This is a genomic window from Pseudomonas sp. Bc-h (assembly GCF_002080045.1).
Taxonomy (GTDB): domain Bacteria; phylum Pseudomonadota; class Gammaproteobacteria; order Pseudomonadales; family Pseudomonadaceae; genus Aquipseudomonas.
Window position 1 is genome coordinate 115,344 of sequence record NZ_MUIN01000014.1, and the last position, 53,958, is coordinate 169,301.

Below are 53,958 nucleotides of genomic sequence, written 5' to 3' on the forward strand. Positions count from 1 at the left end.
GCGCGAAGCCTATGAACAGCTTTGGCTGCAAGTGTTGGGGGAGGCCAGGGACAGCGGATTGCTTCAGGGCGATGTGTTCGTCACTCGGCGTTTCCTGACCGGAGCGTTGTCATGGAGCACCACCTGGTTCCGCGCCGACGGCAGCATGACGCTGGAGCAATTGGCCGATCAGGCGCTGTTACTGCTGCTCAAGGATCGCGGTCGCGAATAAAGCAGGTCTGGAGTTGGTTTGACCGTTGTCTAATTGTGCGCAAACGCATAGCTTACGTACTCCGATTCGCCAGAGGTGGTTTGTCTTGATGTCTACGCCAGTGCGGATGGCTTTGAAAACGCTGCTGTTGGCAACGACTGTTCTGTGGGCGTGGCAGGCCGGTGCGGCGCAGGTCGTACGAATTGGAGCGGCGCATTTTCCGCCATACACCATTCGTCCCGAGCGAGGAGAAGACACAGGGTTGCTGCCACAGATGGTCAGCGCGCTGAACGCCATGCAGAGCGATTACCGGTTTGAAATGGTGCCGACCTCGATTCCGCGTCGCTTCCGGGATTTCCAGCAGGCGCGTTTTGACATGGCCATTTTCGAGAACCCGGCATGGGGCTGGAAGGACATTCCCCATGAGGATGTCGACATGGGTCTGGAAGACGCCGAGATCTTCGTCACCCATCGTCTTCCAGGGCGCACGCAAAACTACTTCGATGACTTGCACGGCAAGCGCCTGGCACTGTTCAGCGGGTATCACTACGCGTTCGCCCATTTCAACGCAGACCCGAAACTGCTCGCCGAGAACTACAACGCCACGCTGACCTATTCCCACGACAGCAATTTGCTGATGGTGCTGCGCGACCGGGCAGATATTGCGTTGGTGACGCGTTCGTACTTGAGCACCTTCATGGCCAGTAACCCTGAAGACGCCGAGCAATTCCTGGTTTCAGACCGCGTGGATCAGGTCTACCGGCACTTTGCGCTGTTGCGCCCCGATGCGCCAATCAGCGCCGAGCAGTTAGGCGAATTGCTCCAGCAATTGCGTGAGAACGGCCAGATGTTCAAGATCTTCCAGCCGTTTCGAATCGCGGTGACGCCACAGGCCAGCCATCACGCAGTGGCGGTGGACGAGAGCGACGGGCGGGATTGAAGACAGGCGGGCGGTGAGTTTCCACCGCCCGTTGACACTAACGGTCGCGGGCTTCCTTGGCGTCCATTTCAGCGTTGCGCTCGTGGACGCGCTTGAGTTGTTCTTCGGTCAGGGGCAGTTTTTTCGCTGAATCCTTGAGCATCAGCAAACCACCGACGATCGAGCCGATTGCAATTACCAGAATCAACCAGGCATACCAGGGCATGGGGCTCTCTCCTTCTTGTGATACCGCTTTGAGCAACGACGCTGCCCAGTGGTTCCATTGTAGGAGATGCCCGGTACGGGAAGATATCGCCTGTGCGTTCGCTGGGCGCTGGCGTCGTTCATTGTGTGTAGCAGCGCGGCTTGCCGGCGGTGACGATCTCAACGTCACCGCCGCCGGCAAACCGTGCTGCTACGGCGAGGGAGTGCTTAAACCCCGGTCAGCATCGAATCGGCTGGAGCTGCCGAGCGCGCACGCCCGGTCATGGCGAAGTAGATGAAGCCCACCGCCATGAACCCCAGGAAGATCAGGCCGATCAGCGCATTGAACCAGGCCATGGCGATCAGGCAGACCACCGCCAGCACCAGTGCGATGCCCGGCACGATTGGGTAGCCCGGGGCGCGGAAGGTGCGCTCCAGCAGCGGCTCGGTCTTGCGCAGCTTGAACAGGCTCAACATGCTCATGATGTACATGACGATGGCGCCGAACACCGCCATGGTGATCATCGCCGCCGTCAGGGTCATGCCGCTGAGGTTGATCAGGCCATCGCTGTAGATCGCCGCGATGCCGATCAGACCTCCGGCGATGATTGCCCGATGCGGCGTCTGGAAGCGCGACAGTTTCGCCAGCGAGGCAGGCAGATAGCCGGCGCGGGCGAGGGCGAAGAACTGCCGCGAATAGCCGAGGATGATGCCGTGGAAGCTGGCCACCAGCCCGAACAGCCCGATCCACACCAGCATGTGCAGCCAGCCGGAGCTTTCGCCGACCACTGCTTTCATCGCCTGGGGCAGCGGGTCGTTGATGTTCGACAGGGCTTTCCAGTCACCGACGCCGCCCGCGAAGAACATCACCCCCATCGCCAGCAATACCAGTGTGATGATGCCGCTGATGTAGGCCTTGGGAATCGTGCGTTTGGGGTCCTTGGCTTCTTCGGCTGCCATGGCAGCGCCTTCAATCGCCAGGAAAAACCAGATCGCGAAGGGAATGGCCGCGAACATCCCGGCAATCGCCGGGGCACCAAAGGTGTCGGAACCGGCCCAGCCGTTGAGCGCGAAGTTGCTGAAGCTGAACGCAGGCGCCACCACGCCCATGAACACCAACAGTTCCAGCACCGCCAGTACGCAGACCACCAGCTCGAAGGTCGCGGCGAGTTTCACGCCGAGGATATTGAGCGTCATGAATACGATGTAAGCGCCGACCGCAGCATGTTTGGGGTCCAGTGCCGGGAATTGCACATTCAGATAGGCGCCGATTGCCAGAGCGATGGCCGGTGGCGCGAAGACGAATTCGATCAGCGTGGCGAGGCCGGCGATCAATCCACCTTTTTCACCGAACGCTCGACGGCTGTAGGCGAACGGCCCGCCCGCATGGGGAATGGCGGTGGTCAGTTCGGTGAAACTGAAGATGAAACAGGTGTACATCGCCGCGACCATCAGCGACGTCAGCAAAAAGCCCAGTGTCCCGGCCACACCCCAGCCGTAACTCCAGCCGAAATACTCACCGGAAATCACCAGACCGACGGCGATCCCCCACAAATGCAGCGTGCCCAGCGTGGGCTTCAGTTGCGTATTCATGCGTCACTCCCTGGATTGATTGGATCATCGGGAGGGAGCGCGCTGCAGTGGTCGTGCCAGTAGCCGGCAGGTGGGTCGCAATATCTGGAAAAGGGTCGTGCACAGGACGCTTTTTCGGCGAACTGGAGGTGAACACGCGCGATTTCAGCGCATGTAGCTGAGTGAAGACGCAGAATGTGGCACGGCAGACGCTGACGCTTTTGCAGGGTGGAGCTTGCTCGCGAATGCAAAACGGCAGTCGGCAGACAGGTGAGGCAGACGGGATTCGCGAGCAAGCTCCCTCCCACCAGTTGATGCATGGCGTAAAAGCTGCGCTGAGTTATGGAAAGGCTTTGAGCATTTACCGATCACCGGGTCCCGTCTGACGGCAGGTTCGGCTACAATGCGCGCCGATTTCGACTTGCCAGAGAACCCGCTCATGTCCGCCTGCCAGACCCCCATCATCGTCGCCCTGGATTTCCCGACCCGCGAAGCCGCGTTGAAACTGGCCGATCAGCTGGACCCCAAGCTGTGCCGGGTCAAGGTTGGCAAGGAGCTGTTCACCAGCAGCGCATCGGGCATTGTCGAAACCCTGAATGACAAGGGCTTCGAAGTATTCCTGGACCTCAAATTCCACGACATCCCCAACACCACGGCGATGGCGGTCAAGGCCGCCGCCGAGATGGGCGTATGGATGGTCAACGTGCACTGCTCCGGTGGTCTGCGCATGATGGCGGCCTGTCGCGATGTGCTGGATCAGCGCTCGGGGCCAAAGCCGTTGCTGATCGGCGTGACCGTTTTGACCAGCATGGAGCGCGAGGATCTGGCGGCGATCGGCCTGGATATCGAACCGCAGGAGCAGGTGCTGCGTCTGGCAGCTCTGGCGCAAAAAGCCGGTATGGACGGGCTGGTGTGTTCGGCACTGGAAGCCCAGGCGCTGAAAACCGCGCATCCGTCGCTGCAACTGGTGACCCCGGGGATTCGTCCGGCGGGCAGTGCCCAGGATGACCAACGCCGGATTCTGACGCCGCGTCAGGCGCTGGATGCAGGTTCCGATTATCTGGTCATCGGCCGTCCGATCAGCCAGGCCGCCGATCCGGCGAAGGCATTGGCGGCAGTGGTTGCCGAGTTGGCTTAAACCCTCGGTCGGGATTGTGTAGCGGCACGGCTTGCCGGCGGATTTGAAATCGCCACCGCCGGCAAGCCGTGCTAGAGGTCGATGCGAATCTGTCAGTACCCGATGCGCTTCAGGATCGATTCCAGGCTCTCTTTCGAGGGCCGACCGTAGAACTTCAACAGTTCCGAAGCCCGGTTGGTGAAGAATCCGTCTACCCCATTCGCGCTGATTGCCTTGAAGTCCACTGCGTCGTCGACGGTGTACGGGTGAATGATCAACCCGCGTTCGTGGGCCATTTTGTTCATCCATGGCTGCACCAGATCCATGTAGCTCTGGTCGCCGCCGTTCTTCAAGGCTGACGCAGGGCCGGTGCCAATCGCGCCGTGGGCCTTGGCCCAATCCATCCAGGCAGCGAACTCTTCCTTCGATTTCACTTTTTGCGACGCATAGAAGCTCGCCTTGTCCTTGGCGCCGGAGTCCTTGAAGGTCACGTCCGACGCGGCGGCGATGGAGCCATCACCCAGCCACAGCAGCAGAATCTTCGGCGTGTTCGGCATGGCCTTCTGCAGCAGGTCCAGGCTTGGTTTTTCGAAGGTCTGCAAAATCACCCGGCCCGGCATATGGGCGACGTTGACGTGACCTTTGTCCGCCGCTGGGCGCTGGCTCAGCCAACCGCGTTGTTCCAGTTTCTTCTTCAGGTCTTCTTCGATGCCGGGAAACTGCGCCGGTACTTTGGTTTCGATGTACAGGCCGGGCTTGTTCTTGCCGCCTTCGGCGATGTCGATCACCTCATCCAGCGTGAGAATCTTCAGCCCGGCGTAACTGGCGCGGGCCCGATCCGGATGGGCCTTGTTGAACCAGGAGCCAGCGTCCAGACGCTTGATCTCTTCCAGCGTGAAACTGCTCAGCGGGTCCTTCACCCGGTTCGGATAGACCTCGGCGACGTTGGTGGTGCGTTCCAGCGTGTCATCGTGCAAGGCGATCAGCACACCGTCCTTGGTCCGCTGAATGTCCATTTCGAGGTAATCGGCGCCCAACTCGCGGGCCAGGGTATAGGAAGGTACGGTTTCTTCCGGGGCATTGAATGACGCGCCGCGATGGGCGATGACCGCAGGCCACGGGATACCCGCCTTCGCCGCCAAGGCCTTGCCTGGCTCATTGGCCGCTAGCGCCAATCCCGACGACAACATGACACCGGCCAGTGCGGCGGTACCCAGGGTTCTGGAAATTCCTTTGAGCATGTGCTGACGTTCCTTTTGTGCATGATTCATTCATGAAGCGGTGTAGGCCACCGCAGCGCGTCTCGGGCTGTTTGCCGCTACTGTTTGTCCAGGCGCTTCGCTCAGACCATAAACAGCAAGGTCCGGTGTGGGCAACCTGCTTGTCGTGTCTGGGAAAAAACCGTCGTTATACGGGCCGCTGTAATCCGTGGATGGCTGAAACCTGTGCGTTTGGGCACTATGACTGCCAGTTTCGTCGGCTTTCATGACGCTAAATCGTCCAGTGCGTGAACGTTTCATTTGGCAGGTGGCTTTTTTCGTATGGAAACAAACACATACGCGGCGCTGGTGGGATTTGTCGACATGCTGCTGGATGCCATCTGCGTGGTCGACGCAGAAGGCCGTTACGTTTTTGTCAGTGCAGCCTGCGAGCGGATCTTCGGTTACCTTCCTCACGAGTTGATCGGCCGCAAGATGATCGAGCTGGTGCACCCCGACGATCGTGAACGCACGCTCGCCGCAGCCAGCGAGATCATGGCGGGGCAGCCCAACCACGGCTTTGAAAACCGCTACATACGCAAGGACGGCCGCGTGGTGCACATTATGTGGTCGGCGCGCTGGTCGGAGGTCGACAACCTGCGCATCGCCGTGGCGCGGGACATCACCGAACGCAAACGCTCCGAGTCGATCCGCGCCGCGTTGTTCCAGATTTCCGAAGCGGCGCACGTCGCCAGCGATCTACCGGCTTTGTTCAAGGACATCCATGGCGTCATCGGCGATCTGCTACCCGCGCGTAATTTCTTCGTCGCCCTGCGCGACAAGTACAGCGGTCTGGTGAATTTCCCCTATCACGTCGACGACCTGGACCCGACTCTGCAACAGCCGATGGCCGATGCGCTGGCAACCGAGGTAGTAGGCACGGGGAGGACGCTGCTGCTGGCGCCGGTCGCTGGGCAAACGGGCACCGCTCACTCGCTGCCCGAATACCTCAAGAAGCTGCAGGGCGATGACCGATTGTCCTGGCTGGCCGCGCCTCTGGAAACACAACACGGGATCATCGGGGCGTTGCTGGTCAAGAGTCATCCGGATTGCCCGCCCTATGGCGAGCGGGACAAGGAGCTGCTGCAGTTCGTCTCCACTCAGGTCGCAGCGGCCATCGAGCGCAAACAACTGTACGACCGCCTCAAGAGCATGGCCCAGTACGACCAGTTGACCCAGTTGCCCAATCGCATGCTGTTGCAGGAGCGCCTGCAGCAATCGCTGGAGCGGGCAAGAGCCAGCAAGGGGCGGCTGGCGTTGCTCTATCTGGATCTGGACAAATTCAAGCAGGTGAACGATACCCTCGGCCACGCCGCAGGCGATCTGCTGTTGCAGGAAGTCGCCCATCGCCTCAAACAGTGCGTGCGCGAAACAGACACCGTGGCGCGCATTGGCGGCGACGAATTCGTGATCCTGCTGGACCGTGTCAACAATCCCGACGACTCAGGCAAGGTCGCGGAAAAAATCTGCAAGGCACTCAACGTACCCATGGTCCTCAAGGGCCACGACTGGCAGATCCTGCCGAGCATCGGCATCGCCAACTACCCGGAAAACGCCACCGAGCTCAGCCAGCTGTTTCGCCACGCCGACGAGGCGATGTACAGCGCGAAGAAAAGCGGGGGGAATCGGTTTCATGGGTGATGGGGGGGGCTCGGGTCATACGCGCCTGCCTTTTTGATGAATTCCTTGATCCAGTTTCATCTTGCGCCCCTGCACAACCGCTCTAACTCGCGCTACTGTCTGTCCCATCGAATTTTGCGCGATGGAGTGATGATGACGAAGACGGTGCTGGTGTTGGTTGAAAGCGTGAACGAGTACTTGCCGATTCTGGAGGACAGCGGCTTTCGGCTGATTCTGGCGCCGACGCCGGCCACGCGGGCGGAGGCGGTGGCGACTCGTGGGGGTGAGATCGACGCAGTGTTGACCCGTGGACCGTTGGGGCTCACCGCCGCCGAGATCGGCGCGCTGCCGAAGCTGGGGATCATTTGCGTAATCGGCGCCGGTTACGAGCAGGTGGATCTGCTGGCGGCAGAAGCGCGGGGGATTACCGTCACCAACGGTGCGGGCGTCAATGCGCCGAGCGTCGCCGATCATACGATGGCCTTGCTGTTGTCGCTGGTGCGCGACATTCCTCAGGCGGATGCGTCGGTGCGCCGCAGCGAGTGGCGCAAGGTGACGCGGCCGTCGTTCGCCAACAAACGCATTGGCATTCTGGGGCTGGGCGCGGTGGGGATGGCGATTGCCAAACGCGCTCAGGGCTTCGACATGCAGATCAATTACCACAGCCGTAATCCGCGCCCGGATGTTGACTACCACTATTGCGCAACGCCCTTGGCGCTGGCCGCCGAATCCGATTTCCTGATCGTGGCGACTCCCGGTGGCGCCGGTACCCGGCACCTGATTGACAAAGCCGCCATCGAGGCATTGGGGGAGGAGGGATTCCTCGTCAATATCGCTCGCGCCAGCGTGGTCGATACCGATGCGTTGATCGATGCCTTGCAGCACGGCCGCCTGGCTGGCGCGGCGCTGGATGTGTTTGACGATGAGCCGCAAGTGCCTGACGCCTTTAAAACCCTGAATAACGTGGTGCTGACGCCGCACGTCGCGGGCCTGTCGCCGGAAGCGTCGCGAGGCACGGTGCAGATGGTCGCGGACAACCTGCTGGCGTTTTATGCAGGCAAACCGGTATTGACCCCTGTGCACAGTTAAACAGCCCGTAGCAGCACGACTTGCCGGCGGAAGCGATTTGAAGAGCGTCACCGCCGGCAAGCCGGACTGCTACAGGACTGTGTTTCAAACATTCGGATGTATCGCCCTCTAACAAAAAAGGAATCGCTCATGTCTTCATCGTCTGCCCTGAAAGTCGCGCTGGTCACTGGCGCCGGAAGCGGTATCGGCCGCGCTGTCGCCTTGCAACTGCTCAAGGATGGTTACGCCGTGGTGCTCGCCGGGCGTCGTCTTGAGCCACTGACCGAGTTGGCCGAGCAAGCGAAAGCCGCCGGTCAGCAGGCCCTGGCGGTGTCGACCGATGTGCGCGATGCAGCGAGCGTCGAGGCGTTGTTCGCGCAGATCGAAAGCACCTTCGGCCGTCTTGATGTGTCGTTCAACAACGCGGGGATCGGCGCTCCAGCGGTGCCGATGGATGAGCTGACGGTCGAGCAGTGGAAGAACGTGATCGATACCAACGTCACCGGCATGTTCCTCTGCGTTCGCGCGGCCTTCGGCCTGATGCGTCGTCAGGTGCCACAGGGCGGGCGCATCATCAACAACGGTTCGATTTCGGCGCACACGCCGCGCCTGTTCAGCTCGCCGTACACCTCCAGCAAACACGCGGTGCTTGGCCTGACCAAAAGCACTGCACTGGACGGTCGTCAGTTCAATATCACCTGCGGCCAGATCGATATCGGCAATGCGCTCACCGAGATGACCGACCGCATGACCAAGGGTGTGTTGCAACCCAACGGCGAGCTGCAGGTCGAGCCGACGATGAACGTGCAGCACGTGGCGGATGCCGTCAGCTACATGGCCAGTCTGCCGCTGTCGGCGAACGTGCTGAACATGACCGTGATGGCGAGCAACATGCCGTTCGTGGGCCGCGGTTGATGTGATCGACGGCCAGCTGCGTTGTTTCGTCCAAGACCTCATGGGATACGTCCAACCCGGCCAGCCGTCGAATGTTCAAACTGGGCTCATGTCAAACCACCTGCATTCGAGGACATGACCATGAGCGAATTCGTCATTGCACCTGTCGCCACGCCATCCCTGGCCGTGGCGGGCACTTCCGGCCGTTTTCCGATCCGCCGCGTATTCTGCGTCGGTCGCAACTACTCCGAGCACGCCCGTGAAATGGGCCACGATCCTGATCGTGAGCCGCCTTTCTTCTTCATGAAACCCGCCGACGCAGTGGTGCCGGCTGAAGGCAACATCGCGTATCCGCCACTGACCGAAGATCTGCATCACGAGATCGAGCTGGTCGTGGCCATCGGCAAGGACGGCGTGAACATCGACCCTGATGACGCGCTGCGCCATGTATGGGGTTATGGCGTGGGCCTGGATCTGACCCGCCGCGACCTGCAGGCGCAGGCCAAGAAAATGGGCCGCCCGTGGGAGTGGGCCAAGGCGTTCGATGCGTCCGCACCCGCCACAGCGCTGGTGCCGGTGAGCAAAATCGGTCATCCGGACAGCGGTTCGATCTGGCTGGACGTGAACGGCGAAAGCCGCCAGCGGGGCGATCTCGCGGACCAGATCTGGGCCGTGAAGGACGTCATCGCGTACCTGTCGCAATCGGTCGGCATCAAAGCCGGCGACTTGATCTACACCGGTACACCAGCGGGCGTGGGTGCGCTGCAACGTGGCGACGTGGTCACAGCAGGTGTCGACGGTGTCGCAGAACTGACAGTCACCATCGGCTAAGCCAGCCAGCCAGCCAGCCAGCGCTGCGCCCCAATAATCGCTTGGTTCAATTGCCGCCGCTGTCCTAACATGCGCCAGTCAGAATCAAGCGATTTCAGGTGTTTCAGCGATGGCCAATCCGTCCCGCATCCAGACCTATGGCATGCAGCAGCGCAGCGACCGCATGGATTTCTACATCCGCGACAAGTCCGCTCGCCCGGCCCTGACCTCGCCCCACCGGCACGAATACTTCCAGATCCAGATCAACCTCGGCGGCGATACCGTGCAGCACATCGGCGGCGCGATCCGGCCATTTCCGCGCAACACCCTGGCGTTCATCCTGCCCCATCGAATGCACGTCATCCCTCACCCGGACGACGGCAATTTCGTGCTGATCAATTTCTCTCAGGAGTTTCTGCTGCAGCACCTGCAATGCGACCCGATGGACCTTGAAGATGTCTCATTGGCCGAGGCTCCTGAGCTGGCGCCGTTCCGTTTTCAGGAGCATCTGGATTTCGTTCTCGACAACGCACAATTTGCCGAGGTGACGGCGCTGCTGACCCTGATGCGCGATGCGGATCTGACTCGACAACTGGGGTCGGTCGCGATCCTGCGCGGTTATCTGCTGCAGTTGATCGGCAAGGTCTGCAACCTGTTTGAGGCCCAGTTACTGGCGTTGTCGGCGAACAAGGCCGAGCGGCGAGGGCGGCGCGATGCGATGAGCCGGGTGATGGAATACATTCGCGAGCATATTGCCGATCCGGCCATGACCCTGACCGATGCGGCGGCTGCGGCCTTTCTGTCGCCCAACTACCTGACCCACCTGCTGCGCAAGGAAACCGGCAGCACGTTTTCGGAACTGGTGTTGGAGCGGCGGATGCGCCTTGCACGCACCCACCTGATGAACAGCAATAAATCGCTCAGCCACATCGCGCAGATTTGCGGCTTCACCGATGAGGCTTATTTCTCGCGACGTTTCCGCAAGGCCCACGGCCTCCCGCCGGGGCAGTTTCGGCGGGAGCAGCGGTAAGGCTCAAACCAGTCCGGTGGTGTAATACACGCCGATCACAAAGAACGCCGCCAGCACCTTGAAGATGGTCATGCCGAAGATGTCCTTGTAGGCCTCGCGATGGGTCAGCCCGGTGACGGCCAGCAGGGTAATGACGGCACCGTTGTGCGGAAGGGTGTCCATGCCGCCTGCCGCCATCGACGCCACCCGATGCATTACCTCCATCGGAATGTGCGCAGCGTTCGCCGCCGAAATGAACGTGTCGGACATCGCGGCCAGAGCGATGCTCATCCCGCCGGAAGACGAACCGGTGATCCCCGCCAGAATGTTGATGGTGATCGCCTGATTGATCAACGGATTGGGGATCGCCTTCAGCCCGTCGACCACCACCAGAAACCCCGGCAGCGCAGCGATCACTGCGCCAAAACCGTATTCCGAAGCGGTGTTCAACGTCGCCAGCATCGCCCCGCCCACGGCGGTCTTGCTGCCGTCGGCCAATTTGCTCGCCACGGTGCGGAAGGAGAACACCAGCACCGTGACGATGCCCACCAGCAGTGCGGCCTGTACTGCCCAGATGGCGGTCAGTTTGGCGACGTCGGTCTGGATCGGCACTTTCAGACCCGGCAGATGAATGCCGTACGAGCCGCCATACCAACCGGGAATCCATTTGGTGAACAGCAGGTTCATCACCCCGACCAGCACCAGCGGCAATAATGCGACCCAGGGATTGGGCAAAGCGATCTGCTCTGGCGTTTCAGGTTCGTTGCGCAAGTTGGTGCCGTAGCCTTCACCAGCGCGTGCGGCTTTGCGCCGTTGATATTCCAGGTACGCCATGCCGCAACCCAGTACGAACAAAGAGCCGAGCAAACCCAGCCACGGCGCGGCCCAGGAGTTGGTGCCGAAAAACGTGGTCGGAATGATGTTCTGGATCTGCGGGGTGCCCGGCATCGCATCCATGGTGAAGGTGAACGCACCCAGTGCGATGGTCGCGGGCATCAGACGTTTCGGGATATTGCCTTGGCGGAACATCTCGGCGGCGAATGGATACACGGCGAACACCACCACGAACAGCGAAACCCCGCCGTAGGTCAGCAGTGCGCAGACCAGCACGATCACCAGAATCACCTGGCTGCTCCCCAGCAGTCCGATGACCGATTTGACGATGGAGCGGGAAAAGCCCGACAACTCGATCAGCTTGCCGAATACCGCGCCGAGCAGGAACACGGGAAAGTACAGCTTGATGAAACCGACCATCTTGTCCATGAACAGGTCGCTGAACACGGGGGCCACGGCGGTGGGATCAGTCAGCAGAACGGCGCCCAGGGCTGCCAGTGGCGCGAAGATGATCACGCTGTAGCCCCGATATGCAGCCAGCATCAGAACGCACAGCGCCAGAACGGCGATGACAACACTCATGAGGAAATCCTTAAGCGGTACTGCGAGCGGTCGCCGACCTTATGGGATCGGCGATCAGTTCGCAGTCGGTTGATTATTTTTATTCTCAGGCCTGCGGTTTCCCGCAAGGCCGTCCCGCAAAGAACGATGGTTACTGCGCAGCGCCAGCGTATGGCACGTCCTTGTGGCCATAACGGCGCACGCGGATGTTGGCCTGCTCGCCGTGCCCGGCGAAGCCTTCCAGGGCACACAGGCGCGAGCAGTACTCGCCGACCATCGAGGACGCCTCGTCGGTGGTGACCTTCTGATAGGTGCAGGTCTTGATGAACTTGCCGACCCACAGACCACCGGTGTAACGCGCGGCCTTCTTGGTGGGCAGGGTGTGGTTGGTGCCGATTACCTTGTCGCCGAAGGAGACATTGGTGCGTGGGCCGAGGAACAGCGCGCCGTAGTTGCGCATGTTCTTGAGGAAGAAATCCGGATCGGCCGTCATCACTTGCACGTGTTCGAATGCCAGCTCGTTGGCGATCTCGAGCATCTCCTGCTGGTCTTCGGCGACGATGACTTCACCAAAACTTTCCCAGGCGCGGCGGGCGATATCGGCAGTCGGCAGGATCTTCAGCAGACGCTCGATTTCGGCCATGGTTTCGCGGGCCAGTTTCTCGGAGGTGGTCAGCAGAATCGCGGGTGAGTCCGGACCGTGCTCGGCCTGACCCAGCAGGTCGGTGGCACACAACTCGCCGTCGACGCTTTCATCGGCGATGACCAGGGTTTCAGTCGGGCCGGCAAACAGGTCGATACCCACGCGACCGAACAACTGGCGCTTGGCCTCGGCGACGAAGGCGTTGCCCGGACCGACCAGCATGTCCACCTGAGCGATGGATTTGGTGCCCAGTGCCATCGCGCCGATCGCCTGAATGCCGCCCAGGCAGTAGATCTCGTTGGCGCCTGCCATGTGTTGCGCGGCGACGATGGCCGGTGCCGGTTTGCCCAGGAACGGCGGGGCGCAGGTGATGATGCGCGGTACACCGGCAACTTTGGCGGTGATCACCGACATGTGCGCCGACGCCAGCAGCGGGTACTTGCCGCCGGGAACGTAGCAGCCCGCGGCGTTCACCGGGATGTGTTTGTGGCCGAGGATCACGCCGGGCAGGGTTTCCACTTCGACGTCGACCATAGAGTTGCGCTGGTGCTGGGCGAAATTGCGCACTTGGGTCTGGGCGAACTCGATGTCCTTGAGGTCGCGGTCGCTGAGCTGGTTCATGCACGCCTGGATTTCGGCGTCGCTGAGGCGGTAGTCCTCACGATCCATTTTGTCGAAGCGGATCGCCAGTTCGCGAACGGCCACATCGCCACGGGCTTCGATATCGGCCAGCAGATTTTCGACGGTGTCGCGCACTTCACGGGCAGCGGATTTGATGACTTCTGCTTCGGCGCCCTGTTTTAGCCACTTAGCCACGGTGTTCTCCTGCGAGGTTGTTTTTATTGAGTTCTGGAGGTTTGCATACGTATGCAATGGCGCCGATGTTAAACCAGCTTTTGCGGGTTGCAAACCCCTCACGGCTCAAAGGGGTGAATTTCAGCGGCGGGATGTGACATAACCGATTGGCGGGTATGATCATTTTTTTTTGCGGCGGTTAAGGCGATATGTCAGACAGCACGGAGCGAGGGCGGCGTCCGGTAACGGCCCACGATGTGGCCAGGCTGGCGGGGGTTTCCCAGTCGGCGGTTTCCCGCACGTTCACCAAGGGGGCCAGCGTGTCTCCCGACACTCGGCGCAAAGTGGAGGAGGCCGCTGCGAGCCTCGGCTATCGGCCCAACCTGGTGGCGCGCTCGCTGATCACCCGCCGTTCCAATCTGATCGGCGTGGCGATTCCGGGCATGGCCAACCCCTTTTACGCGCGAGTACTGGAAGCGCTGTCGGCGGAATTCGAGCAACTGGGTTATCGCATTCTGCTGTTTTCCATGGCCAACAACGAAGACTCCGATCCGGTGCTGGAAGAAATCCTGCGCTATCAGGTGGATGGTCTGGTGCTGGTGTCCGCCAGCCTGTCGTCCCGATTCGCCGAAGAATGCCGCACCATCGGCCTGCCCGTGGTGCTGTTCAACCGCACCAACGACAGCACTTCGGTTTCCAGCGTCACCAGCGACAACCTCACTGGCGGTCGGACCATCGCTGAGTTTCTGTTGGCGGGCGGGCACGAACGCCTGGCGTTCATCGCTGGCAAGCAGAGCTCGTCGACCAACCGCGACCGCGAGGCGGGTTTCAACGGCTATCTGCAAGAGCAGGGCAGACCACAGGCGTTACGCGAGGTCGGCGACTACACCTTTGACGGTGCCGTCGCCGCCACCCGTAGATTGCTAAGCCTGGACTCACCGCCTGATGCGATCTTCTGCGCCAACGACCTGATGGCGCTGGCCGCGATCAACGTCTGCCACGAACTGCACGTGCAGCCTGGCAAGGATGTGTCCATTGTCGGCTTCGACGATTTGCCACAAGGGCAATGGCCGGTATTCGGTCTGACGACTTTCGAACAGCCCTTGGCCGAGATGATCGGGCGGGCGGTGAATATCGTCTGCGCCCAGTTGGCGAACCCCGAAACCCCGGCGATTCAAGAGGTACTGCCCGGCAGAATGATCGTGCGTGGGACCGCTCGCGTTCCAGCCACAGGGATTATCGACGTCGGTGGCGAGCGAATCTGGCGGCATTGATCGACACGTCGATTCAAAGCTGCGAACCGCTTAAATCAATGGCCCTGGTCAACTCACTGAACAACGCCGACACCGAACGCAGCCCCCGGCAATCCGGGCGGGTCAGCAGCCACAGGGCGGTGTCGTAATCTTCCAGCGGCGTGCCCAGTTGCTGCAGTTCGCCTTCGCGGAGCATGAAGTCCGGCAATGCCGCGACGCCCATACCTGCGCGCACCAAATGCGCGACCGCCAGCATCGAACTGCAGCGATAGGCCAGATTAACCCCTGGCAGTTGCTGGCGCCGCCACGCCACAGTGGGATGGTCGGGCAGAAAGTCATCCGGGGCGATCCAGGCCATTTCTTCAAGGGCGGTATGGCCGCTGCGCCGCAGATACTCTTCGCTGGCACACACCCGATAGGACACGGTGCCCAGTCGCGTGCCGACCAGATGCTGCGGTGGAGTATTGGTCAGACGCAACGCGATATCGGCGTCGCGACGACTGAGATTGGCAAAGGTACTGGAGGTGTTCAGCTCCAGTTTCAGCCCCGGATAATCAGGCATGAAACGACGCAGGGCAGGCAGCAGCAGGCTTTGCAGCACGGCCTCGGTGCAAGTCAGGCGAACGGTGCCGCTGACGATCTGCTGACCCTGTTCAAGGCTGATCTGCGCCAGCGCCAAGGCTTGTTCGGCGCTTTCAGCCTGTTGCGCAAGGACGATGGCAGCGCTGGTCGGCTGATACCCGGCGCGGCTCTTTTCGAACAGCGCGGTGCCAGTCGCGCTTTCGAGCCGTCGCACCGCGCGGAACACCGTCGAGACGTCCACCTTGAGCAGCTCAGCGGCGCGAGCCAGGGTCTTGCCCCGCACCAGTGCGAGGATCAGGTTGAGGTCGGCATGATTGATTCGATAGTGCATGGCTGCATTGATCACTTGCTTGAACGCCAATTTCGATTGCGTGGCAACAAGCTTATAGTCCCGCCCAGACCTACCGCAAAGCGTTTTGATATCAGGGAGCAGACATGAAGCAGAAACAGGCAATACGCATTGCGTTGGTCGGGGATTACGACGAAAACGTGCCCGCGCATCAGGCGATTCCGGTGGCGCTGGATCGGGTCGCGGGCGAGACTGGTATCGTCATCGAGTTTCAATGGATTCCGACGCCGGACGTCGGCACGGGCGAGGGCCTTGAAGCGTTCGAGGGCATCTGGTGCGTCCCGGCGAGCCCGTATCGCGACATGGATGGCGCGCTGACTGCAATCCGTTTTGCCCGCGAAGGTCAGGTGCCGTTTCTGGGGACCTGCGGCGGTTTTCAGCACGCGTTGCTCGAATACGCGCGCAATCATCTGGGGTGGGCAGATGCCGAGCACGCCGAGACAGCGCCGGATTCCGACCGGGCGATCATCACGCCACTCATTTGCTCGCTGGTCGAAGCCTTCGCACCGATTCGTCTGCTGCCCGGTTCACGCATAGCCAAGGCCTATGGCGCGCTGGAAACCCACGAGCGTTATCGTTGCCGTTACGGGCTACGCAAAGAGCTGGAAGCCGAGGTGTTTGCCGGGCCCCTGAAAGTCTCCGGTTACGACCACGACAATGAAGTCCGCGCGATGGAGCTGAACGGCCATCCGTTTTTTCTCGCCACGTTGTTCCAGCCCGAACGCGCGGCGCTGGAAGGCACGACTCCACCGTTGGTCAAGGCGTTCGTGCTGGCGTGTGCGCAACACGGTGGGTCATCGCAATGATGAGCGACACGTTTGCGGTGCCGTACTACGCCGTCATCTTCACCTCGCTGCGCACCTCGCAAGATGCCGAGAACTACGAGCAGGCAGCGCAGCGGATGCTTGAGCGGGTTCGCGAGCAGCCGGGTTTTCTCGGTGTGGAGTCGGCGCGAGGTGGGGATGGATTTGGAATCACGGTGTCGTACTGGTCCAGCGAAGCGGCAATCCTGGCTTGGCGAGAGCACCCTGAACACCGGGAGATTCGTGAACTCGGTCGTTCGACCTGGTACCGGCATTGCACGACCCGGGTGAGCAAAGTCGAGCGAAACTACCGCTATTCGACCTGAGGCGCCGCAGCGCCAGGGTTTTCGTTGTGACGTGGCGTGGGTGCGGTGTCGGCGCGGAGTACCAGCAACCACGTCAGCAACGATGCGCTCAGGGCGATGCCGGCGCCGACCCAAAGGATTGCCTGATAGCCGCTGCCGAAGCTGAGCAAGGCCAGCGCGTGCACGTCGATGCCGGCTGGCAATGCCTGCATGCCGCCAGAAAAGTCGCCAGCGGCAACGCTGCGTGTCAGGGCTACCGGGTCAATTGTGGAGTCGGCGGGCAAACCGCTCGCGAGTGTCGCCGACACCCGAGAAAACAGAATCGCCCCCAGTGCCGCAAAGCCCACCACGATACCGCTGAAACGTACCGTTCCTGATATCCCCGAGGCCATACCGGCACGTTCCGGCGCAATCACCGACATGCTGACTTTGGCAGTCTCGCCGTTGAGGATGCCGGCGCCGATACCGGCGATCAGCAGGCCGGCAACCATTGAGGCGTAATCGAAACTCATCGCATGGGCGCCCAGCCACAACAGGCCGACGCCAATGGTCGCCAGGCCGAAGGTCAGTAATGCCCGTCCGCTGAAACGGTGTGTCAGGTAGTTGGCGACGATGCGAGGGACAACGAACAACGGCACCGCAATGGGCAGCATCAACAATCCGGCTTTTTGCGGGCTGAGCCCAAGGCCGCTCTGAAAGTAAATGGGTAGGTAAGTGAACATGGTCAGCAGTCCGGCGGCGTAGGCGAGCCCTGCGATGTTGGCGCCTATGTAGGTCGGACGACGGAACAGACTCAGGTCGAGCATCGGTCGTTGCTGCTTCAGTTCCACCAGTAAAAACAGGGCGAACAGGACGGCAGAGCATGCAAACTCGATGAGAATGCGCGGGCTGCCCCAGCCTTCGTGGTTGCCGGTGATGAGCGCCTGGGTGACTAAAAACAGGCTGCTGCAGAATGTGATCGAGCCCGGTATGTCGATCTTGCGCGCCAGGGGATCGCTGGATTCCTTTACCGCGTATAGCGTCAGCGCGATCATCGCTACACCGATAGGGCCGTTGATGTAGAACACCCATTGCCAGCCGAAATGCTGCGTGATGAAACCGCCTGCCACCGGCCCCAGCGAGGTTGCGATGCCGATTACCGAGCCCCAGAACGCAAACGCCCGCGCGCGATGCGGGCCTCGAAAGGTGTGCGACAGCGTTGCCAGCGCCGAACTCAGCAGGATGGCCGCACCTACACCTTGTAATGCTCGCGCGCTGTTGAGCAACGCGACGCTGCCAGCCGCACCGCAGATCAGTGACGCGGTGGTGAACACGGCCAACCCGATGACCAGCAGGCGTTTACGACCATAGCGGTCAGCCAAGGCACCGGCTGGCATGACGCAGGAGGCGAATGTCAGGGTGTAGGCGCTGATGACCCATTCGATGTCGGCGAAGCCGGCGTGCAGGGACTGTGCAATGGACGACAGGGAGACTGCGACAATATTGGAATCCAGGTTGATCATGAACGAAGGGATCGACACGCACAGCAGAATGAGAAATCGCTGCAGGCCTGCGGCGGGCGAAACGTGTTCGGTGTCCATGGTCTGAGTCTCGAAGGCGTGCGAAGAGTGAATTAGCGGTATATGCTCCTATTTCAATTTGCGGGTATATGCCGGTATCGGTCAAGGTCTATTTTCGTCATTGGATGGCATGCGCCGTACGGGCTGCCTGCAACCTTCTCGGAGGAGGGAAGATGAGCAACACCCACAAGCCCACGGTGGCCGTCCCCGATGGTCTGCACATTCCACAGGATGTGGTCTGTCACGCCACCCATCTGCGTAAGGCTACCCGCCGCATCACGCTGCTCTACGATGCACTGCTGGCGCCGTCGGGGCTGCGTTCGACGCAGCGCTCGATCCTGATGCAGATCGCTCGGGGTCAGGTTGCGAGTATGTCGGAGCTGGCGGCGATTCTGGTGATCGACCGCTCAGCGCTGGCGCAGAATCTCAAACCGCTCGAACGTGAAGGCTGGGTATCGGTGGCAGTCGATCCCGCTGACAAGCGCAGTCGACTGGTGAGCCTGACGAAGGCCGGCATGAATAAATTGCTGGAGACCCAGCCGATGTGGGAACAGGCCCAGGCTCGTTTCGAGAAGGGTTATGGCGTCGATCAGGCTCGGTCCTTGCGCAAGGCGCTGATTGACGTGGCGGCGGGGGAGTACGAAGGCGGCGAGGCAGAGTGATCGCCCCGCATCGCCATCGGGCAAACTCCCTGGCAGAACGGCGTGCTGGCGCTCGCGATGGCCAATCGGTCGCCGCTGGCAAGCCGATCTGCGACAGGAATCCGTCTTTCTTGCAGAGTGTGGTCTTTGAATCAGTCCACCGTCGCTGCGACCTTCGCCCGAACCTGTTGTGCCGCGACTCGCCGGCCGCTCTGCAGTACGAATACGCCGCCGAGGATCGCGGCAATCGCAATCACGTCCAGTGCATGCACCGGTTCGCCTGCGACGAATACCCCGATCAGCAGCGCGATCACTGGCGGGATGTAAGTGGCGGATGCAGCGACCACTGCCCCCAGCCGTTCGACGATGAAGTAGTACAGGATGTATGCCACACCGGTGCCCGATAGACCCAGGCCCAGTGATACGCCGAGCATGGCTTTCGGGCTGTCGGTGATGTGCTGCATGCCGCTCTTGTCGGTCACCACCAGCAGAATCAGCAGCGCCAGGCCGATCTGGTAGGTGCACAGGGCAACGGCAGAGATATTCAGGCTGGTCAGGAAACGTTTGGCGTAGACGAACGAGCAGCCGATGCTCAGGGAGCCGAGCATCATGTACATCACGCCTTGTACCGAGATAGCCCCATCGCCGCTGGCCCAGGGGCGGGCGATCAGCAGTACGCCGACGAACCCCAGCAGCACGCCTGCCGTCATGCGCGCATTGAGCTTTTCTTCACGCAGAAACAGGAAGGCGCAACCAAAGGTGAACAGTGGAATCACGCCGCTGAGCAGGCCAGCCACGCTGGACAGCAGCAGCGTGGTGCCTTCGGCATACAGGTAGTAATAGACCGCTGTTGCCAGCAGGGCCATGACCAGAAAGTGATGGATGTACTTGATGTGGCTCCAGCTCAAGGCACGGGTCGCCAGGGCGTAGATCAGGATCGGCAAGAAGCCGAAGAACGAGCGCAGCAACACGATCTGCGCCGGGGAAATCCATTCCACTGCCCACTTCATGAACATGAAGTTGGTGCCCCAGATCAGCCCAAGGAGGGCGAAGGCGAAGTAGGCGATGTTTTTCATGGGAGTCCGGTCAGCCGCTTAGTGGTCGAGGGGGGCGATTGTGCGTGGAGCCACGATCCGTTACAAATCATCATCTCTGCTCGATGAAAGAGAAAAACTACTCCATGAAAAGCTCACCTCCCCTCAAAGCATTGATCTGCTTCGATGCAGCCATGCGATTGAGCAGTTTTTCTCTCGCCGCCGATGAGCTGAGCGTGACGCCCGGCGCCGTGGGTCAGCAGATCCGCAACCTTGAACAGTGGCTTGGGGTTTCATTGTTCGCCCGGCAGATCCGACAGATCCAGCCAACCCCCGATGGCCATGCCTACTGGGCGCAGATCCAGCCGGCGTTGGCGCAGATCGTCGACGCCAGCCATGCGCTGCGCGACCGGCACAACAACAATGTCTGGTTGAACATGCCGCCAAGCCTGGCCGCGAAATGGTTCGCCCGGCGCATGGCCGGTTTTCTCGAAAGTCATCCCGCAGTGGCGTTGCACCTGAGTTCGTCTACCACTCTGGCCGACTTCAGCAGCGAGCGGGTCGATCTGGCGATCCGGCACTTCGACGGGCATGCGCCGGAGCTGGACGTTGAGTTGCTGCATCAGGACGACGCGCGGGTCTATTGCACGCCAAGTTACGCGGCTCAGTTCGGGCTGCGGCTGCCGAACGATCTGCGAAGGGCGACCTTGCTGCACAACACTTTGCATCCGCACTGGCCTGACTGGCTGCAGCGCTTCGCACAAATCGGAGAGGAGGAGGCGAGGAAGATTCCCGGCATTCACTTCGACCAGTCGTTGATGGCCATCGAAGCGGCGCGGAGAAATCAGGGGGTGGTCATCACCAGCGAGTGGCTGACCCAGGAGGAAGTGGCGAGCGGGGCATTGATCGAGCCCTTCGAGCAGCGGTTGCCGCTGTCGAAAGGATATTACCTGGTACAGCCCAGACACTCGATCCTGCGCCCGACGGTGCAGGCGCTGAAGGAGTGGCTGGTGAATCAGGCCCATAGCGCCGATGGAGCGCAGGGTATATCTATCGATCTGTAGCAGTCCGGCTTGCCGGCGGCGACGTCTTCTAGATCGCTACCGCCGGCAAGCCGTGCTGCTACAGGGCGCGCGCGCGTTTTATGGCATCAGCGGCGGAATGTACGCCAGGGTCGTGCCCAGCGCCCACAGCAGGAACAACACCAACGGCGTATGCACCAGCAACTGCACGAACGAGAAGCCGATCAGGTCGCGGGCTTTGAGGCCCAGGACACCCAGCAGCGGCAGCATATAGAACGGGTTGATCAGGTTCGGCAGTGCTTCGGCGGCGTTGTAGATCTGCACCGCCCAGCCCAGGTGGTATTTCAGGTCGTTGGCGACCTGCATCACGTACGGAGCTTCAATGATCCACTTGCCGCCACCGGACGGAATGAAGAAGCCGAGGATCGCCGAGTACACGCCCATCAGCAGTGCATAGGTGTCGTGGGACGCGATGCTGGTGAAGAAGGTCGAGATGTGGTGCGCGACGGTTTGCGCGTCACCGCCCTTGACCGTGGTCAGCAGGGCAGCGATCGAACCATAGAGCGGGAACTGGATCAGCACGCCGGTGGTGGTGGGTACCGCACGGGCCACCGCATCCAGGAAGCTGCGCGGACGCCAGTGCAGCAGGGCACCGACCATGATGAACAGGAAGTTGTAAGTGTTCAGACCCGAGATCGCGGTGATCGCAGGCTTGGTGCTGAACTCGTTGTACAGCCAGCCGGACGCGAGCACGACCATCAGGATGATCAGCAGCGGGCTGTATTCCAGCCACTCACCCGGACGGGTGCGCGGTGGCAGCGGTGGCATGCTGAATGCTGGGTCAACGCCGCAATCCTTGGCTTCACGGGCGCTGTTCGGCCCGGGTGCGGTGGCGTAGGCGACAATGATCGAGATCACCACCAGCGCCAGCAGCATGACGCCCGATTGCCAGAGGAAGATGGTCTGGGTGAACGGGATCATCCCGGTGATCGCCAGAATCGAGGGCGGCAGGCTGGCGGGGTTGGCCTGCAATTGCGCAGCCGACGATGACAGACCCAAAGCCCACACAGCGCCCAGACCCAGATAGGCGGCAGCACCGGCGGCGCGGTAGTCCATTTTCAGGTCGGTGCGACGTGCCAGAGCGCGGACCAGCAAACCGCCGAAGACCAGCGACAGGCCCCAGTTCAGCAACGAAGCCACCATGGAAATCAGCGCCACCCAGGCCACGGCCGAGCGACCGTTTTTCGGAATGCGTGCCAGACGGTCGATGAGCTTGACCGCCGGAGGCGAACTGGCGACCACGTAGCCGCCGATGACCACAAAGGCCATTTGCATGGTGAAGGGAATCAGACTCCAGAAACCGTCGCCAAAGGCCTTGGCGGTGTCGGCGGGTTTGGCGCCGATGGCCAGGGTGGCAATGGTAACGATGACCACGGCCAGGGCGGCGAACACCCAGGAGTCAGGGAACCAGCGTTCTGCCCATTTGGCGCAGCGCAGGGCAAATCGGGCGGAGCGGCTTTCTTCGATATCGGCGGCCACGTTGTTTTTACCTCTTGGAGTTATTGTTCAGGTGCTATCTGAGATAGCTGTTTTTAGTGTTGGCGGTGATGCAAAAAAGGTGCGGCTCTAGATACAGCAAAGCCCCTTCATCGCTGAAGAGGCAGCATGGCATAGCAAAATGACGGGCTTGGTCTGTAGCGGTCCGGCTTGCCGGCGGTGGCGTCCTTGCCATCGCTGCCGCCGGCAAGCCGTGCTGCTTGGGTAGACTCCGCCTCGGTCAGAACTTCATTTCGACCACGTCGTCCGGCACGATCAGCTTGCCGGCGGTCTTGGCGATGATTTCTTCGACCGTTACGCCCGGCGCGGTTTCGCGCAGGATGAAGGCGCCGTTTTCGATCTCCAGATACGCAAGGTCAGTCAGTACCTTCTTGATGCAGCCAGCGCCGGTCAGCGGCAGGCTGCAACGCGACAGCAGTTTGGATTCACCATCCTTGGAGGCGTGGGTCATGGTCACGATGATGTTGTCGGCACCGGCCACCAGATCCATCGCGCCGCCCATGCCCTTGACCAGCTTGCCCGGGATCATCCACGAAGCGATGTTGCCTTCGACGTCGACTTCGAAGGCGCCCAGTACGGTAAGGTCCACATGGCCGCCACGGATCATGGCGAAGGACTCGGCGGAGGAGAAGATCGATGCGCCTTTACGTGCAGTGACGGTCTGTTTGCCGGCATTGATCATGTCGGCATCGATGGTCTCTTCGGTCGGAAATGCGCCCATGCCGAGCAGGCCGTTTTCCGATTGCAGCATGACATCGATGCCTTCAGGTACGTAGTTGGCGACCAGGGTCGGGATGCCAATGCCCAGGTTCACGTAGAAGCCGTCTTGCAGTTCGCGCGCAACGCGCTGTGCCATTTGTTCGCGGGAGAGTGCCATGATCTTGGGTCTCTTTTATTGTGTCCGGCAGGCTCAAGAAGCGCCTGCGGGGAAATCAATGAATGGTTTCGAGTCGGTTCGGCGCGTCAGGCTTTTTTAACCGTGCGTTGCTCGATGCGTTTCTCGAAAGTGCCCAGGATCACGCGATCCACATAAATACCAGGGGTGTGAATCTCGGTCGGCAACAGAACGCCCGGTTCGACGATTTCTTCGACCTCGACCACGGTAATCTTGCCGGCGGTGGCGGCGACCGGGTTGAAGTTCTGCGCGGTGTGGCGATAGACCACGTTACCGAAATGGTCGGCTTTCCAGCCTTTGATGATCGCGAAGTCGCCGGTGATGGCTTCTTCCAGGATCACGTTACGGCCGTTGAACTGGCGGGTTTCCTTGCCTTCGGCAACTGGAGTGCCGTAGCCGGTGGCGGTGTAGAAAGCGGGGATGCCGGCACCGCCTGCGCGCATTTTCTCGGCGAGGGTGCCTTGCGGGGTAAGTTCAACTTCCAGTTCGCCGCTCAGCAGTTGGCGTTCGAACAGGGCGTTTTCACCGACGTAGGACGCGATCATCTTGCGGATCTGCCGGTCTTCGAGCAGCACGCCCAGGCCGAAGCCGTCGACGCCGCAGTTGTTCGAGACAACGGTCAGGCCTTTGACGCCCATGCGCTTGATCTGCGCGATCAGGTTTTCCGGGATACCGCACAAGCCGAAACCGCCCGCCAGTACAGTCATGTTGTCAGTCAGCCCTGCAAGGGCTTCTTCGTATGTTGCAACTCGCTTGTCGAGTCCAGCCATGGTGATATCCCGCCTTCTTTGTAGTTGTGTCCGACAATGTAGCTGTCGGAAAGCGTTCACGGCATCTTCTCTCTAGCTCAGTGATTTGTTAATTTTGTTTTTTTCATGGATTGATAAGAAATCTAAATATATGAACGTCAAGCAGCTCCGGGCATTTCTGGCGGTCGCGCAATGTCTGAGCTTTGCCCAGGCGGGGGAGCGCCTGCATCTGTCGCAACCGGCGCTGAGCCTGACCATCAAGGCGCTGGAGGAAGACCTCGGCGGGCAACTGCTCACACGTACCACGCGCAGCGTCAGCCTGACGCCGGAAGGGGAAGCACTGCTGCCGCTGGCTCGGCAACTGCTCGCGGACTGGGACAACGCCGAAGAACTGCTGCGCCAGCGCTTCACTCTGCAGATGGGCAAGGTCTCGATTGCAGCGATGCCGTCGTTCGCCGGCAACCTGTTGCCGATTGCGCTGAAGGTTTTTCGCGAGCGCTATCCGCGGGTCAACGTCGCCGTGCATGACGTGATCAATGAGCAGGTGCTGGAGATGGTCGACCATCGTCGGGTCGAGTTGGGGATCGGCTTCGAACCGGAGTCCAGCAACAACCTCACCTTCACCTCGTTCTACATGGACCGTTTCGTCGCGGTGGTGCCGATGGATTCGCCCCTGGCCGAACGGGGGCAGGTGACCTGGGACGAGTTGCTGCATCACGACTTCATCACCTTGCAGCGGCCGTCGGCAGTGCGCCTGCTGCTGGAACAGGACCTGCAAACGCAGCACGGAAAACTGTCGGTGGCATTCGAAAGTCATCAGTTGTCCACGGTCGGGCGCATGGTCGCCAATGGTCTGGGCGTCAGCGCCGTGCCGTCGTTGTGCATCCAGCAGATGGAGGAGTTGGGAGCACGTTGTATCGCGTTGGAAGGCCCGAGGATCGAGCGCCGAATCGGTTTAATGACCCTCGCCGATCACAAATTGTCGGCGGCCGCACAGGCGTTGCGAGATGTGCTGATCGAGTGCGCGCACCAGAGCATCAACTGAGCGGTAGGCGCTGATTCATTTAGATGAATGGATGAATGGCAGGCCTTTTCGGCCACTTTCTGTGAAAAATCGCTGCGACGACTTGCCGCATCCGGTATCGTTTGGCCATCTGAAACAAATTGTTTCAGATCATCTTTCAATAAGAATCGAACGATAAGGGGATCCTCTTGGATTTGTCGTCTGCTGCGTGGGTGTTTCATGACACCCGCCTGATCATCTGCTGCCTGATCGCCATTGCCACGATTATCGTGTTGATCAGCGCCACCAAACTCCCGCCGTTTCTGTCGATCCTGGTGGGTACTTTCATCGCAGGGATAGGTGCGGGGTTGCCAGCGGAGGCAGTTGCGAAAGCGTTCAGCAAGGGCGCGGGGGGCATTCTCGGGGAGGCGGGGATCATCATCGCGCTGGGTGCGATGCTCGGCGCGCTGATGGCCGAATCCGGAGCGGCGGATCGCATTGCGTCCACCTTGCTCGGGCTGGGCAAGGGCAAGACGTTGCCGTGGGTGATGGCATTGGTTGCGATGGTCATCGGCCTGCCGCTGTTCTTCGAAGTGGGCCTGGTGATGATGGTGCCGATCATCTTCGTCATGGCGCGCCAGTCGAACCAGCCGCTGTTGAAAATCGCCATCCCGGCATTGGCGGGCATGACTACGCTGCATGCGCTGATGCCTCCGCACCCGGGGCCGCTGATTGCGGTCAGCGCGCTGCACGCCGACCTCGGCCTGACGATGTTGCTGGGTTTCTGCATCGCGGTGCCGGCGGTGATCCTGGCCGGTCCGCTTTACGGCAACTGGTTGTCAAGGCGTTTGCACATTGAAGCACCGGCTGAACTGGGCGAGTTGTTTTCGGCCAAGCCAGGCGTCACCCGTCAGCCAGGTTTCGGTATCTCGCTGCTGATCATTCTGCTGCCGGTGATCCTGATGCTCGGCAGTACGCTGGCCAAGATCGCTCTGGAACCTGAGAGCAATATCGCGCTGACCCTCAAGTTTCTCGGCGAGCCGCTGGTGGCGCTGGGCATCGCGGTGCTGGCGGCGACGGTCTGCCTGGGCTGGGCCAACGGGATTTCCCGTGAGCACGTCGGCGGCACTCTGCGCAAAAGCCTGGCGCCGATCGCCGTGCTGCTGCTGACTATCGGAGCGGGCGGCGGACTCAAGCAGACGCTGCTGGATGCCGGTGTCAGCCAGACCATCAGCAAGGTCGCCGAAGGCGCGCACATGCCGTACCTGTTGCTGGCCTGGCTGATCGCGGTGGCGCTGCGTCAGGCCACCGGTTCGGCGACCGTGGCGACCACCACCACCGCAGGCATTCTCGCGCCGATGATGGCCGGGCTGGCGCCGGTTGAAGCGTCGCTGGTAGCACTGGTGATCGGCGCCGGCTCGGTGTTTTTCTGCCACGTCAACGATGCGGGCTTCTGGATGGTTCGCGAGTACTTTGGCCTGCAGCTCAAGCAGACTCTCTGGGTCTGGTCGGTATTGCAGACCATCGTTTCGGTGGTGGGTCTGATCGGCACGCTGCTGTTGTGGCATTGGTTGGTTTGACTCACTTGCAGCCTCAACTCTGATCGCTGTGGGAGGGAGCTTGCTCGCGAAATCGTTTCGACACTCACCATCAAGGTGACTGATACTTCGCTTTCGCGAGCAAGCTCCCGCTTACAAGTGCCGAATCCATCCAGATCCGGCAGCGCAGGTTCACACACTTCACTCCACCGATACCCACTATCAAGACGACTGATTTCTGCTGGAAAGGCCCGGCGCGTAGCCTTGGCTTCATTCCAGAAACGAGCCGAATGGAGGCTCCCATGAACCGTCTTCTTGCCCTCGCCATGTTGCTTTCAGTCGCCGTTGTTTCTGGCTGTGCCGCTGGCAATCATCCCGAATTGCGTGCTTACACCGCTGAGGAAACCCAGCAACTGGCCCTTGAAGACTTGAATCGTCGTGGCCTGTCCTACGATGAATATCAGGTCCGCAAGGCCCAATTACTGGCCCAGCCACAAATGCAACGGGCTCACGAGTTCGACAACCGTGGCGAAGTCAACGCTCAGGTCGTCACTCCCTCCAAAGCCCGCCAGGGTTGAGCGTTTCGTGTTGAAGGCACCGGGGGCACCGTTTCATAGCCTTTTTGGTTGTTTATGAAACGGTCTCTAGAAGCGTTCCGTCCGGTCGGCCAGGAGAGCTGCGAAGGCCTCGCTTACTGATCGCGCAGCTCAAGTCATGCTCATAGCGCCAGCTTCAAATGCCCCCCCGCTTCCTTGTGCCGCGCGTGGGTGCGGTGTTGCAGGCCGAGCAGGAAATGGTCCAGCCCGTCATGCAGACGCTGGGTCAGCAACTCATCGAGATCGCCCCCCAGTTCGTTGTCGCCATAGCTGATCTGGCTGTCGATGGCGAACACGCCGTGCAGCACTTCCTGGCATTTGAGCGCGGACAGTACGGGCTTCAAGGCGTAATCCACCGCCAGCATGTGCGCGATGCTGCCGCCCGTTGCAAGAGGCAGGACCACCTTGCCATGCAGCGAGCGCTCTGGCAGCAGGTCCAGCAATGTCTTCAACGCTCCGGAAAATGACGCCTTGTAGACCGGTGTGCCGATCAGCAGACCATCGGCTTTGGCGACGGCTTCGATGAAGGCGATGACTTCGGGGCTGTCGAAGCGGGCGTAGAGCAGGTCTTCGGCGTTGAAGTCCTGGATGCGTACGGTCTTTACGTCCACGCCGTGATCGGCCAGCCACTGCGCTGCGTGTTTGAGGACCACGCCGGAGCGGGAGCGGGTGGAGGGGCTGCCTGAAATTGAAACTACCAGCATGTTGTATGTCCTTGGGGTCGTTCACCCGAGGTGCGACAGGGCACCGTGCAGGTCGCGGTTTACGCGAAGGGGGATGGGCGGATAGACCCTTTGGGAGGTTCAAAGCAGCATGCGTGCCAGCCCGGTCGAAATGGCTTGGCGCCAGTGAATCCGGTGGCTGGAGGTTTTTGAATGGTGCTTTTCGGGTGGGGGTGGGTGATTCTGAGGTAGGGAAGTGTTGATTTGCTGTTGCTGGGGCAACACTTCCCGATCACCAGTGGTGTGTAGGATTTGGGTGTATATCCATTGTGTAGGGTGACGCTTATTGGGCTCTGGCTAACGCCAGAGCTGTTTCGCCTCCGGCGAGTTACTTGGATAAGCACCCCAAGTAACCAAGGGTGCCTGCTCCTGGTTTGGCCTCGACTTCGTCGAGGTTCCCTCACTCCGGCGACGCTCCGTGGGCCCGCGCCGAACGGACATCCATGTCCTTGCGGCGCTCTCGCGGCATCCATGCCGCTCGGCCCACTCCACGTCGCCTGCGTTCAGCCTGCACCCAAGTCGCGATTGGTGGTGTCTGGACTGGCGCGCATGAAGATCAAGATCAAGATCTAGATCAACTGCAACTGCAACTGCAACTGCAACTGCAATGGCGAACACCTTACCTGTAGCAGTGTCGAGCCGAAATCTTAAAGTTGGACACCCATCCCTGTGGGAGACGCCGGAGCTCTGCGACGGCAGCGAGACGGTGGATCAGTAGCAAGTGAGCCACCAGACCCACCGCTTCGCTGCCGTCGCAGAGCTCCGGCTTCTCCCACAGGGATCGTATCTGGACGACAGGTCTCTGTTCGCTTTTGATCTTGCTTCTAAGTGCGCGGAAGTCCAGACACCACAAAATCGCGACTTGGGTGCAGGCTGAACGCAGGTGGCGCTCCGTGGGCCGAGCGGCATGGATGCCGCGAGAGCCGCCCCCCGCCATGGATGGCGGATGGCGGCGGGCCCACGGAGCGTCGCCGGAGTGAGGGAATTCCGACGAAGGAGGAACCCAACCAGGAGCAGGGCCTTTTTGGTTACTTTTTCGGCTCTTGGAAAAAGTGACCCGCTGTAAGAGCGGAACCATAATCCGCGCCCCTGGAAATAACGGATATACACCCAACCCCGACGCCACCCCACCAACAAAAGCCCAAAAAAAATCCCCGCAGTCGGCCTCTGCGGGGATTTTGCTTTCGTCTTGCTTTTAACTCATCGCTTCAGGCTTGCCGCTCGAAGCCACTATCAGTTCCGGAACATCGCACCCGTCTGGATGATGTTGTTCGAACCCAACAGCTGACTCACATAACGGCTCCAACGAGTAATGTTCGCAGGCCCCACAAACACCACATCCTGCGCCGACAACTCAAAACCCTTGGCCAGCGCATAGGCGGTCGGCTTCTTCGCGTTCAAGTGATACACGGTCGCCGAGTGCGTCGCATCCTGCGCACGAATCACATACACCGCCTCACCATCGGCAGCATCCGGGCTCAGCCCGCCAGAAGTACCCAGCGCTTCAAGCAACGTCACGCTGGTAGTGCTGAACGAAATCACCTGAGGGCGCTGAACCTCACCCAACACGTAAATCTTGTTCTTCGAGTTGCTGTTCAGGTGCAGATAGTCGCCATCCTTGAGGAAGATCTTGCTCAGTTGCGAGTCCTTGCGGTTGAGCGAGTCAACGTCGATCACATAATCCTTGCCGTCGCGACGCAGCGTCAGACCGGCGAGGTTGGCGTCGGTCAAATCAAGACCGGCCTGGCTGATGGCCTGAACCAGGCTCAGCGGAATATTGGTGATCGGCTGCGGACCAGGCGACTTGAACGCACCCGACAGCAGTACGCGCTGGCTGTTGTAACGCAGCACTTTGACGTCGACCTTGACCTCGGTGTACTGCGGCAGCAAGCCCATGCGCAGCTGTTCGCGAATCTGTGAAACGGTTTTGCCCGCCGCCTGAATCCGACCGACATACGGGAAGAACACCGTGCCGTCGTTCAACACTTCCCGGCTGTTGGCGTCCAGTTGTTCCTGGGAGCCAGGAGCGGTCAGCTCAGGGTGCTCGAACACAGTCACCAGCAACGCATCGCCCGGGCCGACGATGTATTCGGGGGTTTTGTAATTCATCAGTTCAGGTGGCAATGGTTTTGCCAGGGCAGCAGCGGATTTCTGCTGCTGGGCCAACGTCGTCGGGGTGATATTGACGAGGGTGACCGCAGGACCGTCCGGGTCTTTATCAGTTACATCGCTAAGAGACATGTATTGACCTGGGGCGAATGCGCAGCCTTGCAAAACCAGACTGGAAAGCAGCACTACCGCTAACGTTACTTTCATATGAATGTTCCTTCTAATCCTAATAGGTGCGTACTGGCACCGCAGTGATTTCGTTGCATCCCTTACCAACACCGAACTTCGGATCACAATCGTTCAAACACTCAAGCACCTCCCGCCGAGCTTAGTAGCCATCGGCCATCGCTGTTGTTATTGGCAGACATTCTTTTTTTTTAGAAGCGTTTTAGAAGGCGTTCTTGTTGACGAAGCCTTTGAAGAGCGTCAGCAGGATGATTTTCATGTCCAGCCAGACCGACCAGTGCTCGATGTACTGCAGGTCGAATTCCACGCGTTTCTGCATCTTGTCCAGCGTGTCGGTTTCGCCACGCCAGCCGTTGATCTGTGCCCAGCCGGTGATGCCCGGCTTGACCTTGTGCCGCAGCATGTAGCCCGACACCTGTTTGCGGTATTGCTCGTTGTGCGCCACGGCATGTGGACGCGGGCCGACGATGGACATGTCGCCGCGCAGCACGTTGAAGAACTGCGGCAGCTCGTCCAGCGAGGTGCGACGCAGAAACGCGCCCAGCGGGGTTATGCGGCTGTCGTTGCGAGTGGCCTGAGTCACCACCGCACCGTTTTCCTGCACGCTCATGCTGCGGAATTTCCAGACCATGATCGGTCGCCCGTCCAGCCCGTAGCGGCGCTGACGAAACAGCACAGGGCCGGGCGAAGTGAACTTGATGGCGATGGCAATCAGCAGCAGTGGCAGAGCGATCATGGTCAGGATCACGCTCGACAGCACGATGTCCTCGATGCGTTTGACCATGCTCCACGCACCGTCCATGGGCGAGTCGAAGATACTGATGCTCGGCAGCCCGTTGATGCTTTCGCTACGGGCATGCAACAGCTCGAACATGAACACGTCCGGGATCACGTAGACCGAAGCAGTGGTGTCGCTCAGGCCTTTGATCAACTCTTGCAGACGTGCCTGTGCGCCGAGCGTCAGGGTGATGTAGACCTTGTCGATCTTGCCGTCGCGGGCGTCCTGGATCAGTTCGTCCAGATCGCCAAGCACCGGGATGCGTCGACCGATTCGCGCCAGGTCCATCTGCTCGGGTTGTTCGTCGTAGAAACCCAGCAAATTCAGGCCCATCCATGGCGCGCGCTCGATTGACAGCGCCAGGCGTTCACCACAGTGACCGGTGCCGACAATCGCCACGCGCCGGGTGTTGAAGCCGCGGCTGCGCAGGGTGTGCAGCAGGCTGCGAATCGCCAGCCGATAGCCACATAAAGCCACCAGCACGCCGGCGAACCAGGCCATCTGGCTGTTATTCGCAAGGTCCGCCGGTTGCAGCAGCAGGTAGTCGACGAACAACAGCAGGACGAACGCCAGCCCCCAGTAGTTCGCCACCTTCAACAACTCGCGAACGATGCGTTCGCCGCGCCACGAGCCGTACAACTGGTGATATTCGGCCAGCCAGTGGAAGGCCACCGCCGCCAGCAGGATCTGCATCCAGGTTTCGGTGCTGGTCGTCGTGCCAGTGAGCAGGTTGACGCTATAGCCGCCGAGGGTGATGACCGCCAGGTCCAGCAAACGGTGGGCGACCGACAAGGTTGATTGATGAGCATGCAAGATGCCGCGAAGTGGTGTGCTCATGTTCTGTGCTCGCTCAGACGGATTTGATCGGAACAACGCGGGCGGATAAATCGCTGGCAACCAGCGTCGGCGCGACCAGACTCGGTTGAATCTGAGTCGCCCGGAACTGCATGGATTGACGAGCCTGACGCGATGCGGTCAGACGCAGTTCGACGAACTGACGCATTTCCTGCTCGAAGCGCGCTTCGCTGAAACGCTCGGCGTTGGCGCGGCAGGCCTGGGCCGTGATGCGTTCGCTGGCGGCTTCGAAGGTTTCAATCGCCTCGATCAGCGACGCCACGGTCTGCTCCGGGTAGAACACCCCGGTCGGTTGCGGATGATCCAGACCGCAGACAGTCTCCAGCACGCCCCCCTTGCCGAACGCGATCACTGGCGTGCCGCAGGCCTGGGCTTCCACCGGGCTGATACCGAAGTCTTCCTCGGCAGCGAACACGAACCCCTTGGCGTTACGCATGTGCTCCTGCAACACCGCAAACGGTTGAAAACCGAGCAGGGTCACGTTCGGCGCGTTGGCCGCAATGGCCTTGGCTTTTTCCATTTCCGGGCCGTCGCCAACCATCACCAGACGTTTGTCCGGCATCGCCGCGAAGGCTTCGACGATCATCGGCATGCGCTTGTAGGGAACCATGCGCGAGGCGGTGAAGTAGTAGTCCTGTTTCTGTTCCTGGATCGTGAAGCCCCGGGTGTCCACCGGCGGGTAGATCACCGTCGATTCGCGACGATACGACTTGGTGATCCGCGCGCCGATGAAGTGCGAGTTGGCGATGAAGTCATCGACGCCTGCGGCGGTGCGCTGATCCCACATGCGCATGTAGTGCAGGATCATTCGCGCCACTTTGCCCTTGAGGCCGCTGCTCATGTTGGCCTCTTTCAGGTACTGGTGTTGCAGGTCCCAGGCATAGCGGATCGGCGAGTGCACGTAGCTGATGTGCAGTTGATCGGGGCCGCACAGCACGCCTTTGGCCACCGCGTGGCTGCTGCTGATGATCAGGTCGTAACCGGACAGGTCCAGTTGCTCGATCGCCATCGGCATCAGCGGCAGATAGCGCTGGTATTTGGTCTTGGCTTTGGGCAGGCGCTGGATGAAAGTGGTGGTCGCGACCTTGCCGCCCAGCTGCGCGCGGTCCTGGTCGCTGAGAAAGTCGATGACGGAGAAAAGATCCGCCTCGGGCCAGATCTTGATGAGCGATGCCAAAACCCTTTCGGCACCGGCGTACGTCACCAGCCAGTCGTGGACGATTGCAATTTTCATTGGAATTCTCTGCAGTAACGGTTCACAGAAACCCTGCACGTCGAGCGAAGCTCGCGAGGATTTCCCCAGAACGGTTTTTATTTGCGCAGGGGCTGGATCAGACGCTGACAGGTTGCGTCTTGGCCCTGCGATTATTGAGGCGTTTTCCAAGCTGGATAAAAGGCGACTCGATGTAGCGGAAACTCAGGTGAGCGGCACCCAGTGTCAGCAGGGTGGCGAACAGCGCGATGATCAGCGCTGAAGCACCGGTGCGGGCCAGGACGAACTCGGCCAGCATTCCCATCGACGGGTGCAGCAGGTACAGCGAGTAGCTCACCGCGCCCAGCCAGACCAGAGCCGGGTGGCCCAGGCGCACGCTGCGGGTCAGCAACAGAAAACTGCTGATGGCCACCGCGTAGGTGAAGCAGTAACGGCCCCAGGTTTCCCCGGTGCCCATGTCCTTGTTGTAAGCCATGATCAGCGTCGGCGGCAGCAGCACCACGAAGGCGATCAACAGCATTTTCAAATTGCGGGTCAGCTCTGGGCTGTGTTCGGCCAGCAACCATTGACGCCAGATCGAACCGAAGAACATCAGCGACAGCGCCAGCGGCAAGGCCACCGGCAACTTGCGGTCGGTCAGCTCGCGAACCAGGGCCATTGCCAATGCCATCAGCAGAAACGCCAGCGAGCAGCGAGCGCGGAAGGTCTGGTCGTAGAGCTTGCCGCCGATGAACAGCGCCAGGCACAGGGCGTAAAACACCAGCTCGATGAACAGCGTCCAGTACAGACCGATCACATCATCGAAACCCAGTGCCGCTTGCACCATCGTCAGGTTGGCGACGATCTGTTTGATTGGCGGCAGTGGCTCGCCGGTCAGGCCAAGCATCACCACGAACACCAGCAGCGACAGCCAGTACGCCGGGTACAGGCGCATGAAGCGCGAAATCAGAAAGCGTTGCGCGCCGTCGGGGCCGGGCTTGAGGCTGTATGGGATCACCACGCCGCTGATCATGAAGAACCACAGCACACCGAGCTTGCCGGGGTCGATCAGGTAATCGAAGACCCAGACATGACCGACGACCGGCAAAAACAGGTGGGTGAACACCACCATCAAGGCCGCGATGCCGCGCAGCGCGTCGAGATAGGCCAAACGTTTCATGGGCGTGCCTCAGAGCTTGCTGGAGGATTCACGACGCAAGGCGTCATTGCCGGTGCTGGAGCGCCGATCCCTGGGTTGATTGAGCAGCGCGTCGATGCGTTGTGAGACCCGGCGTGCCGACTCTTCCCAGGAAAACCGGGCCACGTTGTTCAGGCCGCGTCGGCGCAACGACTGACGCAGCGGCAGATCAGTGAGAATTCGCTCCATGGCCGAGGCCATGTGGCTGATGTCCATCGGGTCAAAGTACAGCGCGCTGGCTTGCAGCACTTCTGGGATCGACGCCGCGTTGGCTGCCAGCACCGGACAACCGCAGGCTTGTGCTTCCAGCGGCGGAATGCCGAAACCCTCATACAGCGAAGGAAACACGAAAGCCGTAGCGCCCTGATACTGCTCGATCAACTGATCGTCGCTCAGGCGGCCGAGGAAGCGGATGCGTCGGTCGCGGCTTGCCAGGCGCTGCAGGTTGTCATCGGCGAACACATCACTGGCGCCACCGACGATGTGCAACTGCAGGTCATCGTGATCGCGCAGCATCAGAAACGCCTGAATCATCCGGCTGAAGTTCTTGTGCGCGCTGGGTGAGGACACTGCCAGTAGATATTCCGGCTGATCCTTGAGCGGCGGGCCGGGCTGAAAGGCCCCGCTTACGGCATTCGGTACCACGAAAATTTTCTTTTCGGAGTAGTTGTAGAACTGCGAAATCTCACCTTTGGAGAAGTTGCTGACCGTCAGCAAGGCCCTGATCCGCGACAGCATGATCGGCGTCATGGTCCGGTATAGCAGGCGGAACATCCGGGTGTAGCTTTCCGGGTGCCGCACATAGGTGACGTCGTGGTGCGTGGCGATCTGATTGCCGTAGAACAAAGGCGCCGTACTGCACAGCGAAACCAGTAACGGGCTGCCGTTGCGCTTGAGGTACAGCGGCAGGTCCAGTTGTTCCCACAAGTGCCCGCTGTTGCGACCGATGCATTGCACGTCCAGTGCCTTGGCACTGTCGAGCATCTTGATGCCGTGGGGGGCGACGAACACCACGTCGTCGCGTTGTTGTTTCAGCGCCAGACAGGTCTGCTCTGCGAAGCGTTGAACGCCGCGCAACTCCTGGGTGAGAAAGCGTGCATTGATCACAATCATTGTGGGCGACCTGTTGAAGAGGTGAATGAGTCGTACGCGGCGCAAAAGTCCGGGAGCGCCCTGAGTGAAGGGGCGCTCTCAATGCGGACATGAAAAAAGGGGGTGAAGCTGATCAGGGCAAGGCAAACAGCGCCGGGCGAGTACCCAGACTTATTATTTTCGGGAATTCATCGATCGGCACTTGCGCCGAGCAACGCCCGTCATTGCAGTTCCAGGGGATGCCGCTGTCGACCAGACCGTTCTGCGGCTCACGGGTGTCGATGTATTGCACATTGCCGTGTAGCACGCTGCTGGCGTCGAGCTTGATCGGCCTTGCCAGTCCGGCGGTCCAGGCGACCATGATCTGTTCCGAACCTCTGGCAAATCGCAGCAGGTATTGCGAGTCGATCTCGCGACTCTTCTCTGCGTCATAGCGGTACTGATGCAGCGTCGGGCTGATGGCTTTCAACGTCAGGTAGGCCTGCTTGATGCTCAGGTCCTGATTGAGCAGCCCGAAATTCTGCTCGGGGTCACTGTCGTCAGGGCCATCGTTGAGCAAACCGTTCCACCACATGCCCTTGATGTTGGGCATCGTCTGGGCCAGAAAGAAGCTTCGCGCCAGAAACGCCGCCTGAGTCTTCTCATCGCCACCGCATCGCCCTTCGTTGCTGGGCCAACCCATTTCCGTGAGGTACAACGGCACGGCTGTCTTGTTGCGGGTCTTCTCCTTGAGGTCTTCGCTGATCCGCCGCAGCCAGGCGATCCAGTTTTCCGGGGTGTTGCGTTCGTCGGCGCGGCAATGCACATAAGGGTGCAGCGACAGACCATCGACATGGTTGAGAATGCCCGACTCCACCAACCGGTCGGCGAAGCCCAGATCCATGCCTTGACTGGTGACCGCACCGGCGAGAATCACCATCGGCCTCTGATTGCTGCGAATGCGCCGTGAGGCCTCTTCGATCAGTACGCTGTAGTCCCTGGCGAACACCGGATCGACCGGGTTCTCCTTGTCCCACTCGTTCCAGATTTCGTAGAAGTCCACGCTGTCGGTCAGTTGCTTTGTCACGAAGCTGATGTAGTTGCCGTAGGCCTCGCGAACATTGGGTTTACGCGGTTTGGCGTAGTTGTCGTAGAACGGGTTGCCGTAACCCAGCACCAGCAGCGGCCGCAAATGATGTTCCTGCGCCTTGCTCAAGTAGGCCTGCCAGGCGGGTTCTATTCTCATCAAGCCTCGTCGGGGCTCGGCGCTGGACCAGTACGCGTCATCGCGAACCGAGTCCACGCCAGCCGCTTCGAGCAACTGCAAGGCCTTGGCAGACGTGGTGGTTTTGTTCATCAGATGGGTGTCGACCCCGATGATGAATGAATCGTCGGCAATGCTTGAGCAGCTGATGAACAAACCCAGCAGCAGGACCGTCAATGGTCGTCGTAACCTCGTCAGGCGCGTGATGGGCATGGCTTGTCTCAATGAAGAGGCACGGTCCGGAGCGCTTGCTCAGGTAGGTCTCGGGCCGTCGGCAAGTGGAGTCGGCATCGTGCGCAAGCATGACCGGATGGTGTCAGACCGTATGAGGCAGGACCGTCGGATCGCGGTGCACGATGTTGTCCAGCAACGTCTGGGCAAAGATGCTTTCGTAGCTGTCGAGCATCAGGTCCAGGTTCAACAGCGCCGCGACACTGACCCGTGCCTGACTGCTCAGCCGGGCCAGCAGATCCGGTTGTTGATGCAGTCTGAGCATCGCGTGCCCCAGTGAGTCAGGATCCTGCGGGCTGCAGAGCAAACCGTTGAGCGGGTCCTGGATGATTTCCGGCAACCCGCCCATGCGGCTGGCGATGACGGGCACCGAGTGCGCACAGGCCTCGACGGCGACCATTCCGAACGGTTCGTTCCAGAGCGATGGCACGACGGCAACATCGATCTGACTGTAGAAGGCTTCGGGCTTCTGGTAGCCGACGAAACTGACGTTCGACGAGGTGGCCAGAGCCCTGAATGCGGCTTCGTCGCCGGCTTGACCACGCCCGGCTATTTGCAAGGTGGCGTCGAACGGCAGGCGCTGAAACTGTTCGATGAGCCAGCGTACGCCTTTCTGCTCGGACAGGGTGCCCATATATCCGAAACGCAATGGGGCCTTCTTCAGCGACGGATCAAGCTGACGCTGTTTGCTCGGCGAGTTGTACACCGCCGCATAAGGACTGGCGTTGTGCACCACATAACCCTTGGCGGCGCTGAAATAGCCGCGCTTTTGCAGTTTGTCGAGAATGAACTGGCTGACCCCGACCACCGCCGACACCTGCGCCGAACGCCCATCGTGGCCCTTGCGAAACGACAGGCAACTGCTGCATTGCTGCTGGCAGCACTGGCCGCGCTTGAACATGTTGGCGCTTGGGCACATCAGGTACATGTCATGCAGCACCTGAACGATGGGCAACCGGGCAGCCGTGATCTCGTCCCACACCGACACCGACCAGCCGGCCAGGTTATGGCACACCACCAGTTGCGGTTGTTCGTCCGTGATCACCTGTTTCACATAGCTGCGCATCGCGCCGTTGTAGCGATCGCGCAGATGCCAACCCAGACGGGCAAGGCGGCCGGGGCGATCAGCGCCGAAGTGCCAGTAGAAGTTGTGCAGACCGGCGCGGTAGACCTTGACGCCATTGACCGTCTCGGTCGATAGCCCCGCGTCGGGACCGGTCACCAGCACGCTGACCTGACAGCCGCGTTGCTGCAGGCCCTCGACCGTGCGCTGAAGAATGATTTCCGCGCCGCCGCCGACGTGAGGTGAATACAGACTGCTGATGAACAGTATTTTCATAATGGATACGACTGATTCAGACCCAGTACGCCGGACTCACCGTCACGGATGGCTTTTTCGATCAGGCCCAGACGCTCTTCAGCGCCGCGCCGCTTGGCGATCAGGCGCAGCAGGCGGAAGAACACCCAGCGGTTCAGGCTGTACAGCAGCGACGAGTTGGCCCAGATGTTCTTGTCGAACCAGGCCTGGTTGCGGGCGCCGTAATAAGCGCGCAGATCCGAACCACCCAACAAGAAACTTTCATAGATGTTGTTGGTGCGGGCCTTGATGTTCCAGGAGTTCTCCAGGTCGTCGAGGACCGCATCGGGCACCAGGAAAATCCGGCCGCCACCTGCGGTGATGCGCCAGGTGTATTCGCTGTCATCGGCGTAGAGCATCAGCGCGTCCAGCGGCAGACCGATCTTGCGATACAGGTTGCGGTGGGCGAGCAGGCCGCCGTAGGTGGCAAACGGCAACTGCACCATTGGCAGCTTGGTGTGCGAAGCCTGCGGCGCACCCCATGGCAGACGGCGCCAGATCTTGTAGGGCAGCTGTGCGATGTGGAAACCGAAAAAGCTGGAGCGCAGCTGGATCGCGAAACGCTTCGGCACACCGGCCGCGATGTCTGCCTGGTGAGTCGGGCGGAAACCCAGTACAGCAGCTTTCTCCTCACCATCGATGAGCTTGCGCTCTTCAAGCACCTGATGCAGCGTCGCAATGGCGTTGATGGTCGGCGCGTTGTCGTCGTCCATCAGCCAGATATGCTCGGCGCCAGCGTCCAGTGCCGCTTGAATTCCCACCGAGTAACCCTTGGCAGAGCCGGTGTTCTGATGCATGTAGATCACGCTTACCTGATCCGGCCAGGTCTTGCGCAAGGTTTCCAGCGGCGAGGTGGACGCGTTGCTGACGATGATCACGCGATCGATCAGCGGGCTCTCCAGCGAGCGGCTGACCAACGTGTGCAGGTAGTTGAAACGGTCACCATAGGTGAGCGTCACCAGAGTCGTTTTGTGGGTCATGGTGAGTTCCGGGCGAAGAGGGTTCAAGAGGCTGAAAGCGTCAGCCCCGAGGGAGGCGGAAGAAGTTTTGATGCTGCGTGAAGATCCTGTAGCAGTCCGGCCGGACTGCCACACGAGCGAGACCGTGGTCCGCTTTGCTTAAACCCGCGCTTCCATCCGCGTCAGGCTGCTGACCGGCAAAGTCACTTTCTGTTCGCGGTGCAGCAGGTTAAGCAGGATCACCGCGCGCTCGTCGCCGTCGGCCGCGAGGAAAATCGCTTCTACGTCGTTGAAACCCTCTGCGGTGATACGCACCGCATCACCCTGCTGAAAGGTCTCTTTGGGCGGTGGTGCCAGCAGGCGTTCGCGAATCTGATCGATCAGATCGTCTTTGACCGGAATCGGCATCCCGCCGAAGGTCACGATGCGCGCCACGCCACGGGTGGAGCGGATCGGGTACCAGTTGTCGCTGGTCTGGTCCATGCGAATGAACAGGTAGCCGGGGAACAGCTCCTCTTCGGATGGGCCACGGGAGCCGCGTTTCTTCTCACCATGCTTGACCGGTCGGTAGCATTCGAAGAGCTGACGCTGCAGATGTTCCTGAGCACGGCCTTCCTGGCGGGGTTTGGTTTGAATCAGGTACCAGCGCGCGGGTTTGCTCGAGGTGCTGTCGGCTTGAGACATAATTCTTCACTCCACTGCAATCCGTTTCGACAGGGTAGGAACAAGCTCAGGGTGTTGCGTCAGCCTGGCCAGCAATCCGGGTTCGGCGGCAGGCGGGTTCTTGTCCAGCTGAAACTGAGTCAGCATGTGTTGAACCTGCTCGACGCAGTTGAACATCAGAACGTCGATGATCGACAGATTGGCGACGAAAGGTTGCCTGAACTGTCGATACTCCACCGGGCTCATCCGGAAAAACCGCACCAGCAATCTGTTGCGTGCGAAGTGGTCACGGTCATACACCACCGATCCACCCTCCGGGGTAATGAAAGTTGTCGCCTCGAAGGTGTGGGCAATGCGGATGATCCGCTCCTGCTTGTCCACAGGGCTGCCCAGAATAAGGTCGGAACTGCGCATGATCGGCGTGACGATGTGTAGATAAGCACACATTTCGCGAATTGCATGTTCGGCATACAACGCGATGTTCTGCTGCGGGAAGCGGATCAGTCTTTCGACCAGTGGCATGACCTGATCGAAATAGGGCGCTTCCTGATAGCACTCGGTGATCAGGCGAATCAGCCGCTCGGCCTCGTCGCTGAAGTGGTCACACAGTTGCCGTTGATTGATCTGCAACACGAAGCGGTCTTTCTTCAGCGGGAAGGTGATCAGCCGCGCTTCGCCGTTCTGCAGAATGCGATTGCGGTTCACCCAGCCGGAGCGCACGTACTGCAGATCGTCTCCCAGGACGAAGACGTCTGCAGCGGCGATCAGTTGAAAATAACCCAGGTAAGGAAAGAGATAGGGTTGCATCACTGCAATGGTCCTGGCCATCAATACGTCTCCTTTACTTCAGCGACTCACGCAGCGTTCACTTGCGAACGGTGGTGTAGTCATACCCGTAGGCTGCGCAGTCGTAGTCGGCGGTCGAGGCCTTGCGCAGTACACCGTTGAAAATCGCGCCTTTGATCAGAATGCCGTTGTGCATCAGGCGACGTTTGCAGGCTTCGATTTCCTTGGCAGTGCTGAGGCCAAAGCGGGTGACCAGCAGGCAGGTGCCCGACTGACGGCCCACCAGTGTGGCGTCGGTGACGGCCAGGATCGGCGGGGTGTCGACGATCACCAGGTCATACAACGGCGACAGGTCAGTGATCAGCTTGTTGAAGTTGTCATGCATCAACAGCTCCGACGGGTTAGGCGCCGCGAAACCGCAGGAAATGAAGTCCAGGTTGCGCACTTCGGTGTGGTTGATCACTTCCTTGCTTTTCAGCCGTGCCGCCAGGGTGTCGGACAGACCGTGCTTGGGCGTCAGGTTGAACAGCTTGTGCAGGTAGCCTTTGCGCATGTCGGCGTCGATCAACAGCACGCGTTTGCCGGTCTGGGCAATGATCACCGCCAGGTTGCTGGAGACGAACGACTTGCCCACGCCCGGAGTCGGGCTGGAAATCATCAGCACGTTGTTGCGCGCTTCGAGCATGGCGAAGTGCAGGCTGGTACGCAGGCTGCGCAGCGACTCGATCGCCAGTTCCGTTGGCGCGCTGACACTGAGCAGGCGTGGCTCTTTACTCCCGGAGCGGCTCTGGCTGGCTTTGTCCAGACGCTCTTGCTGACGCGAAAACGGCAGCGACGCGTAGACCGGCATGCCCAGGTTTTCGATCACATCCGGGTTATCTACACCACGGTAGAACGCCTGACGCACGAACACGGTAGCGACGGCGAGCAGCAGACCGACCAGTGCGGCGACCAGCACGATGATTTTCTTCATCGGTTTGACTGGCTCTTCGACGTTGGCGTCGGCGTTGTCGATGATGCGTACGTTGCCGATGCTGCCTGCACGAAGAATGTCCTGCTCCTGGCTCTTGTCCAGCAGCAGGGTGTAGGTCTGGGAAGTGACTTGCATGTCACGGGTCAGACGCAGCAATTCTTGCTGGGTAGCAGGCAGGGTTTCGATTTTCTTCAGCAGCGCCGCTTTCTGTGCTTCAACCTGGCTGATCTGAGTCATCAGACCACGATAGGTCGGGTGCTCTGGCGTATACAGACGTTCGACGTCGACGCGCTTCATCTTCAGGTCAGACAGAGTGCCCTCCAGCTTGACCACTTGATCGAGCACCGATTTGGTCTCGACGCTCAGGTCGACCGACTTGGCGCTGGTCTGGAAGTTGTTCAGGGCAATTTCCGATTGTTCCAGCTGCTTGCGTACGGCTGGCAGTTGCGAACGCAGGAACTCCAGACGCTGGGCGGCTTCGGCCGAGCTGCGTTCGACGTTCTGACGCACATACAGACGGCTGACTTCGTTGAGGATGCGTTTGGCCAGTACCGGGTCGGCGTCCTGAATAGACAGATAGACGATCCCGGAATCCTTGCCCGCTTCGATGATTTTCAGACGATCCTGATAATCCAGCGCTGCGGTCAGGGTGCGCTGACGGATGACGGTGAACTCGGTGCCAGGACGGCCATTGAGCGCAGCCACTTGAATCTTCACGCCGCTGCCTTCGACCGTCTGACCGACCGGCCCGCTGAGCAGCTTGTTGTGGTCTTCGTCGTAGAGGCTGAAGCTTTCAGGTTTGTCCACGACCATGGTCAACTTGTCGCCCAGTAGCGAGTCAGGCACTTCCAGCTGGAAGATGTCGATTTTTTCGCCGCCCCAGGCGTAGCTGTCCAGACCGAACATCGGCGAGGCCAGTTCGCCTTCGTGATCGGGCTTGAAGTGACGAGCCATGTAGCCGCCGATGCCTGGTACATATTTAGGCTTCTGAATGATATTAAGCTTCAGGTCATCGACGACCTTGCCCAGCACAGCGCGGGACTTGATCAGCTCGATTTCGGTGGTCGCCTGCGAAACCGACAGCGGTTTGGCATTGATCTCGGTGCGACCTTCGATGCCGATTTTCTTCGGCTCGATCTGGATCATCGCGTTGGCCTGGAAGATCGGGGTGGCGAGAACGGCGTAGGTCACGCCAATCAGGACGCAGACACCGATGATCGATGCAATCATTCCCTTGTGATCGAAAAGTGTGCGCAAGATAGTCGCCAAATCGATCCGGGAGTCCTGGACCTCGTCCAGGGAAGTACGGTTCATAGCGGTCATTTATCTTGGTTCTCCTGACTGAAGATAAGGAAGCCAGTCGTCGACGCAACGCGAAAGCTGCTCGTAGGTCTGTTCAAAGGCTAGTTTCGGGCGCCGGTACGGGTCGGCTATTTCCAGTTCGTCTTGCCATTTGCCAATCAGAAACGTCTTGCCGCGTACCTCGGGTGCGAGCCTGAGCACGCTTTGCGTCTGGCGGTGTTCCATCAGCAGGACAAGGTCCGCGTCGTGGAGCATTTGCCGATCGACCTGCCGGCTTCGATGCTTGTGCGCTTCGATACCGTTGAGTTGCAAGACGGCCTGGGCCAGAGGATCCATGGTGGAACTGAGCATGGCGTGAGTGCCTGCCGACGAGATGGCGATGCGGGGGTTTTGCACGCGTTGTCGGAACATGGCTTCGGCCATGGGGCTGCGACAGATATTGCCGACGCAGACCACCAGAACGTTACTGAACATGACCTTTGGTGAACGTTGTCATCAGTCTCTTGCTGATGTTGAAGCTGAAATTGCGTCCCACCTGCAGCAAGGTCTGCACCTTGCGCTGGGGCGTGATCGCCGACATCGAATACCCGACCAGTTCCATCAGGAAATACTCGTAGAGCTCGTCGTTGCCCAGGCGGTTGTAGTAGTTGGCCAGCGCGCCGGAAGTCTGCAGGGCCATGTGCAACTTGCGTTTGTTCGAACGCATGGAGAACACACCGCCAGGGTGCAGGCGATACATTGCAGGCTTGACCTCGCCCATGAACTTGCCCTTGCCGTAGGCGCCCAACAGCGACCACCAGACCAGATCATTCAGAGGTGCACCGACCAGCTCCCTGGGCAATGAGTCGAAGACATTGCGAAACACGGTGGTGAGCGTCGAGATCGGCCGGGCTTTCTGCAGTTCCAGCGCCGTGGCATCTGCGCGCAGATCGCCTTGCAGCTGAATCTCGTACTGGCCGCTGATATCGAAAGGGATGGCGTCGTGATAAGTCAGCACGTAATCCGGGTGGCTTTCGAGGAAGTCCACCTGGATCTGCAGTTTGCGCGGATCGGTCCAGTAATCGTCGCCTTCGCAAAAAGCGATGTAGCGCCCGCGGGCCTCGCCGAACAGGCGCGGGACCGAAGGGTTGCCTTGCGAGTACTGGTTCGTCTCGTGATAGAAGGCGCGGATCAACGTCGGGTAACGCTTGACGTAATCGGCAATGATGCGGGCGGTGCCATCCGTGGAGGCGTCGTCGTTGACCAGAATTTCAAAGTCGAACGATGTTTCCTGCATCAGAAAGCCTTCCAGCGTCTGAGCGACGTAGGCTTCCTGGTTGTAGGCTGGGCAGACGATGCTGACCAGGGGTGCGGCGGACGGCGAAAGGCTCGTCTTTTTGCTAGTAGCATCCATGGCTCAAGTACTCAGTTTGCTGAACAAGACGGAAATCTTCGTCACCAGTGGCTTGTAGCTTGCTGCTACCACCATCAGCGTGATCAAGCCGCTGACGGCCAGACCCAGAAACGTGTTGAAGCGGTTTTCATCGGCGATCAGGCGCAAGACCGGCTCGCTGATCGCCAGGCCCACGCCGGTCATCACGCTGATGCGGATGACATCGCGCAGCCACAGGCTGTGAATCCCCGGTGCCAGTCGCTGGTGCACGATCATCGGCCAGATGGCGAACGACACCAGACGCAGTACGAACCAGGCGATGGCGGCGCCGAACGCGCCGTAGTAACGAATCGCCAGAAACATCACCGGCACCGTAATCAGTGCCGAAACGATGCTGTACCAGACATGCAGGCGCATCTGCCCATAGGCGTATTGCAGGTAAAACTGGAAGGCGCTGACCGCCATGATCGCGCTGCCCAACGAGTACCACGGCAAAACCGAGCGACTCCATTCGGCGGCTGTGCGGTCACCAGACCAGGCATAAACCATCTCATGGGCGTGCAGGGCGATCAGTGCCGCCAGCGGAAACAGAAACGTACAGACGAAACGGTTGGCCGCCAGAAACAGGTTATGCATGTCGTCGCGGCGACCTTCGGCCATCAGCACTGTCAGGCGCGGCAGCAGCGTCTGCGCCAGCGGGTTGCTCAACATCATGATGCCGGTGGTGATCAGCGCCACCAGCGAGAAGTAGCCGTACTCGTTGAGCGGCAGCATCTCGGACAGCAGCACCTTGTCGATCTGGGTCAGGACGATCCACAACACCGCGGTGCCGGACATGCTCGCGGCGAACGGGATGATCGGCTTGACCAGTTGCCAGTCAAAGCCGGTCAGCCACGAAGGGGTCGGCATCTGCTGGTAGGCACGGGCGGCGAAGATCAGCGTTTCAATCACTCCGACCAACACCTGAAACTCGAAGAACAACACCGGGTCGCTGGAAATCGTACTCACCAGAAACAACCCGCCGAAGTAGCGCAGGGTGGCGATGATGACGTTGGCGATGTTCAGCCAGGCATGCTGCTCCAGGCCCTGAATCCCGCTTTTATAGAGGGTCGAAAACAGCCGCAGCGCGATGACGATCCCCATCAGGCTGATGCACTCGATCAGCGTCTGCGTCGACAACTCCTTGGCGTTGAGCCAGTGCACCGCGATCCAGTCGCTGCCCAGGTACATCGAGACGCAGCAAATGCTGGCCAGCGGCAGAAAGAGGATTTCGAACGAGCGCAGCAGACGTCCCGAATGATGGTCCGCAACGTCGGCGCCTTGTTGATGCGCCACCGCCCGGACCAGACTCGGCGAAAGCCCCGCGTCCAGCAACTGCAGCCAGGCCTGCAACACCGAGAAGAACCCGATCAGCCCGTAAGCCTCGGCGCCCATATGGCCGAGGTAGAACGGCATGATCAGGATTCCCACCAAGAGCGCGTAGGCCTGTCCTGCATAGCTCAACGCAGTGTTGCGTATGACTGAGCGTTTGGTTTGCATGGGGTGTCCTTTCTCGCCAATACGTGAGCGTGCATCTCGAACCGCATTAGATGACCTGTGCCAGATTCGGTGCTTGGTACGGCGCACGGCCAAGACTGCATTCGGCGATCACGGTGTTGATCACGCGTTCCTGATCCTCCAGCTGCAGACCCGGGTAGATCGGCAGGCACAACACCCGTTCACTCAGAGAGCGCGAAGCGGTTTGCGCCGCTTGCGGTTGCAGGTACTCAAGGGTGTCCAGCGACGGGTAGAAATAACGGCGAGGGTTGATGCCGTTGGTGTTCAGCGCGCTGCGCAGGCGCAACAGTTGTTGCTCGTCGCTCAGCGCGATCGGGTAATAGCTGTTGTTCAGCTCGCTGTTGTCTTCGGGCTTCTGCAGGTCGACGTAATCGCCCAGGCGCGTGGTGTAGCGGTGGGCAATTTCAGCGCGCTGTTGAAGAATGTTCTCGATGTCGTCGAGGATGCACAGCCCCATCGCGGCAGAGAATTCGTTGAGCTTGGCGTTGATGCCGATGCCGTCGATCTTGTCGACGTCGACGATGCCAAAGTTGCACAACAGATGAACACGGCGTGCGAGTTCATCATCGTTGGTGATGATCGCGCCGCCTTCGATGGTGTGAAACAGCTTGGTGGCGTGGAAACTCAGGGTGCTGATGTCGCCCCAGTTGAGTACCGATTGGCCAGCGTGACGCACGGCAAATGCATGGGCGCCGTCGTACACGACTTTCAGATTGCGCCGACGGGCAATCTCTTCGATCCGTTCCACTGCGCAGGGGTTGCCGAATACGTGGGTGCCGACGATTGCGGTGGTGTCAGAAACGATGCGGCTTTCAATGTGTTCTGGCGAGATGTTCCAGGTCTGCGCATCGATGTCAGCGAAGATCGGCCGAATGCCTTCCCACTGCAGCGAGCTGCTGGTGGCCACGAAGCTGAACGGCGTGGTCACTGCGCTGCCGGACAGGCCCAGTGCGCGATAAGCGACCTGAAGGGCCAGGGTGCCATTGTTGGTAAGAATGACGTGCTTGACGCCCAGGTAATCCTTGAGGCGCTGTTCCAGTTCACACACCAGTGGGCCGTGGTTGGTCAGCCAGCCGCGGGAATAGATGCCTTCGACGTAAGTCTTGAACTTGTCGATATCGCCCAGGTAAGTCTTGGTTACGTTGATCATCGAAGTCTCCATTTCTGACGCAATGCTTTTTAAGCAGTGATGCTGCCAAGGCAGTCGTGCGCTAAGTCCGAACCGGTCTAGCTCCGGGTTGAAGCGGGTGGCGGGTTGCCGGCTTTATTACTCATCCGGCGTGCTCGGCCCTGGTTGATCCTGAGGATCAGGCGAGTCGCCAGACTTCCTGTGTGTGGGTCACCGAAATGGAACAGCGCGGTGGCGCGCTTGACCTCGGGGCTGCAGGCTTTATTGGCGTGCAAGGTGCGATAGCCCCAGAAGAAATAAACGTTGCCCGGCTCCAGGCGCAGGATGTAAGGCTTGAGCCATTGGCGCTGCATGCCTTTGATGATCCAGCCCCGGGTGAACTTGTTTTGCAGCAGGGCCTTCTCGATAACGTTGAACAGCACCCAACCGCGCACACGACGAATATTGGGGAAGAGCATCAGGTCGCCGCGTTCTTCACCTTCAGTCGGGATGAACACCGGGATAAGTGCGGTCACCAGGCTCGCGTCGTAGTGAAAACTATTGGATTCGCGCTTGCCTTGATTGCCCTGTACGCAACGCAGCACCGGGAAAATTCGGTCGCTGACGGCTTCTCTTTTTGCGGCGTGCTGATATAGCCGCCCGAGCAAGGACTTGAACCGTGGGTCCGACCAGTAACTGGCCAGCAGGCTTTCGCCCAGCATCGCTTCACCGTGGTAAGCGAAGTATTCGCCCTGATGTTTCTGCGCTTGCTTGTCAGTCCAGCTGCGCAATTGCTGAAGATCGGGTTCAGTGACGGCACCGCTCAGTTTTGCAAAGCCGTTGGTATCGATTTCGTCAGCCAGGCGTTGGACCAGCTGCTCATCCATGTCGAAAGATAAAGGCATTGCATTGCGCCCTCGAAGGAAGTGGTAGGGACACAGCAGCGAGCGATTGGGCTTCAGGCACGCTACCGCCCGAATCTGCAGATCCTGCCGTTCGGTGTGGTAGTGGGTTGGCATTTGCGCGCTTGATTGAAAGCAGCGTTATCAAGTCGTTGGGCAAAGCTACCGCCCTACCGAGCACTTTCAGTAATTTTGAAAACTTTCCTGGGGCCAACAAATGCCCACCGGCGCAAGCAACACACCGTTTCAGTCATTAACTTCGTTGGCAGGTACAGAGTGAAGAAGTCGGAATGTCTTCTGCGCGCAGCTCTGCGGCTACGCTGCTTAAAACAAGAAAACATTGGACACGCATATATATCGACGTCGGCGCAGTTTCTGTCAAATTATTTCGCCAACATTCTGTTAAATTTTTGATAAGCGGGTCTTTAACTGTTCTAACCTGTTGATTTATATAGCAGTCAAAAAACCATCAATGCTCTATCACGGTGCGCTGACGCTTTGCAGGCGCCGCAGTGCACGGCGTCTGAGCCGGCCTTGAAAGACCAAAAGGCATTTTTCCAACGCCAGAAGTCAGGCGGCACGGGGGGGGCGGAATGTTGGCGCTCATTAATTGAACAGGGTATTAGTGGTTTAATTGGAAGTTGAGTGACACTCTTACTGTTGTAATGAAAGAGGGTTATTGCAGCGTATCTCTTCGGGTATGGGCGCATGTAAGTGCAAAGTTTTCCGTACAAATCGGCGACCGTCTTGCAACTATCCATAGAAGTTAATGTCGTCACTGCGCTAACGCCCTGAGTGCTAACGCCTTCTGTTGCGGTTCCCTGTCATCTGACGAAATCGGCGTGTGGTTGCTCCTGCCCCACGGGTCCTCCATTATCTGGCGGGTGCGACGACGCAAAAAATTTCGGTTCAGCAGGAGAGTCAATGAATACGCAGTCGAAAACCAGTGGAGTGGTGGCGCAACGCCTGGCGCAGGCGCGCGCCCTGATGAGCCGAGAAGGTATCGATGCCTGGCTGGTGCCGTCGGCCGATCCTCATCTGTCCGAGTACCTGCCAGGTTATTGGCAGGGCCGCCAATGGATGTCGGGTTTCCACGGTTCGGTGGGGACGCTGATCATCACCCAGGATTTCGCCGGGCTATGGGCCGACAGCCGTTATTGGGAGCAGGCGACCAAGGAGCTGGCAGGCAGCGGCATCGAATTGGTCAAACTTCAGCCGGGGCAGCCGGGCCCACTTGAGTGGCTGGCGGATCAAGCCAAAGCCGATTCGGTCGTGGCGGTGGACGGTGCGGTTCTGGCAGTCGCGTCTTCGCGAACCCTGGCCAGCAATCTATACGCACGCGGGGCTCGCCTTCGCACCGACCTTGATCCTTTGTCTGAACTGTGGGAAGGCCGCCCGGCATTGCCGACCCAGACCATTTATGAGCACGTTGCGCCGCAAGCCACTCAGCTTCGCAGCGACAAGCTGAGCCGCTTGCGCGGCGTGCTCGCCGAGCGCGGTGCCGACTGGCATTTCCTTGCAACCCTTGATGACATCGCCTGGCTGTTCAACCTGCGTGGCGAAGATGTCTCCTACAACCCAGTGTTCATTTCCTTCGCCTTGATCGGGCCTGACAGCGTCAGCCTGTTCGTCGCACCGGAAAAGGTAAATCCGGCCTTGCGTAAAACCCTTGAGAGCGAAGGCATTACTCTGCGCGAGTACACCAGCATTGGCGCCGCGCTGCGTGAAGTGCCGCGTGACGCACGCTTGCTGGTCGATCCGGCGCGGGTAACGTGTGGGCTGCTCGATTATCTCGACAGTGAGGTGGCCCTGGTGGAAGGCCTCAACCCGACCACGCTGTTCAAGTCGCAGAAGAGCGAAGCCGATGCCCAGCACATTCGGCAGGCCATGGAACAGGATGGCGCGGCGTTGTGTGAATTCTTCGCCTGGCTGGATTGTGCTCTGGGCAATGAGCCTGTCAGCGAATTGACCATCGACAACAAACTCAGCGCGGCACGCGCCAGACGCCCTGGCTATATCTCCCAGAGTTTCGCCACCATCGCCGGCTTTAATGGCAACGGCGCTATGCCGCACTATCGCGCGACCGAAGAAGAGCATGCGCAGATCGAAGGTGATGGCCTGCTGCTGATCGATTCCGGCGGTCAATATCTGGGCGGTACCACCGACATCACCCGTATGGTGCCGATCGGTACGCCGACAGCGGAACAGAAACGCGACTGCACCCGCGTGCTCAAAGGGGTGATCGCACTGTCCCGGGCTCACTTCCCGCGCGGCATTCTTTCACCGCTGCTGGATTCAATCGCTCGAGCGCCAATCTGGGCCGAGGGTGTCAACTACGGTCACGGCACCGGCCATGGCGTCGGCTATTTCCTCAACGTGCATGAAGGCCCGCAGGTCATTGCCTATCAGGCACCCGCCACCCCACAAACCGCCATGCAGCCCGGGATGATCACCTCCATCGAGCCAGGCACTTATCGGCCCGGGCAGTGGGGCGTACGCATTGAAAATCTGGTCATCAATCAGGAAGCGGGCAAGACCGAATTTGGTGAGTTCCTCAAATTCGAAACCCTGACCCTTTGCCCGATCGACACTCGCTGCCTGGACGTCGGTTTGCTGACTCAAGAGGAACGTGACTGGCTCAACGACTATCACGCTCAGGTCAAAAGACGTTTGAGCCCGCTGGTCGACGGCGCCGCATTGGCGTGGCTGGAAACCCGTACTGCTGCAGTCTGATGCGATTTGACGACACCACTGCTTTAATAAGCGGTGGTGTCGTTTCTTTCCTTCAAATACATCAGGCGCCGAGAGCTTCCCTCACGAAGCACAGACGATCCTGTCCGAAATACAGCTCGTTACCCACGAACATACTCGGGGCGCCAAAGATGCCGCGGGCGACGGCTGCTTCGGTGTCGGCTTTCAGTCGTTCCTTGACCTCCGGGTCGTTGACCCAGCCAAACACTTGGGCAGGATCGAAGCCGCCCTCTTTCAAGGTGGTACTCAGCACCGCCAGGTCGTTGAGGTTGCGACCCTCTATCCACATCGCCCTGAACGTCAGGTCGACAAACTCTACAAACCGCTGCGGCTGCAGGGTTTGCACGGCCGTGATCGCTCGCATGAGGTTCAGCGTGTTGATCGGAAAGTGCGGGTTGAACAACAGGGGCACGCCATAGCGCTTGGCGCAGCGGCCCAGATCGATGATCGAGTACCGGGCTTTGGCGGGGACTTCATTGGGTGATGCATTTCCCGTGGCCTTGAATACGCCGCCCAGCAGCATGGGGCGGTAGACCAGTTGGGCGTCGGTGTCGGCGCAGATCTTTGGCAGTTGGGTGTAGGCGAGGTAGCTCGCGGGGCTGCCCACATCGAAATAGAACTCTACGGTTTTGCTCATCGCCACCATCCTTCTTCTATATAGAGGTGCGGGATTGCAGGCATGGAGTGTCGGTTACCAGCGCTCGTTCCATGGCCGCAGGTCCAGTTCGAAGGTCCAGGCATCACGGGGCTGGCTGTGCAGGTACCAGTAGTTCTGCGCGATGTGCTCGGGATCGAGAATGCCGTCTTCGGATTTGAGCGCGTAACGCTCCGGAAATTGAGTGCGAATGAAGTCGGTGTCGATGGCCCCGTCGACCACCACATGAGCCACATGAATATTCATCGGACCCAGTTCCCGCGCCATGCTTTGCGCGAGAGCCCGGATGCCATGTTTCGCACCGGCGAAGGCTGCAAAATTGGCGGCACCGCGAAGACCCGCAGTCGCGCCAGTGAACAGAATTGTGCCGCGCTTGCGTGCCGCCATGCGGATGGCAACCTCACGCGCGTTCAGGAAGCCTGAAAAGCAGGCCATTTCCCAGATCTTGAAATACTTGCGCGCGGTCTCTTCGAGAATACTGCAGGGTACGTTGGCGCCAATGTTGAACACAAAGGCCTCAATGGGGCCGATGTCGTTTTCGATTTGCTGGACCAGGGCGACGACGTCGTCCTCCTTGCGGGCGTCGCAAGCAAACCCGAAGGCTTCGCCGCCTTCATGGCGAATCGTGTCCACCAGCGGTTGCAGCTTGTCGGCGCTGCGCCGGGTCACACACGCCACATACCCCTCTCTGGCGAAGCGCCTGGCGATGGCTCCGCCCGTGGCGTCTCCCGCGCCGATCACCAAAACCACCTTCTTGTTGTTCGAATCGACGGTCATAGCCTTTCCTTCATCATGTGATGTGCCGGAAAGACGTTATGCCAGGGAGTGGACGGCGTCCACCGGGTGAATCGGCTAATAGTGGTGACGATCCAGCCCCGCGCCAGACCAACCGCGCGTCACTGAGTTCAGTGAGCGGGTGTTAAGCGCGGGAATGTACGCTGCGGTTGCGTGTCGGCCCTGAGCTGTCGCGCTAGCAGGTCGTTGGGCCGGGTAGGGGGGTCACGGCTGGGAGGGTTTCTTGCAGACAATGATCATGCTGCGACTGGTGTAGCCGGCAGGATTCAGGCCCAGAGGGAAATCGCCAGGATCTTCGGTAGCGTCACCGGATTTGGCAATCACCCGGTACTGCTTTGATTCGCAGGAATCAGTTGCCATCTCATAGCACTTGTCCCAGGAGGACGAGAGACCGGAGCAGTTGATGTGCAAGCCCCGTTTGCTCTTGACTGGCTTGGAAGTGGCCGCGCACCCAGCGACGGTCAGAACTGCCAGTATTATTAAAATGTACTTCATTCATATCCTTACCTGACCGGGATCGTCCGTTCAGTCTCTAGCTTGAATTCGCTCGCTTGCCTGAAGCCAACCGCCATGCCCGTCCAGGTGAATCTCCGTTGTGAAGGAGGGCTCGGACGTAAACATGGCGCAATGGCGTTACAAATGCTAGTGACATCGTGTAACGGATGTAAAAAACGCGATCAGTCAGCAGGGACCAGAGCAGCGGGTTCGTCGCGTGTTGTCAGCGTTGCGCCGGCCGAAGCGACAATGATGGCGCCGATCGCCAGCCACTGGGTGAGCGATAGACTTTCATGAAGGAACAGCAATCCCGTCAGCGCGCCAACTGCGGGTTCCATGCTCATCAATGTGCCGAAGGTGCGCACAGGCATTCGGGTGAGGGCAAACATCTCCAGGGTATAGGGCAATGCGGTTGAAAGGAGCGCCACACCGAGTGCGACGGGGATCAAGGCGGGGTCCAGCAAGGCACTACCCGCATGGGCAATACCGATGGGCGCGATGAAGATGGCGGCGATAACCACGCCGAGCGCCGCACCCTGGACGCCATAATCGTTACCCGCTTTTTGCCCAAACATAATGTACGCTGCCCAGCAGACGCCGGCACCCAGGGCATAGAGCGCTCCGGTCAAATCGAGGCTGTCGGCTTGCCCCATTGGTATCAGCAGCGCCAGACCTGTGACGGCGAGTACGATCCAGACGAAGTCAGTGATCTTGCGCGAGTGCAGCAAGGCCACCGCCAATGGGCCAGTGAACTCCAGTGCAACACCGATCCCCAGTGGGATGGTGCGGATAGCCATATAGAAGAGGAAGTTCATCCCGCCCAACGCGATACCATATATAAGCACCGCGCGAAGAGAGTTCGCCGTAAAGGTGGCCCGCCATGGGCGCAGGATGAGCAGCATCAGGATACTGGCGAAAACCAGTCGCAAGGCGGTGGTCCCCTGGGCGCCAACGGCAGGGAAGAGTGACTTGGCCAGAGATGCTCCGGTCTGTACCGAGGTCATGGCAATCAGCAGCGTGCCGACTGGCCAGATGGCTGAGGCCAGGCTGCTTTGTTTTACGTTCATTGCTTTGTAGATGTCCGCAGTGGTCGGGGGCGACATGATGCTAAAGAAAGTATGGTTGGGCAATATATTGCTCAATCTTATTGTTTTGCGGTGATTTTAACGAATTTGAAATTAACTGTTGACGCCCCTCTGGATCTGTCTATAATTCGCCCCACTTCCGGCGCAGACGAAACGGAAAACTCCTTGAGAATCAAAGAGTTGGACGAAGTAAGCAGTGAGGAAGTGCTTC

The 53,958-nt window shown here is 59.9% G+C and carries 50 protein-coding genes (1 of these 50 cut by a window edge); 18 read left to right on the forward strand and 32 right to left on the reverse strand.

Features of this window, described 5'->3' with window-relative positions:
• Both BWR59_RS26910 and BWR59_RS26915 read left to right on the forward strand, forming a co-directional pair.
• On the forward strand, positions 1–211 hold the 3' end of the coding sequence (locus tag BWR59_RS26910; RefSeq protein WP_081568730.1) for a TetR/AcrR family transcriptional regulator. The gene continues 422 nt to the left of window position 1, outside the view; only the last 211 of its 633 coding nucleotides appear in the window; the start codon falls outside the window, past its left edge; the stop codon is at positions 209–211.
• A gap of 88 nt (positions 212–299) precedes the next feature.
• On the forward strand, positions 300–1,130 hold the full coding sequence (locus BWR59_RS26915; RefSeq protein ID WP_081568731.1) for a PhnD/SsuA/transferrin family substrate-binding protein: 831 nt from the start codon (positions 300–302) through the stop codon (positions 1,128–1,130).
• A gap of 37 nt (positions 1,131–1,167) precedes the next feature.
• Here the strand turns inward: BWR59_RS26915 and BWR59_RS26920 are convergent, their stop codons facing one another.
• Together BWR59_RS26920 and eat are read right to left on the reverse strand one after the other, a co-directional pair.
• Positions 1,168–1,335, reverse strand: a complete 168-nt coding sequence (locus tag BWR59_RS26920) for a DUF2897 family protein (protein ID WP_074758439.1) — start codon at positions 1,333–1,335, stop codon at positions 1,168–1,170.
• A gap of 206 nt (positions 1,336–1,541) precedes the next feature.
• The gene (gene eat, locus BWR59_RS26925) at positions 1,542–2,906 is read right to left on the reverse strand and encodes an ethanolamine permease (RefSeq protein ID WP_081568732.1); all 1,365 of its coding nucleotides are present in this window, start codon (positions 2,904–2,906) and stop codon (positions 1,542–1,544) included.
• Positions 2,907–3,324: 418 nt separating this feature from the next.
• Between eat and pyrF the strand changes: the two genes are divergently transcribed.
• Positions 3,325–4,023, forward strand: coding sequence for an orotidine-5'-phosphate decarboxylase (pyrF, locus tag BWR59_RS26930; RefSeq protein ID WP_168184539.1), 699 nt, complete (start codon positions 3,325–3,327; stop codon positions 4,021–4,023).
• A gap of 92 nt (positions 4,024–4,115) precedes the next feature.
• Here the strand turns inward: pyrF and BWR59_RS26935 are convergent, their stop codons facing one another.
• The gene (locus BWR59_RS26935) at positions 4,116–5,243 is read right to left on the reverse strand and encodes a glycerophosphodiester phosphodiesterase (protein WP_081568734.1); all 1,128 of its coding nucleotides are present in this window, start codon (positions 5,241–5,243) and stop codon (positions 4,116–4,118) included.
• A gap of 300 nt (positions 5,244–5,543) precedes the next feature.
• Between BWR59_RS26935 and BWR59_RS26940 the strand changes: the two genes are divergently transcribed.
• The 5 genes from BWR59_RS26940 to BWR59_RS26960 all read left to right on the forward strand — a co-directional run bounded on the left by BWR59_RS26940 (position 5,544) and on the right by BWR59_RS26960 (position 10,683).
• Positions 5,544–6,902 carry a GGDEF domain-containing protein gene (locus BWR59_RS26940; protein ID WP_081568735.1) on the forward strand — a complete coding sequence of 453 codons (1,359 nt, stop codon included), beginning with the start codon at positions 5,544–5,546 and terminating at the stop codon, positions 6,900–6,902.
• Positions 6,903–7,034: 132 nt separating this feature from the next.
• On the forward strand, positions 7,035–7,970 hold the full coding sequence (locus BWR59_RS26945) for a 2-hydroxyacid dehydrogenase (RefSeq protein ID WP_081568736.1): 936 nt from the start codon (positions 7,035–7,037) through the stop codon (positions 7,968–7,970).
• 129 nt (positions 7,971–8,099) lie between these two features.
• On the forward strand, positions 8,100–8,864 hold the full coding sequence (locus tag BWR59_RS26950) for an SDR family oxidoreductase (protein ID WP_081568737.1): 765 nt from the start codon (positions 8,100–8,102) through the stop codon (positions 8,862–8,864).
• A 120-nt stretch (positions 8,865–8,984) separates the two neighbouring features.
• Positions 8,985–9,674: a fumarylacetoacetate hydrolase family protein gene (locus BWR59_RS26955; RefSeq protein WP_081568738.1), complete on the forward strand. Its 690-nt coding sequence runs from the start codon at positions 8,985–8,987 to the stop codon at positions 9,672–9,674.
• Positions 9,675–9,783: 109 nt separating this feature from the next.
• On the forward strand, positions 9,784–10,683 hold the full coding sequence (locus BWR59_RS26960) for an AraC family transcriptional regulator (protein WP_081568739.1): 900 nt from the start codon (positions 9,784–9,786) through the stop codon (positions 10,681–10,683).
• A 3-nt stretch (positions 10,684–10,686) separates the two neighbouring features.
• Here BWR59_RS26960 and BWR59_RS26965 read toward each other — a convergent pair whose 3' ends face one another.
• A complete protein-coding gene (locus tag BWR59_RS26965; protein WP_081568740.1) occupies positions 10,687–12,078 on the reverse strand; it encodes a GntP family permease in 1,392 nt (463 codons plus the stop codon).
• A gap of 130 nt (positions 12,079–12,208) precedes the next feature.
• Positions 12,209–13,516 (reverse strand): histidinol dehydrogenase, encoded by a 1,308-nt coding sequence (hisD, locus tag BWR59_RS26970; RefSeq protein ID WP_081568741.1) that lies wholly within the window; start codon positions 13,514–13,516, stop codon positions 12,209–12,211.
• A gap of 188 nt (positions 13,517–13,704) precedes the next feature.
• On the opposite strand from hisD, the gene BWR59_RS26975 reads away from it, so the two are divergent.
• On the forward strand, positions 13,705–14,769 hold the full coding sequence (locus tag BWR59_RS26975; RefSeq protein ID WP_081568742.1) for a LacI family DNA-binding transcriptional regulator: 1,065 nt from the start codon (positions 13,705–13,707) through the stop codon (positions 14,767–14,769).
• 13 nt (positions 14,770–14,782) lie between these two features.
• On the opposite strand, the gene BWR59_RS26980 is transcribed toward BWR59_RS26975, so the two are convergent.
• Positions 14,783–15,661 (reverse strand): LysR family transcriptional regulator, encoded by an 879-nt coding sequence (locus BWR59_RS26980; protein WP_081568780.1) that lies wholly within the window; start codon positions 15,659–15,661, stop codon positions 14,783–14,785.
• A 104-nt stretch (positions 15,662–15,765) separates the two neighbouring features.
• Between BWR59_RS26980 and BWR59_RS26985 the strand changes: the two genes are divergently transcribed.
• Positions 15,766–16,485 carry a CTP synthase gene (locus BWR59_RS26985; RefSeq protein ID WP_081568743.1) on the forward strand — a complete coding sequence of 240 codons (720 nt, stop codon included), beginning with the start codon at positions 15,766–15,768 and terminating at the stop codon, positions 16,483–16,485.
• The gene (locus BWR59_RS26990) at positions 16,482–16,808 is read left to right on the forward strand and encodes an antibiotic biosynthesis monooxygenase (protein WP_081568744.1); all 327 of its coding nucleotides are present in this window, start codon (positions 16,482–16,484) and stop codon (positions 16,806–16,808) included. The genes BWR59_RS26985 and BWR59_RS26990 overlap by 4 nt, the downstream gene beginning before the upstream one ends.
• Here BWR59_RS26990 and BWR59_RS26995 read toward each other — a convergent pair.
• The gene (locus BWR59_RS26995; RefSeq protein ID WP_081568745.1) at positions 16,796–18,367 is read right to left on the reverse strand and encodes an MFS transporter; all 1,572 of its coding nucleotides are present in this window, start codon (positions 18,365–18,367) and stop codon (positions 16,796–16,798) included. The genes BWR59_RS26990 and BWR59_RS26995 overlap by 13 nt on opposite strands.
• 152 nt (positions 18,368–18,519) lie before the next feature.
• On the opposite strand from BWR59_RS26995, the gene BWR59_RS27000 reads away from it, so the two are divergent.
• Positions 18,520–19,008 (forward strand): MarR family winged helix-turn-helix transcriptional regulator, encoded by a 489-nt coding sequence (locus tag BWR59_RS27000; RefSeq protein WP_081568746.1) that lies wholly within the window; start codon positions 18,520–18,522, stop codon positions 19,006–19,008.
• A gap of 131 nt (positions 19,009–19,139) precedes the next feature.
• Here BWR59_RS27000 and BWR59_RS27005 read toward each other — a convergent pair whose 3' ends face one another.
• Positions 19,140–20,063, reverse strand: a complete 924-nt coding sequence (locus BWR59_RS27005) for a DMT family transporter (protein WP_081568747.1) — start codon at positions 20,061–20,063, stop codon at positions 19,140–19,142.
• Positions 20,064–20,167: 104 nt separating this feature from the next.
• Here BWR59_RS27005 and BWR59_RS27010 point away from each other — a divergent pair, with 104 nt between their 5' ends.
• Positions 20,168–21,085 carry a LysR substrate-binding domain-containing protein gene (locus BWR59_RS27010; RefSeq protein ID WP_081568781.1) on the forward strand — a complete coding sequence of 306 codons (918 nt, stop codon included), beginning with the start codon at positions 20,168–20,170 and terminating at the stop codon, positions 21,083–21,085.
• 78 nt (positions 21,086–21,163) lie between these two features.
• Here BWR59_RS27010 and BWR59_RS27015 read toward each other — a convergent pair whose 3' ends face one another.
• The 3 genes from BWR59_RS27015 to BWR59_RS27025 form a co-directional block, all read right to left on the reverse strand.
• Positions 21,164–22,582, reverse strand: a complete 1,419-nt coding sequence (locus tag BWR59_RS27015) for a TIGR00366 family protein (RefSeq protein WP_081568748.1) — start codon at positions 22,580–22,582, stop codon at positions 21,164–21,166.
• Between the two features lie 238 nt (positions 22,583–22,820).
• The gene (locus tag BWR59_RS27020) at positions 22,821–23,477 is read right to left on the reverse strand and encodes a CoA transferase subunit B (RefSeq protein ID WP_081568749.1); all 657 of its coding nucleotides are present in this window, start codon (positions 23,475–23,477) and stop codon (positions 22,821–22,823) included.
• Between the two features lie 86 nt (positions 23,478–23,563).
• Positions 23,564–24,265 carry a CoA transferase subunit A gene (locus BWR59_RS27025; protein WP_081568750.1) on the reverse strand — a complete coding sequence of 234 codons (702 nt, stop codon included), beginning with the start codon at positions 24,263–24,265 and terminating at the stop codon, positions 23,564–23,566.
• A gap of 130 nt (positions 24,266–24,395) precedes the next feature.
• Between BWR59_RS27025 and BWR59_RS27030 the strand changes: the two genes are divergently transcribed.
• The 3 genes from BWR59_RS27030 (at position 24,396) to BWR59_RS27040 (ending at position 27,363) form a co-directional block, all read left to right on the forward strand.
• A complete protein-coding gene (locus tag BWR59_RS27030) occupies positions 24,396–25,289 on the forward strand; it encodes a LysR family transcriptional regulator (protein WP_081568751.1) in 894 nt (297 codons plus the stop codon).
• 167 nt (positions 25,290–25,456) lie between these two features.
• On the forward strand, positions 25,457–26,827 hold the full coding sequence (locus BWR59_RS27035) for a gluconate:H+ symporter (protein ID WP_081568752.1): 1,371 nt from the start codon (positions 25,457–25,459) through the stop codon (positions 26,825–26,827).
• Between the two features lie 260 nt (positions 26,828–27,087).
• Positions 27,088–27,363, forward strand: a complete 276-nt coding sequence (locus BWR59_RS27040; protein WP_081568753.1) for a hypothetical protein — start codon at positions 27,088–27,090, stop codon at positions 27,361–27,363.
• Between the two features lie 140 nt (positions 27,364–27,503).
• On the opposite strand, the gene ssuE is transcribed toward BWR59_RS27040, so the two are convergent.
• From ssuE to BWR59_RS27135, 17 genes are all read right to left on the reverse strand, one after another.
• Complete coding sequence (ssuE, locus tag BWR59_RS27045) at positions 27,504–28,085, reverse strand: NADPH-dependent FMN reductase (RefSeq protein ID WP_081568754.1); 582 nt, start codon at positions 28,083–28,085, stop codon at positions 27,504–27,506.
• 1,251 nt (positions 28,086–29,336) lie between these two features.
• Entirely contained in the window at positions 29,337–30,419 is a 1,083-nt protein-coding gene (locus tag BWR59_RS27060) for a polysaccharide biosynthesis/export family protein (protein ID WP_081568756.1), read from the reverse strand.
• 181 nt (positions 30,420–30,600) lie between these two features.
• A complete protein-coding gene (locus BWR59_RS27065) occupies positions 30,601–32,013 on the reverse strand; it encodes an undecaprenyl-phosphate glucose phosphotransferase (RefSeq protein ID WP_081568757.1) in 1,413 nt (470 codons plus the stop codon).
• A 13-nt stretch (positions 32,014–32,026) separates the two neighbouring features.
• The gene (locus tag BWR59_RS27070) at positions 32,027–33,265 is read right to left on the reverse strand and encodes a glycosyltransferase family 4 protein (protein ID WP_081568758.1); all 1,239 of its coding nucleotides are present in this window, start codon (positions 33,263–33,265) and stop codon (positions 32,027–32,029) included.
• A gap of 97 nt (positions 33,266–33,362) precedes the next feature.
• Positions 33,363–34,403: an acyltransferase gene (locus BWR59_RS27075; RefSeq protein WP_081568759.1), complete on the reverse strand. Its 1,041-nt coding sequence runs from the start codon at positions 34,401–34,403 to the stop codon at positions 33,363–33,365.
• A gap of 9 nt (positions 34,404–34,412) precedes the next feature.
• The gene (locus BWR59_RS27080) at positions 34,413–35,534 is read right to left on the reverse strand and encodes a glycosyltransferase family 1 protein (protein WP_081568760.1); all 1,122 of its coding nucleotides are present in this window, start codon (positions 35,532–35,534) and stop codon (positions 34,413–34,415) included.
• Positions 35,535–35,646: 112 nt separating this feature from the next.
• Positions 35,647–36,969, reverse strand: a complete 1,323-nt coding sequence (locus BWR59_RS27085; protein WP_081568761.1) for a hypothetical protein — start codon at positions 36,967–36,969, stop codon at positions 35,647–35,649.
• A 103-nt stretch (positions 36,970–37,072) separates the two neighbouring features.
• Positions 37,073–38,326, reverse strand: a complete 1,254-nt coding sequence (locus BWR59_RS27090) for a glycosyltransferase family 4 protein (protein ID WP_081568762.1) — start codon at positions 38,324–38,326, stop codon at positions 37,073–37,075.
• Positions 38,323–39,324: a glycosyltransferase gene (locus tag BWR59_RS27095; RefSeq protein WP_081568763.1), complete on the reverse strand. Its 1,002-nt coding sequence runs from the start codon at positions 39,322–39,324 to the stop codon at positions 38,323–38,325. Before BWR59_RS27095 ends, BWR59_RS27090 begins: the two co-directional genes overlap by 4 nt.
• A 138-nt stretch (positions 39,325–39,462) precedes the next feature.
• Entirely contained in the window at positions 39,463–39,987 is a 525-nt protein-coding gene (rfaH, locus tag BWR59_RS27100; RefSeq protein WP_081568764.1) for a transcription/translation regulatory transformer protein RfaH, read from the reverse strand.
• A gap of 6 nt (positions 39,988–39,993) precedes the next feature.
• A complete protein-coding gene (locus BWR59_RS27105; RefSeq protein WP_081568765.1) occupies positions 39,994–40,794 on the reverse strand; it encodes a WbqC family protein in 801 nt (266 codons plus the stop codon).
• Between the two features lie 37 nt (positions 40,795–40,831).
• The gene (locus BWR59_RS27110; protein WP_081568766.1) at positions 40,832–43,048 is read right to left on the reverse strand and encodes a polysaccharide biosynthesis tyrosine autokinase; all 2,217 of its coding nucleotides are present in this window, start codon (positions 43,046–43,048) and stop codon (positions 40,832–40,834) included.
• Positions 43,049–43,501 (reverse strand): low molecular weight protein-tyrosine-phosphatase, encoded by a 453-nt coding sequence (locus tag BWR59_RS27115; RefSeq protein ID WP_081568767.1) that lies wholly within the window; start codon positions 43,499–43,501, stop codon positions 43,049–43,051.
• The gene (locus BWR59_RS27120; protein WP_081568768.1) at positions 43,491–44,420 is read right to left on the reverse strand and encodes a glycosyltransferase family A protein; all 930 of its coding nucleotides are present in this window, start codon (positions 44,418–44,420) and stop codon (positions 43,491–43,493) included. The genes BWR59_RS27115 and BWR59_RS27120 overlap by 11 nt, the downstream gene beginning before the upstream one ends.
• A 3-nt stretch (positions 44,421–44,423) precedes the next feature.
• Complete coding sequence (locus BWR59_RS27125) at positions 44,424–45,938, reverse strand: oligosaccharide flippase family protein (RefSeq protein WP_081568769.1); 1,515 nt, start codon at positions 45,936–45,938, stop codon at positions 44,424–44,426.
• A gap of 46 nt (positions 45,939–45,984) precedes the next feature.
• On the reverse strand, positions 45,985–47,106 hold the full coding sequence (locus BWR59_RS27130; RefSeq protein WP_081568770.1) for a DegT/DnrJ/EryC1/StrS family aminotransferase: 1,122 nt from the start codon (positions 47,104–47,106) through the stop codon (positions 45,985–45,987).
• Positions 47,107–47,183: 77 nt separating this feature from the next.
• A complete protein-coding gene (locus tag BWR59_RS27135; RefSeq protein ID WP_343287008.1) occupies positions 47,184–48,083 on the reverse strand; it encodes a hypothetical protein in 900 nt (299 codons plus the stop codon).
• Between the two features lie 807 nt (positions 48,084–48,890).
• Here BWR59_RS27135 and BWR59_RS27140 point away from each other — a divergent pair.
• Entirely contained in the window at positions 48,891–50,699 is a 1,809-nt protein-coding gene (locus tag BWR59_RS27140; RefSeq protein WP_081568771.1) for an aminopeptidase P family protein, read from the forward strand.
• Between the two features lie 61 nt (positions 50,700–50,760).
• Here BWR59_RS27140 and BWR59_RS27145 read toward each other — a convergent pair whose 3' ends face one another.
• From BWR59_RS27145 to rhtA, 4 genes are all read right to left on the reverse strand, one after another.
• A complete protein-coding gene (locus BWR59_RS27145; protein ID WP_081568772.1) occupies positions 50,761–51,354 on the reverse strand; it encodes a 2-hydroxychromene-2-carboxylate isomerase in 594 nt (197 codons plus the stop codon).
• A gap of 54 nt (positions 51,355–51,408) precedes the next feature.
• The gene (locus tag BWR59_RS27150; RefSeq protein ID WP_081568773.1) at positions 51,409–52,149 is read right to left on the reverse strand and encodes an SDR family oxidoreductase; all 741 of its coding nucleotides are present in this window, start codon (positions 52,147–52,149) and stop codon (positions 51,409–51,411) included.
• A gap of 222 nt (positions 52,150–52,371) precedes the next feature.
• On the reverse strand, positions 52,372–52,662 hold the full coding sequence (locus BWR59_RS27155; RefSeq protein ID WP_081568774.1) for a hypothetical protein: 291 nt from the start codon (positions 52,660–52,662) through the stop codon (positions 52,372–52,374).
• Between the two features lie 182 nt (positions 52,663–52,844).
• Positions 52,845–53,729, reverse strand: a complete 885-nt coding sequence (gene rhtA / locus BWR59_RS27160) for a threonine/homoserine exporter RhtA (RefSeq protein ID WP_081568783.1) — start codon at positions 53,727–53,729, stop codon at positions 52,845–52,847.
• Between rhtA and BWR59_RS32665 the strand changes: the two genes are divergently transcribed.
• Positions 53,715–53,958 (forward strand): hypothetical protein (locus BWR59_RS32665; RefSeq protein WP_218191282.1); only part of this gene is annotated, 244 nt, incomplete at its 3' end. The genes rhtA and BWR59_RS32665 overlap by 15 nt on opposite strands.

Coding starts and splice junctions, on each gene's coding strand:
- BWR59_RS26915 (WP_081568731.1), top strand. CDS start 300: ATGTCTACGCCAGTGCGGATGGCTTTGAAAACGCTGCTGTTGGCAACG.
- BWR59_RS26920 (WP_074758439.1), bottom strand. CDS start 1,335: ATGCCCTGGTATGCCTGGTTGATTCTGGTAATTGCAATCGGCTCGATC.
- eat (WP_081568732.1), bottom strand. CDS start 2,906: ATGAATACGCAACTGAAGCCCACGCTGGGCACGCTGCATTTGTGGGGG.
- pyrF (WP_168184539.1), top strand. CDS start 3,325: ATGTCCGCCTGCCAGACCCCCATCATCGTCGCCCTGGATTTCCCGACC.
- BWR59_RS26935 (WP_081568734.1), bottom strand. CDS start 5,243: ATGCTCAAAGGAATTTCCAGAACCCTGGGTACCGCCGCACTGGCCGGT.
- BWR59_RS26940 (WP_081568735.1), top strand. CDS start 5,544: ATGGAAACAAACACATACGCGGCGCTGGTGGGATTTGTCGACATGCTG.
- BWR59_RS26945 (WP_081568736.1), top strand. CDS start 7,035: ATGACGAAGACGGTGCTGGTGTTGGTTGAAAGCGTGAACGAGTACTTG.
- BWR59_RS26950 (WP_081568737.1), top strand. CDS start 8,100: ATGTCTTCATCGTCTGCCCTGAAAGTCGCGCTGGTCACTGGCGCCGGA.
- BWR59_RS26955 (WP_081568738.1), top strand. CDS start 8,985: ATGAGCGAATTCGTCATTGCACCTGTCGCCACGCCATCCCTGGCCGTG.
- BWR59_RS26960 (WP_081568739.1), top strand. CDS start 9,784: ATGGCCAATCCGTCCCGCATCCAGACCTATGGCATGCAGCAGCGCAGC.
- BWR59_RS26965 (WP_081568740.1), bottom strand. CDS start 12,078: ATGAGTGTTGTCATCGCCGTTCTGGCGCTGTGCGTTCTGATGCTGGCT.
- BWR59_RS26975 (WP_081568742.1), top strand. CDS start 13,705: ATGTCAGACAGCACGGAGCGAGGGCGGCGTCCGGTAACGGCCCACGAT.
- BWR59_RS26980 (WP_081568780.1), bottom strand. CDS start 15,661: ATGCACTATCGAATCAATCATGCCGACCTCAACCTGATCCTCGCACTG.
- BWR59_RS26985 (WP_081568743.1), top strand. CDS start 15,766: ATGAAGCAGAAACAGGCAATACGCATTGCGTTGGTCGGGGATTACGAC.
- BWR59_RS26990 (WP_081568744.1), top strand. CDS start 16,482: ATGATGAGCGACACGTTTGCGGTGCCGTACTACGCCGTCATCTTCACC.
- BWR59_RS26995 (WP_081568745.1), bottom strand. CDS start 18,367: ATGGACACCGAACACGTTTCGCCCGCCGCAGGCCTGCAGCGATTTCTC.
- BWR59_RS27000 (WP_081568746.1), top strand. CDS start 18,520: ATGAGCAACACCCACAAGCCCACGGTGGCCGTCCCCGATGGTCTGCAC.
- BWR59_RS27005 (WP_081568747.1), bottom strand. CDS start 20,063: ATGAAAAACATCGCCTACTTCGCCTTCGCCCTCCTTGGGCTGATCTGG.
- BWR59_RS27010 (WP_081568781.1), top strand. CDS start 20,168: ATGAAAAGCTCACCTCCCCTCAAAGCATTGATCTGCTTCGATGCAGCC.
- BWR59_RS27020 (WP_081568749.1), bottom strand. CDS start 23,477: ATGGCACTCTCCCGCGAACAAATGGCACAGCGCGTTGCGCGCGAACTG.
- BWR59_RS27025 (WP_081568750.1), bottom strand. CDS start 24,265: ATGGCTGGACTCGACAAGCGAGTTGCAACATACGAAGAAGCCCTTGCA.
- BWR59_RS27030 (WP_081568751.1), top strand. CDS start 24,396: ATGAACGTCAAGCAGCTCCGGGCATTTCTGGCGGTCGCGCAATGTCTG.
- BWR59_RS27040 (WP_081568753.1), top strand. CDS start 27,088: ATGAACCGTCTTCTTGCCCTCGCCATGTTGCTTTCAGTCGCCGTTGTT.
- ssuE (WP_081568754.1), bottom strand. CDS start 28,085: ATGCTGGTAGTTTCAATTTCAGGCAGCCCCTCCACCCGCTCCCGCTCC.
- BWR59_RS27060 (WP_081568756.1), bottom strand. CDS start 30,419: ATGAAAGTAACGTTAGCGGTAGTGCTGCTTTCCAGTCTGGTTTTGCAA.
- BWR59_RS27065 (WP_081568757.1), bottom strand. CDS start 32,013: ATGAGCACACCACTTCGCGGCATCTTGCATGCTCATCAATCAACCTTG.
- BWR59_RS27070 (WP_081568758.1), bottom strand. CDS start 33,265: ATGAAAATTGCAATCGTCCACGACTGGCTGGTGACGTACGCCGGTGCC.
- BWR59_RS27075 (WP_081568759.1), bottom strand. CDS start 34,403: ATGAAACGTTTGGCCTATCTCGACGCGCTGCGCGGCATCGCGGCCTTG.
- BWR59_RS27080 (WP_081568760.1), bottom strand. CDS start 35,534: ATGATTGTGATCAATGCACGCTTTCTCACCCAGGAGTTGCGCGGCGTT.
- BWR59_RS27085 (WP_081568761.1), bottom strand. CDS start 36,969: ATGCCCATCACGCGCCTGACGAGGTTACGACGACCATTGACGGTCCTG.
- BWR59_RS27090 (WP_081568762.1), bottom strand. CDS start 38,326: ATGAAAATACTGTTCATCAGCAGTCTGTATTCACCTCACGTCGGCGGC.
- BWR59_RS27095 (WP_081568763.1), bottom strand. CDS start 39,324: ATGACCCACAAAACGACTCTGGTGACGCTCACCTATGGTGACCGTTTC.
- rfaH (WP_081568764.1), bottom strand. CDS start 39,987: ATGTCTCAAGCCGACAGCACCTCGAGCAAACCCGCGCGCTGGTACCTG.
- BWR59_RS27105 (WP_081568765.1), bottom strand. CDS start 40,794: ATGGCCAGGACCATTGCAGTGATGCAACCCTATCTCTTTCCTTACCTG.
- BWR59_RS27110 (WP_081568766.1), bottom strand. CDS start 43,048: ATGACCGCTATGAACCGTACTTCCCTGGACGAGGTCCAGGACTCCCGG.
- BWR59_RS27115 (WP_081568767.1), bottom strand. CDS start 43,501: ATGTTCAGTAACGTTCTGGTGGTCTGCGTCGGCAATATCTGTCGCAGC.
- BWR59_RS27120 (WP_081568768.1), bottom strand. CDS start 44,420: ATGGATGCTACTAGCAAAAAGACGAGCCTTTCGCCGTCCGCCGCACCC.
- BWR59_RS27125 (WP_081568769.1), bottom strand. CDS start 45,938: ATGCAAACCAAACGCTCAGTCATACGCAACACTGCGTTGAGCTATGCA.
- BWR59_RS27130 (WP_081568770.1), bottom strand. CDS start 47,106: ATGATCAACGTAACCAAGACTTACCTGGGCGATATCGACAAGTTCAAG.
- BWR59_RS27135 (WP_343287008.1), bottom strand. CDS start 48,083: ATGCCAACCCACTACCACACCGAACGGCAGGATCTGCAGATTCGGGCG.
- BWR59_RS27140 (WP_081568771.1), top strand. CDS start 48,891: ATGAATACGCAGTCGAAAACCAGTGGAGTGGTGGCGCAACGCCTGGCG.
- BWR59_RS27145 (WP_081568772.1), bottom strand. CDS start 51,354: ATGAGCAAAACCGTAGAGTTCTATTTCGATGTGGGCAGCCCCGCGAGC.
- BWR59_RS27150 (WP_081568773.1), bottom strand. CDS start 52,149: ATGACCGTCGATTCGAACAACAAGAAGGTGGTTTTGGTGATCGGCGCG.
- BWR59_RS27155 (WP_081568774.1), bottom strand. CDS start 52,662: ATGAAGTACATTTTAATAATACTGGCAGTTCTGACCGTCGCTGGGTGC.
- rhtA (WP_081568783.1), bottom strand. CDS start 53,729: ATGAACGTAAAACAAAGCAGCCTGGCCTCAGCCATCTGGCCAGTCGGC.